Source organism: Sphingomonas sp. Leaf38 (assembly GCF_001421825.1).
Taxonomy (GTDB): Bacteria; Pseudomonadota; Alphaproteobacteria; order Sphingomonadales; family Sphingomonadaceae; genus Sphingomonas.
Genome location: NZ_LMLD01000011.1, coordinates 1,444,824 through 1,495,696 on the forward strand (window position 1 = coordinate 1,444,824; position 50,873 = coordinate 1,495,696).

Genomic DNA, 50,873 nt, shown 5'->3' on the forward strand with positions numbered 1-50,873 from the left:
CCGCTTCGCGTCGCGGTTCCCCTCCCCGTGCCGGGGAGGAGTGTCTTGATCGTGTGTCGGACTTCCCGGCGATCCCCGAGGGCTGGGCGTATCTCGATACTGCCGCCACTGCGCAGAAGCCGCAAGTCGTCGTCGACGCGATCACGCGCGCGTACGGCGAGACCTACGCCACCGTGCACCGCGGCGTGTACCAGCGCTCGGCCGACATGACGGTCGCCTATGAAGAGGCGCGCAAGGCTGTCGCGCGGTTCATCGGCGCAGGCTCGCCCGACGAGATCGTGTTCGTGCGCGGCGCGACCGAGGCGATCAACCTCGTCGCGCAATGCTGGGCCGGCGAGCAGTTGAAGGCGGGCGACCGCATCCTGTTGTCGATGCTCGAGCATCACTCGAATATCGTGCCGTGGCAGATGGTCGCCGAGCGCATTGGTGCGGCGATCGACGTGATCCCGCTGACCCCCGACCACCGCATCGATCTCGACGCGATGGAGCGGATGATCACGCCGGCGCACAAGCTGGTCGCGTTCGGGCATGTGTCGAACGTGATGGGCTCGGTGCTCGACGCCAAGCGCGCGACGGAAATCGCGCATTCGGTCGGCGCGAAGATCCTGCTCGACGGATGCCAGTCGGTGCCGCGGATCGCAGTCGACGTGAAGGCGATCGGCTGCGATTTCTGCGTCTTCTCCGGGCATAAGCTCTACGGCCCGACCGGGATCGGCGTGCTGTGGGCGAAACCCGAGCTGCTCGAGGCGATGCCGCCCTATCAGGGTGGCGGGTCGATGATCGACAAGGTGTCGTTCGCGAAGACGACTTACGCGCCGCCGCCGGGACGGTTCGAGGCGGGGACGCCGCATATCGTCGGCGCGCTCGGTCTGCATGCCGCGATCGACTATGTCGAGAGCATCGGGCTTGGCGCGATCCACGCGCACGAGACCGCGCTGGTGACCGCGACGCGCGAGGCGCTGTCGGGGATTAATTCGGTGCGGCTGTATGGCCCGGCGGACTCGGCCGGGATCGTCTCCTTCACGATCGAGGGGGTTCATCCGCACGACATCGGCACCATATTGGACGAAGAGCGCGTCGCGATCCGTGCCGGCCATCACTGCGCACAGCCGCTGATGGAGGCACTGGGCCTCGAGGCGACGGCGCGGGCGAGCTTCGGCGTGTATAACGGCCCGGCGGACGTCGAGGCGCTTGTGCGCGGGATCGAACGAGTAACGAGGATTTTTGGATGAGCGATCGGTTCGAGATCGAGGAAGTCGAGGCGGTGCAGTCGCCGCCCAAGGCGCGCGTCGTGCTGGACACCGACGGCGATGCGGAGCGCAAGCGCGACTATCTCGCCGGGTTCCTGGCGCAGAAGCCGCAGGTGGACACGCCCGGTGAGCCCGGCGGCGCGGTGTATGATGCGATCATCGATGCGCTGAAGGATATCTACGATCCCGAGATCCCGGTGAACATCTATGACCTGGGGCTGATCTACGGCGTCGAGGTGACCGAGGACGGGCATGCCGTGGTGGCGATGACGCTGACGACGCCGAACTGCCCGGTCGCGGAATCGATGCCGGCAGAAGTCGAGATGCGCGTCGGGTCGGTGCCGGGAGTCGGGTTTGCGGAAGTGAACCTGGTCTGGGATCCGCCCTGGGATCCGCAGAAGATGTCGGACGAGGCCAAGCTCGAACTGGGCATGCTGTAGGCGTCGATCAAAGCATGACTTTGATCGAGGAAGGAAGATGACATGGCGACGACATTGCGAGCACGGCCGGCAGCGCTGAACCTGACGGGGACGGCGCATGCGCGGATCGCCGACCTGATGGCGCGCGCGCCCGGGGATGCCATCGGGGTGAAGCTGTCGACGCCCAAGCGTGGGTGTTCGGGGCTTGCCTATTCGGTCGATTACGTCACCGAAGCCAAGCCGTTCGACGAGCGGATCGACACGCCCGGCGGCACGCTGTTCGTCGATGGCGGGTCGATCCTGTATCTGATCGGCTCGACGATGGACTGGGTCGAGGACGACTTTACCGCGGGATTCGTGTTCCAGAACCCCAACGCCAAGGGCGCGTGCGGGTGCGGCGAGAGCTTCACGGTCTGAACCTCACCGTTAATTAGCATGTGTCCCCGCGAAGGCGGGGATCCAGACTGGGCTCCCGCCTATGCGGGAGTACAAGCGTCGGGTCGAGACGGGGCAGCGCCGAACGACCGCCCGCCTTGCCTGCCCATCCCGTCCTGTGCCACTCCCCCGCCGAGAAGAGGGGATATACGTGGCCAGTCTGTTTCGCCGAAAAATCGTCACCGAGCAGCCGCCCGAGCACCAGCTCGCGCGGACCTTGTCGTGGCCGCACCTGGTCGCGATGGGCGTCGGCGGGATTGTCGGCACTGGCATCCTGACGCTGATCGGCGTCGGGGCAGGGCTAGCCGGACCCGCGGTCATCTTGTCCTTCGTCATCGCCGGCGGGATCTGCGCCTGCGCCGCGCTTGCCTATGCCGAGATGGCGACGATGATCCCGGCGTCGGGCAGCGCGTACACGTACAGCTATGTCGTGCTCGGCGAGCTGATCGCTTGGGTGATCGGCTGGTCGCTGATCCTCGAATATTCGCTCGTCGTGTCGACCGTCGCGGTCGGCTGGTCGGGCTATGCCGCGCCATTGCTGCGCGGCGCGTTCGGCTTTCCCGAGGCACTGACGCTTAGCCCCGAGCTTGGCGGCATCCTGAACGTCCCCGCGATTTTCATCATCGCGGTCGTCGCGGGCGTGCTGTCGTTCGGCACGCGCGAGAGTGCGACGCTGAACGCGGTGCTGGTGGGCGTGAAGATGATCGCGCTGACCGTCTTCGTGTTCATCGCGCTGCACTATTTCAACAGCGCCAACCTCCATCCGTTCATGCCCTATGGCTTCCCCAAGGCCGTGCAGCCCGACGGTGCCGAGCGCGGCGTGATGGCGGCGGCGGCGATCATCTTCTTCGCCTTCTACGGCTTCGACGCGATCTCCACCGCAGCGGAGGAGACCAAGAATCCCGGCCGCGACCTCGCCATCGGCATCGTCGGATCGATGGTGGCGTGCATCGCGATCTACATCCTCGTCGCGGTCGCCGCCGTCGGTGCGCTATCCTATACGCGGTTCGCCGGCTCGGCCGAGCCGCTCGCGCTGATCCTGCGCGAGATCGGCCGTCCGGGGTTCGCGACCTTCCTCGGCGCCTCCGCGGTCGTCGCGTTGCCGACCGTGCTGCTAGCCTTCCTGTTCGGCCAGAGCCGGATCTTCTTCACGATGGCCCGCGACGGGCTGCTTCCCCTGAGCCTCGCCAAGGTTTCGAAGCGCGGCGCGCCGGTCCGCATCACCTGGATCACCGCAGCGATCGTCGCGGTGATCGCTGGGCTATTGCCGCTCGCAGAAATCGCCGCGCTGGCCAACGCCGGCACGCTCGCCGCGTTTGTTGCGGTATGCGCGTGCATGCTGGTCATGCGCCGCCGTGCGCCCGACGCGATCCGCACGTTCCGCGCGCCGGCGGCGACGCTGGTCGGGACGATCGGCATCCTCGGCTGCCTGTACCTGTTCTTCAGTCTGCCCTCGAAGACGCAGCTCTATTTCGGCCTGTGGAACCTGCTCGGGCTGGTGATCTACTTCGTCTACGCGCGGCCGCGAGCGCTGGCCGAATGAGCGGCTGGACGATCGGCATCATCGGCGGCTCGGGACTGTACGCGGTCGACGGGATCGAGGACGGGTGCTGGCAGACGGTGGACACCCCCTGGGGCGCGCCGTCGGATGCGATCTATACCGGCCGCGTCGGTCATGTCGGCGTGGCATTCCTCCCGCGGCATGGACGCGGACACAGGATCTCCCCCTCCGACCTCAACGCCCGCGCGAATATCGATGCGCTCAAGCGTCTCGGCGTGACTGATGTGCTGGCGGTGTCGTCGGTAGGCTCGCTGGCAGAGCAACGCCCGCCGGGCAGCTTTACGATCGTTGACCAGTTCATCGATCGCACCAAGGGGCGGCCATCGAGTTTCTTCGGCACCGGGCTCGTCGCGCACGTCTCGATGGCGGATCCGGTCTGTCCGCGCCTGTCCCGCTACGCCGCCGACGCCGCGCGCGAGGCCGGCGCGCAGGTCGACGACCGCGGCACCTATCTGGCGATGGAAGGCCCGCAATTCTCGACGCGGGCGGAGAGCCGGCTCTACCGCCAATGGGGCTGCGACGTGATCGGCATGACCGCGATGCCCGAGGCGAAACTCGCGCGCGAGGCAGAGCTTCCCTACGCGCTGGTCGGCATGGTCACGGATTATGACTGCTGGCGTGAAGACGAGGACGGGGTCGACGTTGCGCAGGTCCTCGCGCAGCTGGACGCCAATGCGGCCAAGGCGCGTGCGATGGTCATGGCGTTGTTGCGCACCCTGCCATTGACGCGGCCCGTGTCGCCGATCGACGACTGCTTGGATAGCGCGATACTTACTGCGCGCGGCGCGCGCGATCCCGCGCTGGTCGCCAAGCTCGATGCGGTCGCCGGTCAGGCGCTTTCGAAAATGTAGAGGGGATATGCGCATCCGGCGCGAGGGCTTTTGCGCCGGGGGCCGGGAGTGCGTATATTGCAGCATGTACGGTCGATCGCGCGATGCGATCTTGCACTGAGCCGGAGAGGTGGGCCCGCCGCAGCAGGCCCACGCGCGCGTTTACTTCTTCTTGTTCTTGCGGGCCGCGTATTTTGCGTCGCGAATCGCCTTCTTCTCGGCGTCGGTCAGCTCGACCTTGGCTTCAGCCTCGCGCTTCTTCGCAGCCGCCGCTTCGGCCTCGGCCTTCTTGGCAGCCTTGGCGGCATCCTCGGCGGCACGCTTGGCGGCACGCTTCTCACGCTCGGCCAGTTCCTTGGCTTCACGCGCGGCGAGGCGCTCGGCGACGACGGCCTCGTCGATCGGCGGCTTTGCACGCAGCGCTTCGAGCGCCTTCTGCTTGGCGGCGGCTGCGCTGCTCGTGCGGTCCTGGAAACTGGGGTCCTTGAAAGAGGCCATTATTGTCGAAATATCCTGTAATGATGGTCTGGCCGCGCGGTCGCAGGAATGCGCCGCGGGTGACTCTGCCAGCGCCTGTAAATCATCGCGCGCCGGATCGGAAGAGATCTGTTCGAAACTCCCGGTTTCAACCGACGCCTGAAAGCGGTGTCACCATTTCGTCATATCATAGTCACGTCGGCGTCATCCAAATCGCATCGTAACGTCACGCATCCCGCATAGTCGCCTAATCGAGGTCGGCAGGGGGGAGCCTGAGTCGATCCATCAGATCAACGATCCGACCGGGAGTCTCTCGAATGACTATCTTCAAGCGCACGAGTCTTGTTCTGCTCGCCGGCACCGCCTGCATGGCCCTCTCGGCCTGCGATGGCGCGGACAGCGTCGCCTCGCCGGGTGAAGGCGTGATCGTCGTACCGGGTACGCCGACGCCAAGCCCGACGCCCACGCCGACGCCAACCCCGACGGCTGGGACGCCCGCGACGTCGTGCCCGACCGGCACCACCGATGTCGGCATCATCGGCAATTACCGCTCGTGCCGCCTGCCGACGCTGATCACCTCTGCGCTGAGCCTGCCGAAGGTCGCGGGCGTCGCCTACGAGATCAACGGCCGCGTCGACGTCGGTGTCGACATCGGCGGCGCGGGCACGCAGCCGGGCGGGATCGCCACGACGCTGACGATCGCAGCGGGCTCGCTGGTATACGCGAACACGACCAACGCCGATAACGACTATATGGTCGTCAACCGCGGTTCGAAGCTGATCGCCGAGGGTACCGAGACCCAGCCGATCATCTTCACCGCGCAGGCGAACCTGACCGGCGGCGTCACCGACGAGTCGCAGGGCCTGTGGGGCGGCATCATCCTCGCCGGCCGCGCGCCGATCTCGAACTGCAACAACACCGTGCCCGGCGGTAACGTGGCGTGCGAGAACGTCGTCGAAGGCACCAGCACCGCGCTGTACGGCGGCGCCACGCCGACCGACAGCAGCGGCAGCGTCCGTTACGTTCAGATCCGCTATTCGGGCACCGTTATCAGCCCGAACAACGAGCTTCAGGGTCTGACGCTCGGCGGCACCGGCTCGGGCACGACGCTCGATCACATCCAGGTCCACAACAGCTCGGACGACGGTATTGAAATCTTCGGCGGTCGCAGCAACCTGCGCTATCTGGCGCTGACCGGCTCGGACGATGACGGCCTGGATACCGATGTCGGCTGGCAGGGCTTCGTCCAGTTCGTGCTGGCGATCCAGAAGCCGAACAACACGCAGACCGACAACTACTCGACCGAAATCGACTCGAACGGTTCGGAAGACGCGCTGCCACGCCAGGCTTACACGCTTGCCAACTTCACCTTCATCGAGACGTCGACCGCGACCAACGCGGCGATCCGTCTGCGTGGCGGTGCGGACGCAACCTTCGTCAACGGCATCGTCAGCAACCCGAACAGCGCCTGCCTGAACATCATCGCCGGCGCCGATGCAGGGGGCAAGACGACCATCCGTCCGGCCGAGCTGACGACGTTGCAGGACAAGGGCCCGCCGGTGTTCAACTCGGTCGTGTTCAGCTGCCTGACGCCCTATGCGACCACCACCGTCAACGGCATCACCGTGACCACCGACGAGCAGCAGGCGATCTTCCGCGCCGGCAGCAACAATACCGAGAGCGCCGCAGTCGGCTCGGCCGTAACCGGCACGTTCCTGCCCGCCGGCGTGTCGAGCACGACCACCGCGTTCAACGCGACCAGCCTCAACCCGTCGGGCAGCGCGTTCCTGGTCAACACCAGCTATGTCGGTGCGGTCAACGGCTCGACCGACACATGGTATCGCGGTTGGACCTGCAACTCGAACCGCGCGAGCTTCGGTACGACGAGCAGCGCCTGCACCGCGCTGCCGACCAACTGACACCGACGCCAAGCCTGAGGCTGTGCGGGGGGCGGGGGCCCGCCGCGCAGCCTCACACCTACCGAATTCCTCTTGTTGCCGGGGCAGCCATGAAGTCATCCGTTCTCGTCTCCGTCCTGCTCGCGACGACGACGCTCGTCCCGGCGCAGTCGTTCGCGCAAACCGCGCCCGCAGGCAGCGTCGTCTCGCCTCAGGCCGGTACGCCGGTCGAGCAGCGCACCGACCCTGCCGTCCAGGGCGAGCAACAGCAGGAGCAGGTCGAGATCTCCACGCCTGGCGGCAGTGGCACCGGTGAGGATATCGTCGTCGTCGGCCGCAACGTGCCCAACGCGGTCCGCGCCACCGCCGAAGTCGTCAACGTCCTGTCCTCGGCCGATATTGCGCGGACCGGCGAAGGCGACATCGCCGGCGCACTCCAGCGCGTCACCGGGCTGTCGGTGGTCGGCAACGGCCTCGTCTATGTCCGCGGTCTGGGCGATCGCTATTCGTCGTCGCTGCTCAACGGTTCGCCCTTGCCGAGCCCCGAGCCGCTGCGCCGCGTCGTCCCGCTCGACATCTTCCCGACCAACGTGATTGCCTCGGCGGTCGTGCAGAAGAGCTATTCGGTCAATTACTCGGGCGAATTTGGCGGCGGCGTCATCAACCTGACGACCAAGGCGGTTCCCGACAAGACGTTCTTCCAGTTCGGCGGATCGGTCGGCGCGGACACTGTCACGACCAGCGAGCTCGGCTATGTCTATGACGGCGGCAAGCACGACTGGACGGGCTTCGACAGCGGCGAGCGCAAGGTGCCCGGCTTCATCAAGTCGGCGGGCGCCAATGGGACGTCGCTGACCGGCGCGCAGATCACCGCGCTGTCGAACGCCAAGACGACCCTGCTGCAGCAGAACAACCAGATCCCGGCCAACCTGTCGGGCGAGGCGAGCTTCGGCACCTCCGCCGATATCGGCAGCACTCGCGTCGGCGTCATCGCCGCGGCGGGGATCAGCAACACTTGGCGGACGCGCGATGCGCTCCAGCAGTCGACCGACGACGTCGGCGGCATCCTGACGCGCGACTTCCGCACCGTCCTCACCGACAACCGGTCGATCATCAACGGCCTGCTCGGCTTCGGCGCGGAGTTCGGCGAGAACAAGATCCGCTGGACCAATCTGTACATCCACGACACGCTAAAGCAGGGTCGTCTCAGCACCGGATCCACTTCGAACATCGGCGATGTTGCGGGCATCCAGCCGTTCATCGTCCAGAACACCAGCTGGTTCGAACGCCAGCTCATCGACACGCAGCTCGTCGGCGAATTCAAGTTCGGCAACTTCGCGCTTGACACCCGCGGCAGCTACGCGAAGACCGAGCGCAACTCGCCCTACGAACGTCAGTTCACCTATCAGTACAACGCGACCGTCGGCGACTACACCAACAACCTCAGCGGCTTGCAGAGCGCGGCTGTGGCGTTCAGCGAACTCGACGAGACGCTGTGGTCGGGTCAGGCGAACCTCACCTGGAACGTACCGTTCGACCGCCCGTTCGCGCTCTCGGTCGGCTATGCGTATAGCGACACCGACCGCACATCGAGCCGCTACACCTTCCGCTACCAGACCGCGGGCAACGTCGCGCTGAACGATGCCGTCGCGCAGGAGCGTCCCGACTATCTGCTGTCGGACTTCAACCTCCAGACCTATGGCATCGGCCTCGCCAACACCTGCGTCGCGCCGAATTGCGCGCCGACCTACGACGCTTCGCTGCGCGTCCATGGGGCGTATGCGCAGGTCGAGGGCGAGATTCTCGACGGTCTGCGCGCCAATGTGGGCATCCGCTATGAGGATGCGTTGGAGACGGTGCTGCCGGGCGGCGGTGCAGGCGTGTCGTTCGCGCAAACCAATTTGTCGCGCGCCTACTGGCTGCCTGCCGTGACGGTGACGTGGAACTTCGCGTCGGACATGCAGCTGCGCGGACACATGTCGAAGACGCTGGCCAGACCACAGTTCCGCGAGCTCGCGCCACAGCTGTATCAGGATTTCGAGAGCGATCGCCTGTTCTTCGGCAACCCGTTCCTGACTGACTCGCAATTGTATAACGGCGAGCTGCGCTACGAATGGTATTTCGCGCGCGACCAGAAGTTCAATCTGGCGGGTTTCTACAAGCGTATCGACAACCCGATCGAAGCGGTCGCGTTTTTCCCGGCGGGCAGCGACACGCTCCAGACCGGCTTCGCCAACGCGCCGCGCGCGAACCTGTACGGCGGCGAGGTCGAGCTGCAGAAATACATCCCGCTGGACGGCTTTGGGGGTGATTTCTTCGCGACGCGCCGTCTCGTCGCGATCGCCAACTATACCTACACGCACTCCGAGCTTAAGGTCGGTAACGAACTGATTGCCAGCCCGATCCAGAGCAATGGCAGCACCGCCAGCCTGCGTCCTGCCAACGTGCTGTTCCAGGATGGCGCCGCGCTGACCGGCCAGTCCGACCACCTCGTCAATTTGCAGCTCGGCATCGAGGACAAGTCGAGCCTGTCGCAGCTGACGCTGCTGTTCAACTACGCCAGCGACCGCGTGACGAATCGTGGCCCGGTCGGCGGCGGCGGCGGTGTTCGCCTGCCCGACCTTATCGAGAAACCCGGCATCCGCTTCGACGTCGTCGCACGCCAAGGCATCGCGGTGGCGGGCAAGCAGATCGAGGTGAAGTTCGAGGCGCGCAACCTGACGGGGACGGGGTATCGCGAATACCAGACATTCTCGAATGGCGCCGAAGTCGATATCAACCGCTACAAGCTGGGCCGCCTGTTCACGCTGGGCGCGAGCGTGCAGTTTTAAGGGCGGAGCGGACGCAGTTTATTGTGTCGGCGAAGTACAGAACCACCGCGGCGAAAGCCGGGGCCTAGCTGGGACGGTGGGCGTAATGGAGCGATACGCTTCGTTATCGGCTTCCCCCAAAATGGGCCCCGGCTTTTGCCGGGGTGATACCCGTTTGTGAGGCTCGCCGAGCCGCCGTTCACCCCCACGCTTTCTCCCGAAACCATTTGGTGATCACGTATTTGACCCCCGCGCGCACCTTCATCCCATGATGCAGCGTTGCCGCATTCAAGCTCCCATCCGCGCGTCGGTTGTTCCACGCGAGCAGCTTACCCGTCTCGGGCTGGACAATCTTGTCGATCGCCTTGAAGCGCGTCGCACCGCCCGCCTCAGGCTGGTTGAGATAGACCATGACGGTCCACGTCCGGTTGCCGGCGACCCCGCAATAGCGCTGATAGTCGACGCCGTTCGGCTCGAAATAATCGGTATGCCCCTTGAATTCCTGCCCGACCGCGTAGCGCTGCCCCTGCAACGGCTCGCCATGCGCCGGGTCGAGCCCGGTCAGCGCGAGGATCCGGCGTTCGACGTCCATGACCGCCGCGTCGCTCGCGGCCAGGTCGCCCGTCTCGCTCGTCCGATAGCTCGCATCGCCGTTCGAATCGGAGATCGTCGAGGGCCGTCGCACCGCATCGATCCGCTCGATCAACGCCGCGCACAGATCCGGCGGCAGGAAGTCTCGCCGCACGAACAGATCGAGCTTCGCGCTCGGCACGCGCTGCACGCCGGGGACGGTCAGGCGCGCGATGACCGGTTCGGGCGGCAGGCCGGAGCCACTGGACGGAAGAACATCGGACATTCGCGCTTTCTGCCAATCCCGAAGACAAAGCGCCACCCCGCCGAACGCGGTATCTGTGCACAAGCCATTGACGCGGAATTGTAACATGGCATGCCTACGCGACGAAATGCGGGAAATTGGGGTGGGTCGCGGATGCGATTGAAGCTGGACGCGCGGGCGCGCCGTATCTTGCGGCGTATGCCGGTCGTGAATGTCTATAGTGTCGTGGAGCTCGCGCTGCTGGCCGGGCTTGCGGTGCAATGCGCGCGGCTGGCCTGGACGATCGTCACGCCGATCACGCCGCTCGGCGACTGGCGCCCGGCCACACCGATGGTCGTCGGTGCGCCCGCCGACATCCTGCGCGGCTTCGATCCGTTCTTCCGTCTTGGTGGTGCCGCGGGCGCGCCCGCGACCGTCACGTCGCTACAACTCACGCTGTTCGGCACGCGCATGGACGAGGCGATGGGTCGCAGTTCCGCGATTATCGCCGGTCCCGACGGCGTCCAGCAGAGCGTCGCGATCGGCGATGAGATCCAGCCCGGCGTGCGCCTCAAGGCGGTCGCGTTCGATCACGTCACGATCGATCGCGGCGGCGCGGACGAGGACCTGTTCCTCGACCAGTCGGGCGCCGTCACGCCGGTCGTGCCCGGCGCGGCACCAGCGGGGGCGGCATCGCCCGCGATCGGCATCCCGGTCGCGCAACTACGCACCGAGATCGGGTTTATCCCGCGGATCGATGGCGGCCGGATCAGCGGGCTGACCGTCCGCGCGCAAGGATCGGGCGCCGCCTTCCGCGCGGCGGGGCTCAAGGACGGCGACGTCGTCACCTCGATCGGCGGTCGCCCCGTCTCAGGGCCGGGCGATCTCGACCGGATCGCCAAGGATTTCGCGGGCGGCGGCAACGTCCCCATCACCGTCGAACGCGGCCAGGATACCCTCCCGCTCGCCATCACGATCGCGCCCCCCCAATGAAAACGGCCCCATGAAAAAGCTTATCCTCGGTCCCGTCGTCGCGCTGGCGCTCGCCGCCAGCGTCCACGCACAGACCACGCTCAACGTCCGCGACGCCGATATCCGCGCGTTTATCGCCGACGCCGCGAAGGTTACCGGCCGCACGTTCATCATCGACAACCGCGTCGCCGGCAAGGTGACCGTAGTCACCGATCGTCCGCTGTCGCGCTCCGAATATTTCGAGGTGTTCCTCTCGACGCTGCGCGCCAACGGCCTCGTCGCTGTGCCCACCTCGGGCGGGGCTTTCCGCGTCCAGCCGCTCGACAACGCTGCCTCGCAGCCAAGCCGGATCGGCGTCGCGGGCGCCGCGCGTAACAGCTATGTCACCGAGATCGTCCGCCTCCGCGCAATCGACGCGCAGTCCGCGGTCGAGACCGTCCGTCCGCTCGTCAGCGCGCAAGGCTCGGTCAGCGCGAACCGCGGCGGCAACAGTCTGGTCGTCGTTGATTTCGCCGACAATATCCGCCGCATCCGCGAGGTCCTTCGCCGGATCGATACCGACACCTCGTCGACCCGCGTCGTCGCGCTGAGGAATGCGAGCGCCAAGGAAATCGCGACCGCGCTTCAGGGGCTGATCGGCACGGGCACCGGCGGCGGGCAGGGCGGTGCCTCCGCGACCGGCCCGAGCGCCTCGGTCGTCGCGGTCGAGGGCTCGAACGCGGTCGCACTCCGCGGCGACCCGACCACCGTCGCCCGCCTCGCACAGGTCGCCGCCGATCTCGACCAGAAGGCGCGCAACGGCACCGAGATCAAGGTCGTGTTTCTCGAGAATGCGGACGCCGAGCAGTTGCTGCCGGTCCTGCAGGAACTCGTCGGCCAGACCCCGACACAGCCCGTCCAGACCGCCTTGTCGCGCTCGAATTTCGGATCGAGCAGCACCAATGGGGCATCCGGCGGCCAGTCGAACATCTCGCAGCCACAGGTCAACCAGTCGATCCCGAGCTCGGGCGGGTCGGGTGGCTCGGGCCAGCCCGCGATCACCGCGGCCGGGGGCAAGACCGCCGCGGTCGTCACGCGCTTCGCCGGGGCCAACGCGATCGTCATCGCCGCGCCCGCCGAAATCCAGCGCCAGCTGAACGAGGTCGTCCGCCAGCTCGATACGCGTCGCGAACAGGTGCTGGTCGAGGCGATCGTCGCCGAAGTGTCCGACACGACGGCGCGCACGCTCGGTGCGCAGTTCATCGTCGGCGATCCCAGCGGCGGCGCGTTCGGCGCGTCGACCTTCTCGAACTCCGCGCCTAACATCCTGCAGATCGCCGGCGCGATCGGCGCGCGCTCGATCACGGGCAACGGCACGACGGTCGTCGCGCCCGATGGCACGCGCACGGAAACGAACACACCCAACGCGGCCGCGGACTCACTCGCGCAGTCGGCGATCTCGTCGATCCTCGCCGCAACCGGCGGGTTCGGCGGGTTCGGCGGCAAGATCGGCAGCACATTCTTCGGCGCGATCATCAACGCGGTGAAGAGCGACACGACCTCGAACCTGCTCCAGGTCCCGCACCTCGTCACGCTCGACAATCAGGAGGCGCACAGCCTCGTCGGGCAGGAGATCCCGATCACCACGGGGCAGGCGCTCAGCACCAATTTCGACAACGCGTTCCGTACCACGCAGCGCCAGAATGTCGGCATCGAGCTGACTGTGCGGCCTCAGGTGAACTCGTCGGGCACGGTGAAGCTCAACCTCCGCCTCGAAGTCAGCTCGATCGCGGGGCCGGTATCCAGCGACAACAGCGACCTGATCCTCAACAAGCGCGAGGTCGAGACCGTCCGCACCGTCGACGACGGCCAGATCGCGGTGATCAGCGGCCTGCTCGACGACAATGAGCGCCGCACGATCGAGAAGATCCCGCTGCTCGGCGACCTGCCCGTGCTCGGCCACCTCTTCACGTCGAAGGCCAAGCAGCGCTCGAAGACCAACCTGATGATCTTCATCCGCCCGACGATCCTGCGCACCGCGGAAGACAGCCGCAAGCTGACCGAGCAGCGCTACGGCTATGTCCGGCTGCAACAGGGCCTGCAGGAGCCGGGTGCCGAGCCGTCGATCGACCAGCTCGTCCGCGATTACATGGGGGCCGCGCCGCCGATCCCGTCTGCGCCGATCCCCGGCAACATCGAGGACCCCCGCGTCGCCGTGCCGGTGCGCACCTCGACCATGGTCGTGCGGCCCAAGAAATGATCATCCGCGAAGGCTTCCCGGCTGATCTCGACACCCCCCCGGCGGAGGCCGGGGCCCAATTGGGCGAACCTTCCGCCTCGATCGAACCCGTTGCGCAGTTGGACCCCGGCCTTCGCCGGGCCGGTGACCCAACGGCGGTCGACCTGCCACAGATCACCATCCCCTATGCCTTCGCGCGCAAGTTCGGCGTCGTCGTCGATCACACCGACACCGATTCCCACCTGACGATCGCCATGCGCGCGGGCGCGGACCCCAAGGTCCTGCTCGAACTCCGCCGCTATCTCGGCCGCCCGTTCGAAGTCGGCGTCGTCGAACAGATCGCCTTCGATCGCCTCCTGTCGAACGTCTATGCGATGGACGGCCAGGCCAATGCGCTCGCTGCGGTTGGCATGGGCGACGAACTCGACCTGCTCGCGGGCGACATGCCGACCGCGGAGGATCTGCTCGACACCGCCGACGACGCGCCCGCGATCCGGCTGATCAACGGCATCATCGCCGACGCCGCGCGCAACGGCGTGTCCGACATCCATATCGAGCCGTACGAAAGCGGCCTGGTCGTCCGCATGCGGATCGACGGCGTGCTGCGCGAAACGCTGCGCATGCCCCCCAACGTCGCGCCGGTCGTCGTCAGCCGCATCAAGGTCATGGCGCGCCTCGACATCGCCGAGCGCCGCGTGCCGCAGGACGGCCGCATGGGGCTGACGCTCGGCGGCAAGCTGCTCGACGTCCGCGTCTCGACGCTGCCGAGCCGGGCCGGCGAGCGCGTGGTGCTGCGTATCCTCGACAAGGAGAATGCCGGGATCGACCTCGAAGCGCTCGGTCTCCCGCCCGCACTGTTCGCGCTCCTCAACGAGGCGCTGAGCGAACCCAACGGCATCATCCTCGTCACCGGCCCGACGGGTTCGGGCAAGACCACTTCGCTCTACGCCGCGTTGCGCCTGCTCAACGATGGCAGCCGCAACATCCTGACCGTCGAGGATCCGGTCGAGTATGCGGTCGACGGTGTCGGCCAGACGCAGGTGAACCCGAAGGTCGGGCTGACCTTCGCGGCGGGCCTGCGCGCGATCCTGCGCCAGGATCCCGACGTCGTGATGGTCGGCGAAATCCGCGACCGCGAGACCGCCGAGATCGCGGTGCAGGCGTCGCTGACCGGCCATCTCGTGCTGTCGACCGTCCACACCAACGACGCGATCGGCGCGATCACGCGGATGCGCGACATGAAGGTCGAGAGCTTCCTGCTCGCGTCCACGCTGCGCGCGGTGATCGCGCAGCGGCTCGTCCGTCGGCTGTGCCCGACCTGCCGCAAGGCCGTACCCGCGTCGGACACGGTCGCACCGCTGCTCGGCATCGCCCCGGACGCGGTGGTCTACGTCGCGCAAGGCTGCGAGGACTGCAACCAGACAGGCTATAAGGGCCGCATCGGCGTGTTCGAAGCGGTCCGCATCGACGACACGATCCGCCGGCTGATCAACACCGACGGCCACGAATCCGAGATCACCGCGCACGCCTTCGCCAAGTCGCCCAACCTCGCGCAATCCGCGCGAGACCTCGTCTTGTCCGGGCAAACCACCGCCGAAGAAGCCGTCCGCGTCTCCCGTCGCGACACGACCGAGATCGTCGAGGAGGCAGCCAGTGCATAGCGTCCGGCAAACCCTCCCCGGAACGGGGAGGGGGACCAGCGCAGCTGGTGGAGGGGGCTCACCGCGCGCGCACCGTGAGCCGCATACCGCCACCACCGCGCGCCCACGGCCACTACGACCGGAACGCTCGCGGCCAACCCCCTCCACCACCGCTACGCGGCGGTCCCCCTCCCCGTGCCGGGGAGGATGATGGCGGACTTCGACTATCTCGCGATCGACACGAAGGGCGCCGAACGCCGCGGCCATGTCGCCGCGGCCGACATCGACGTCGCGCGCGCCACGCTCGACGCGCGGAAACTGTACGTCGTCAAGATCACCCCCGGCGCCCCGCCACAGGCGACGAAGGGCCGCCCGCTGTTCGGGCTCCAGCTCGGCACGCCGAAAATGTCGGGCAAGAACCTCACGCTGTTCACGCGCCAGCTCGCCACGCTCAACCGCGTCTCGCCGCTCGAGGAATCGCTCCGTACGATCACGCGCCAGACCGAGCAGGACAGCGTCCGCGCGATCGTCCAGCACGTCCATGCCGGCGTCGTCGAGGGCCGGCGTCTCGCCGATGCGATGGCGCGCGAACCGAAAAGCTTCCCGCCGCTCTACCGCGCGATGGTGTCGGCGGGCGAGAGCTCGGGCTCGCTCCCGACGATCCTCGACCGGCTCGCGGCGCTGCTCGAACGCCAGGCCGAGATCCGCGGCAAGCTGATCACCGCGCTCGCCTATCCCGCGATCCTCGCGCTCGTCGCGCTGGGCGTCGTCACCGCGCTGATGATGTTCGTCGTCCCGCAGGTCGTCGAGCAGTTCGACACGGTCGGCCAGCAGCTCCCGCTGCTGACGCGGATGGTGATGGCGTTCTCGGCGTTTCTGGTCGGCTATTGGTGGGTGATGCTGCTGGTCGTCGGGCTCGCCGCGCTGGGCGGGTGGCAGGCGCTCAAGGACCCGACGATCCGGCTCGCCTTCGACGGCTGGCTGCTCCGTATCCCGCTGCTCGGGCGGCTGCTGCGCGATCTCCACGCGGCGCGGATGGCACGCACGCTGGGGACGATGGTCGCCAGCCGCCTGCCGCTGCTCGACGGGCTCAACCTCACCGCGAGCACGATCCACAATCGCCGCCTCCGGCTCGCGTCGGACCAGATCGTCGACGCGATCCGCGGCGGCGGCAGCCTGTCCGCCGCGATGCGCCGCGCGGGCGTCTTCCCGCCGCTGCTGACCTATCTCGCGGCGAGCGGCGAAGCGGCGGGTCGCCTCGACGAGATGCTCGAGCGCGCCGCCGACTATCTCGAACGCGAATTTGACCGCTTCACCGCCACCGCGCTGTCGCTGCTCGAACCGCTGATCATCGTCGTGATGGGCGGTATCGTCGCGACGATCGTGCTATCCATCCTGCTCCCGATCCTCCAGCTCAACACGCTGGCAGGCCAATGAGGTTTCGTATGCGTCAAGAAGTCAAAAAACGCCGTCGTGAAGCGGGTTTCACGCTCGTCGAGCTGATGGTGGTGATCGTCATCATCGGCCTGCTCGCCACGATCGTCGCGCTCAACGTGCTGCCCTCGGGCGACACCGCGCGGATCCAGAAGGCGAAGGCCGACATCGCGCAGATCGAGGGCGGGCTGGAACTATACAAGCTCCAGAACATGACCTTCCCCAACACGTCGCAGGGGCTGAACGCACTCGTCACCGCGCCCGCAGGTCTCACCGATCCCTCGCGCTATCAGCGTGGCGGGTATCTGAAGAAGCTGCCGAACGACCCCTGGGGTCGCCCGTATCTCTATGCGTCGCCGGGCACGCACGGCGAGGCCGACGTCTGGACCTTCGGGGCGGACGGCAAGGAAGGCGGCGAGGGGATCGATGCCGATATCGGCAGCTGGCAGTAATCGGGAGACGGGCTTCACGCTCGTCGAACTGATGGTCGTGGTCACCGTCATCGGCCTCGCCTCGGCCGTGGCGATGCTCGTCATGCCGGACCCGCGTGGCCGCGTCCTCGACGAGGCGACGCGGTTCGCGTTGCGCACCCGCGCCGCGCATGATTCCGCGATCGTCGAGGCGCGCCCGGTCAGCGTCTGGGTCAGCGGCGGCGGCTATGGCTTCGACCGGCGTCTGTCCGGCGGCTGGACCCCGATCGCCGAGAAACCGATGCGCGTCGAACGCTGGAACGAGGGCACGCGCGCCAGCATCGGCGACAGCAGCGGCCGGATGCGCGTCACGTTCGATCCGACCGGACTCGTCGATCGCCCCGCCGAGATCCGGCTCGATCGCGGCGGCGTCGCGGCGACCGTGCATATCGACGCCGACGGCAGCGTGCGCGCCGATGCCGGCTGACGGCCATCCGGGCGAGGGGGGCTTCACCCTCATCGAAATCATGGTCGCGCTGGCGGTGTTCAGCCTGGCCGCGATGGCGCTCGTCCGTCTCGAAAGCACGACGATCCGCGGTGCCTCGATCCTCGACGAGACGCTGGTCGCGCAGATGGTCGCGCGCAACGTCGCGATCGACGCGGTGACCGACGCGCAGCCGCCGACCGCGGGGCGAGTCACCGGCGTCGAGACGAACGGCGGCCAGCCCTGGACCTGGACCCGGCAGGTGAGCGCGCTCGGCGGATCGCGCGTGCTGCGGATCGACGTGTCGGTCGCGGATCGGTCGGGCACGCAGCTCGGCCGCCTGACGATGGTCCGCCCCGCCCCCCGGACCGCGACGTGATGCGACCGCGCAACGAGGCGGGTTTCACGCTGATCGAGGTCATGGTCTCGCTCATGATCTTCGGCATGATCGCCGCGGCGGGCGTCGCGATCCTGTCGTTCAGCGTCAGGGCGCAGAGCAGCACCGGCGCGAAGCTCGACGATATCGGCGCGCTCACCCGCACGATGTCGATCCTGTCCGCCGATCTCGCCCAGGCCGCCAACCGCGCCTCCCGCGACGAGGCCGGGACTCGCGTCCCCGCGTTCGTCGGGGAGAGCGGATCGGGCGTCACGCCGATGCTCCGCCTCGTCCGCGCGGGCTGGAGCAACATCGACGGCACGCCGCGGCCCAGCCTGCAGAAGATCGCCTACCGCATCGACGGCGGCAATCTCCAGCGGATCGCCTACCCGATGGTCGACGGCGCGCAGGGCCTCCCGCCCGCCGCGCTCCTGACGCGAGTCCGCCAGATCGCGCTCCGCTACCGTATCGCGGGCGCCTGGAGCGATCGCTGGGACGGCGCGAGCGGAACGCCCTTGCCCGACGCGATGGAGCTCCGCATTGTCCGCGACGACGGCACGCAGTTCCGCCAGATGTTCCTCGTCGGCACCGGTTATGTCCCGGCGCGGACCGAGAACACCGATCCGGCCGGCACGCCGCCTGCCGGCACCCCCTCGCAGGAGACGCCCGGTGCGCGCACCTGATCGCGGCGACATCCCGCGCGGGCAGGAACGCGGTGCCGCGCTGCTCACCGTGCTTATGCTCGTCGCGATCATCGCGGTGATGGCGGGCGCCGCGCTTGAAAAGCTGCGGCTGTCGACCCGGCTCGCGGGGAATGCCGCGACCGGCGAACAGGCACGCGCCTATGCGTTTGCCGCCGAGACGATGGCGCTGACCCGCGTCTCCACCCTGCTCGGGCAGAGCCCCAAGCGAGTCACGCTCGCCGGCAATTGGAGCAACACGCCGTTCGGCCTGCCCGTCCCCGGCGGCTTCGCGACCGCACGCGTGCGCGACGGCGGCAACTGCTTCAATCTCAACGGTCTCGTCAAACAGGTGCAGGGTGCACCTGGCACGTACATCACCAATCCCGAGATCCGGCCGCAGTTCGTCCGGCTGATGCGGTTGCTCGACGTCCCCGTCCAGGTCGCCGAACAGATCGCGTCGGGCACCGCGGACTGGATCGACAGCGATCAGGACCAGCAGGCGATGGGGGCGGAGGACGGCGCGTATCTGGCGCGCGAAATGCCCTATCGCACCGGCGGCACGCTGATGAGCGATCCGAGCGAACTGCGCCCGGTCGCGGGCATGACGCCTGCGATCTACACGACGCTCAGGCCCTGGATCTGCACCCTGCCGATCGCCGCGCCGTCGCCGATCAACGTGAACACCTTGCTTCCCGAACAGGCGCCGCTGTTCGCGATGCTCTATCCCGACACGCTCCAGGTCGGCAGCGCGCAGCAGATGCTGCTCCGTCGCCCGCCGCAGGGCTATGCGGACGTCGGTGCGATTACCAAGGCGGCGGCGTTGCAGGGGGCGGCCACTCTCGCCCCCGGTGCCGTCGCTACCGTGACGTCGAAATGGTTCACGCTCGATATCGACGTGACCCTGGGCAGTACGCAAATGCAGGAACGCGCGCTTATCGACGCGAACCGGCTTCCCGCGCAGCTCGTATCGCGGCAATGGGGCGAGCCATCATGACCACGCTGTTATTCCTTCCCGCCGGCGAGACCGGATATCGCTGGATGCGCGTCGTCGACGCGCGCGTGGTCGGGGAGGGGGAGGGCATCCCGGAGACCGACGACGCGACGATCGCCGTGGCGCCCGCCGATGCGGTGACGCTGCACTGGGCCGAATTGCCGGCGCGATCGGTGGCGCAGGCGACCGCCGCCGCGCGGATCCTCGCCAGCGAGGCGAGCGCATCGCCGCTCGCGGAACTCCATGTCGCGGTCGGGGACGAAGGCGCGAGCGATCGGCCGATCGGCGTGGTCGGCGTGGCCACGATGCGCGACTGGCTGCTGATGCTGGCCGACGCGGGCGTCGATCCGGTCGCCGTCATCCCCGCGCCGATGCTCCTCCCGCGGCCCGAAGAGGGGTATGCGCGCGCCGAGCTCGCTGGCAGCGGCGTGGTGCGCGGCACCGCCAGCGGGTTCGCCGACGAAGCCCGGCTGACCGAGCTGGTCACGGGCGGTACCGCGCCAGCGACGATCGACCGGGACACGCTGGAAGCGGCGATCGTCGCGGCCGTCGCGTCGCCGCCGCTCGACCTGCGGCAAGGGCCGTTTGCGCATCGACGCCGGTTCGCGATCGACTGGGCACTGATCCGGCGGCTGGCGCTGCTGTCGCTGACGATTCTGGCGGTGACGCTGGCGATCTCGCTCGTCCGCATCGCCAAGTTCAGCTTCGGTGCCGATGCGCTGGAGGCCGAGGCGGACACGGTCGCGGTGACGGGATTGCCGCGCGGCGAGACGGTGGTCGATGCCGCCCGCCAGCTCGACGAGCGTCTCTCGCGCGTCCGGGGGCCGGGGCTCGGCTTCACCACCACGACCGCCGCTGTCTTCGCCGCGGTCCGCGCGACGCCCGGCACCGAAGTGACCGCGCTCGATTTCCAGGCGAACGGCGATCTCCGCCTGTCGGTCGCGGTCGAGCGCGAGGCGCTCGCGACCGATCTCAAGCGTGCACTCGAAGCCGCGGGCTTCGATGTCCGCGCGGGCGTATTCCAAGCGGTCGCGGGCCGCGTGACGGGTGAACTGACGATCAGCCCAGCGCCGGGAGGTGGACGATGACCGGACTTCGTAACTGGTTCGAGGGCCGCTCGCTGCGAGAGCGGCGGTTGCTGCTCGTCATGGCGGCGCTTGCGGTGCTGACATTGCTGTGGGCGCTGATCATCCGTCCGGTCGGCGACGGCCTGTCGAGCGCGCGCGAACGTCATGCCAATGCCGTCACGCGGCTCGGCGAGACTCGCGCGCAGGTCGCGACGTTGCGCGATATCCAGCGGAACCGCGCGACGCCGCTGACCGGCACGCTTGCCGACGCGGTCCGGGCGGAGGCCGATCAGGCGGGCTTCGCGCTTGCCACGCTCGATCAGGACGGGGCGGACCGGGTGCGCATCGGCATCCAGTCGGCGCGGCCCGGCGCGCTGGTCGCTTGGCTGGCGCGGCTCGAACGCCTCGGCATCCTCGTCGATTCGGTGGCGATGACCGACAAGGGCGACAAGACCGTCGGCGTCGCGCTCACGCTGAAGGCGCGCGCGGCATGAGGCGGATTCGTTTGCGCACCGGCCCCGCCGCTCTGTTCGGGATGATGCTGCTGGTCGCGCTGATCGTCTTCCTGCCTATGCGCGCGGTGCTCGGCTGGACCGGGATCGGGGACGAGGGACTCGTCGCGCGGCGCGTGTCGGGTACGATCTGGGGCGCCACGCTCACCGAGACGCGGTTCGGCGATCTCGCGCTGGGCGATCTCCACGCGCGGCTTTCGCCGCTGCCGCTGCTCGTCGGCCGCGCGACCATCGTCTTCGCGGGGCCGGACTCGGTATCGGCAAAGCCGCTGCGCGGGTCGGCGAGCGTCAGCCGGCACGGCTTCGGCGTCGACCACATGACCGCGACGGTCGCCACCGGACGGCTGTTCGCACCGGTGCCTGTCGCCGCGCTCGATCTCGACGACGTGTCGGTCCGGTTCCGCGACGGACAGTGCGACGCGGCCGAGGGTCGCGTCCGCGCGACGCTAGCGGGCGACGTCGGCGGGATCGCGTTGCCGCAATCGGTCAGCGGCACCGCGCGCTGCGACGGCACCGCGCTGCTACTGCCGCTGGCGAGCCAGGCCGGGACGGAAAGCATCGCGCTGCGGATCGAGGGCGCGGGCACCTACCGCGCCGAATTGTCGCTGCGCCCGTCCGATCCGCTCGCCGTCCAGAAGCTCGAACAGGCCGGGTTCGTGGCGGGGCCAAACGGGTACCGGCTCGCGATCGAAGGACGTTTTTGACAGATTTGTGCAAGTCCGCGGTTGACGGATGACGCCGACCCCCGCTAGGGGCGACGCCTACGCGGCGGTCGTAGTTCAATTGGTTAGAGCGTCGGCTTGTGATGCCGGATGTTGCGGGTTCAAGTCCCGTCGGTCGCCCCATTTTTTCAGTATTTTCAGTGAAGCCCCGCAACGCGGGTGCTTTGGGCTGGTCAAACGCCCCGGAAAATAATATTTCGCCTCCCGGTAATATTATTCCTCCTGATGGAGCCGGCGATGACAGCGGTTTGGGACCTTCCCGATTTCGACGACCACGAGGGCGTTCATGCCTTTACCGATCCCGAATCGGGCCTGCGCGCGGTCATCGCGCTGCATTCCACCAAGCTAGGCCCGGCGGCGGGTGGCACGCGCTTCTGGCATTACGCCGATAACGGTCGCGCGGTGACCGACGCGCTGCGCCTGTCGCGCGGCATGAGCTTCAAGAACGCGATGGCCGGGCTCGAACTCGGCGGCGGCAAGGGCGTCGTCCTCGCCGCCAAACCCGGCGACGTCATCACCACCGCACAGCTCGAGGCGTTCGGCCGCGCGGTCGATTCGCTCGGGGGACGTTATGTGACGGCGGAAGACGTCGGCATGTCCGAAGAGCGCATGAAGGTGATCGCGACGCAGACGCGCTTCGTCTCCGGCCTGCCGGTCGCGAGCGGCGCGGCGGGCGGCGATCCCGGGCCGTATACCGCGCTCGGCATCTATCTCGGCGTGAAGGCGGCGGCACAGCGTGGTCTGGGGGCGACCGACATGAAGGGCGTGCGCGTCGCGATCCAGGGCGTCGGCTCGGTCGGCGGCGGGCTCGCGCGACTGCTCGCCAAGGATGGCGCGGTGCTGACGCTGGCCGATGTCGACGAGGCGCGCGCGCAGACGCTTGCCGCCGAGCTCGGCGCGACCGCGGTTGCCGCCGAGGCGATCCTGACGACAGACGCGGATATCTTCAGCCCGAACGCGCTCGGCGCGATCCTGACCGAGATGTCGATTGCCGCGCTGAAGACGAAGGTGGTCGCAGGCGGTGCGAACAATCAGCTGAGCGTCCGCGAAGACGGCGCGCGTCTGCATGCGCGCGGTATCCTGTATGCGCCCGATTACGTCATCAACGCAGGCGGGATCATCAACGTCGGCCTCGAATATCTGGGTCACGGCGACGAGGCCGAGGTCAAGGCACGGATCGCGCGCATTCCCGAGCGCCTGATCGAAGTCTGGAACGAAAGCGACCGCACCGGCCAGCCAGCGTCGGATGTGGCGGACTCGATCGCCAAGCGCCTGATCGGCCGCTGATCCCTCTCCCGGTCGGGGAGAAGGTGGCACGAAGTGCCGGATGAGGGGCCGTCGGGGCGAACGACCCGAGCCCGAAGCCCCTCACCCTCCCACCGCAATCGCGGCGGGCCCCTCCCTTTCCCCGATGGGGAGAGGGGCTTTAAGTCCGTGATGACTTGCCATAGTGGTGACATCCAGTGGCTACCCTACACGCCTTCGCAAACCCCGCGCGCTTCCTGAAGATCGCCAAGCCGTTGACGCCGTTGCTCTTTTGGGCCGGCGTTGCGCTCATTGGTCTTGGCTGCTGGGCGGGCCTCACGCAGACCCCGCCCGATTACCTCCAGGGCGAGACCGTCCGCATCCTCTACATCCACGTCCCCGCCGCCTGGCTCGGGATGGGCGGGTGGAGCGGGATCGCGATTTCAAGCATCATGTTTCTTGTCTGGCGGCATCCGCTCGCCAGCGTCGCCGCGCGCGCGATCGCGCTGCCCGGTTCGGTATTCGCCGCGCTCTGCCTGACGACCGGCTCGATCTGGGGACGGCCGACCTGGGGAACGTGGTGGCAATGGGATGGCCGCCTGACCTCGATGCTGCTGCTGCTGTTCGTCTATCTCGGCTATATGGCGCTCGCGAAGGCCGATGCCGACCGGGGCGGCGATGGCCGTGTGCCGGCGCTGTACGGGATCGCCGGATCGGTGCTGCTGCCGATCATCCGCTATTCGGTGGTGTGGTGGAACACGCTGCATCAGGGGCCGAGCATCGGCCTCACGCAATCGACGATCGCCGGTTCGATTCTGTGGCCGCTGCCTATCATGCTGGCCGGGTTTACCTTCATATTCGCCGGGATCGTCTTGATGCGGATGCGCACGATACTGGCGATTGCCAAGTCCGAAGCCCGCACGCGCCGGATGGCCCGATCATGAACCCCTGGCCGTTCGTGACTGCTGCCTACGTCCTGACGCTGGGCGGCGGCGCCATCATCGCGCTCATCAGCTACCTAGCGATGCGAAAGGCCGAGAAATGAAGGCCAAGCATCAACGCCTCACGCTGGCGCTGCTGGCGCTCGGCGCGGTCGTGGTTGCAGGGCTGCTCGCGCTGTCGGCCCTCAAGGATCAGGCCGCGTTCTTCTACGCGCCCTCCGACGTGCGCCGCGACGGCTTGCCGCTCGGGCGTGCGGTACGGCTCGGCGGGATGGTCGAGGGCGGTTCGGTCGAGCGCGCCGCGGACGGCATCACCGTGCATTTCGTCGTCACCGACGGGCAGGCGAGCACGCCGGTCGTTTTCGCCGGCATCGTCCCCGACCTGTTCCGCGAGAAATCGGGCGTCGTCGCCGAAGGCCAGTTCCAGCCCGACGGTAGCTTCGTCGCGTCGAACCTGCTCGCAAAGCACGACGAGAAATACATGCCGCCGCAGATGGCCGGCAAGATGCACGAAACCAAGACGCTCGAGCCGGACGCCAAGCGATGATCGCCGAAGCAGGTCTCGCCGCGCTGTGGTTCGCAGGCGCGCTGGCGGCGTTGCAGCTGGTCATGGCGACGATCGGTATCGCGCGCGGTCGTGACGACGTCGCGGCGGCGGTACGGCCGGTGGCGATCGTCCAGGGGCTGCTCGCACTGCTGGCGATGGCGCTGCTGATCGCGCTGTTCCTCGACTCCGACATGTCGGTGAGACTGGTCGTCGAGAACAGCCATTCGGCCAAGCCGTGGCTCTACAAGTTCGCCGGCGCCTGGGGGAACCACGAAGGCTCGATGCTGCTCTGGGTGACGATCCTCGGGCTCGCTGGCGGTGCGGTCGCGATTCTCGAACGGACGCTGCCCGAACGCACGCTCACCGCGACGCTCGGCGCGCAGGCGACGATCGCGCTCGGATTCTATGCGTTCCTGCTCTTCTCCTCGAACCCGTTCGCGCGGTTGAACCCTGCCGCAGCCGATGGCCTCGGGCTCAATCCGCTGTTGCAGGACCCCGGCTTGGCGTTCCATCCGCCGACGCTCTACACGGGGTATGTCGGCCTATCGGTCGCGTTCTCGTTCGCAGTCGGCGCGCTGGTCACCCGCGACGTCGGACCCGCGTTCGCCAAGGCGATGCGGCCGTGGGTGCTGATCGCCTGGATCTTCCTGACGCTCGGCATCACCGCGGGCAGCTACTGGGCCTATTACGAGCTAGGCTGGGGCGGCTGGTGGTTCTGGGACCCGGTAGAGAACGCCTCGCTGATGCCGTGGCTCGCCGCCACCGCCTTGCTCCATTCGGTGACCGTGCTCGCGACCCGCGATGGCCTGCGCGCCTGGACGATCATGCTCGCGGTCGTCGCGTTCTCGATGTCGATGATCGGCACGTTCCTGGTCCGCTCGGGTATCCTGACGAGTGTCCACGCGTTCGCGGTCGATCCCGAGCGCGGTGCGTTCATCCTGGCGTTGCTCGCGATCTATATCGGCGGCGCGCTGGCGCTGTTCGCCGCGCGGATCGGTACCGTCCGCGCGGGCACGACCTTCGATCCGGTCAGCCGCGAGGGCGGTCTCGTCGCGAACAACCTGCTGTTGTCGGTGATCCTCGGCATCGTCCTGATCGGCACGCTCTACCCGATCGTCGCGGCGAGCTTCGGCGTGCAGCTCTCGGTCGGCCCGCCGTTCTTCAACAAGGCGGCAGGGCCGATCGCGCTGCTGCTGGTCGCGGTGATGGCGGTCGGGCCGTTGCTGCGCTGGCGGCGTGACGACGCGAAGGCGGTGCTCGGCCGTGTCATGCTGCCGATCGGCGCGACGCTGGTCGCGGCAGTCGCGTTGCTGTTCGTCTGGCCGGGTGTGCTCCCCTGGGCAGGACTGTCGCTCGCCGCCGGTCTGGCAGTCGCCAGCGTCGCGCCGTTGTGGAAACGCAATCTCAGGCGCACGCCGCTTTTCACCTATGGCATGGTCATCGCGCATCTCGGGATCGCGGTCAGCCTTGCCGGGATGGCGTCGGACAGCGCGTTCACCAAGGAGACTCTGGTCGCTGTGCGTGCGGGCGAACCCGCGCGCGTTGGACCGTACACCGTGACGCTCGACGGGATATCGCCCGTGATCGGCGAGAACTGGTCCGCGCTCGAAGCGCGGCTGACCGCCACGCGTGGTGACAGCGCGCGCATCCTCCGCCCGCAACTCCGGTTCTTCGCCAACCCGCCGACCAGCACCAACGAATCCGCGATCCTGACCGTGCTCGACGGCCAGCTCTATACCGTCCTCGGCCAGCCGGACGGGCAGGGGCGGTGGCAGCTTCGGCTCTGGTGGAAGCCGTTCGTGACGCTCATCTGGTTCGGCGGCGTGCTGATCGCGCTGGGCGGCGCGCTGTCGCTGCTCGGCCGCGTCCGGCGCGAGCGGCGTACCGCGATACGGACGCATTGGGCATGAAGCGCTTCGCACTTTGGGCGCCGCTGGCGATCTTCGCCTTGCTGTTCGCAGTGGTGGCGAGCGGGCTGTTCCGGCCCGCCGAGAAAACCGTTCGCTCGGCGATGGTCGGCAAGCCGCTCCCCGATTTCGCCTTGCCGGCGATGGTCCCGGGCAAGCCGGGCCTGACCAGCGCATCGTTCCGACAGGGCAAGCCGCGGTTGCTCAACGTCTTCGCCAGCTGGTGCATTCCGTGCATCGCCGAGGCCCCGCAGCTGATGCGGCTGAAGGCGATGGGCGTCCCGATCGACGCGATCGCGATCCGCGACACGACGCCCGCGATCGTGGGCTTCCTGCGCCGCAACGGCGATCCGTACGAGCGGATCGGCAGCGACGCGGCGAGCCGGGTGCAGCTGGCGCTGGGCTCGTCAGGCGTGCCCGAGACGTTCGTGATCGACGGTCGCGGCATCGTCGTGAAGCAGATCATCGGCGATATCCGGCCCGAGAATGTCGCCGATATCGTGCAAGCGGTGAAGGACGCGCGGTGAAGGACCCACACGTCATTCCCCTGTCGCGAGCGGGAGCGGAGGTTCTCGCGGCGCTGTTGCTCTGCGTTGCGCCAGCCGCCGCGCAGCCCGTCATCGCGCCCGCCCATTACGCGAACGTCCAGCTCGCCGACCCCGCCCAGGAAGCCTCCGCGCGCGCGCTCATGGAGACGTTGCGGTGCCTGGTCTGCCAAGGCCAGTCGATCGCCGACAGCGATGCCGACATGGCCGCCGACATGCGCGCGCTCGTCCGCGAACGGATTGAGCGGGGGGAGAAGCCCGCGTCGATCCGCGACTGGCTGGTCGCACGCTACGGCGATTACGTGACCTATGATCCGCCGCTGACGGGATTGACCTGGCCGCTATGGCTCGCCCCGATCCTGCTGCTCGGCGTCGGCGGGTGGATCGCGCGGTCGAGTTTCCGGCGGAGGAAACGCTGATGGGCTGGGTCTGGCTTGGCGTGATCGGCGCGGGGGTGTTCGCAATGCTCGCGGTGTTGAAGGTCGATCGACTGTTGTGGTCGATGGTTGCGTCGGCGCTGATGCTGGGCGCGGCGGGCTATGCGCTGCAGGGTCAGCCGGGGCTTGCCGGGCATTCGGTGACGACCGGGCTCGCGCCCGCGCCTGACGATAGCGCGATGCTTGAGCTGCGCGATCAGATGCTGGAGCGGTATACCGGCGCGGCGGCGTATCTCGTGGCCGCGGATGCGATGACCCGGATCGGCGATCGCCGTGCGGCAGTGCAGGTGTTGCTGGGCGGAATCCGTATCGCGCCTACGAACGTGGTATTATGGACTGGTCTCGCCAATGCGCTCGCCGCGCATGATGCGAACCAGGTGTCGCCGCCCGCGCTGTTCGCGTTTCAACAGGCGATGCGGTTGGCGCCGAAGCACCCCGCGCCGCCGTTCTTTCTCGGCTTGGCGTATGTGAGAGCGGGGGAGTTCGCAAAGGCCCGGCCATATTGGGCCCGGGCGCTGACGCTCACACCGGCCGACATCTCCTATCGCGGCGAGATTGCGGCGCGACTGACGTTGCTTGACCGACTGCTGGATGCGCAGGACGCGCCGGATAGGCCTTAGAAACCGTTATCCCTGCGCAAGCAGGGATAACGGTTTTGCGTGAGGCCGTGGAAACAGGGCGCCAACAGGAGCCCCCCTTTTACTGACCGCGCCCGGTCTTCGACTGAAGTTCGTCGATCTTCTTCGACGCGTCCGCCTTGGTCAGCGACTCGTCAAATTCCTCATGCGCTTCCTCGGACAGCGTCTTGAGGTAGCTCGCCTGCGCACCGGTCATCTTCTCGTCGCCGGTGGTCCAGTCGTCCGGGTCCTTCTCGGCGTTCGAGAACGGTTCGGACTTCGGGTTCGGGGTGTCGGACATTGGAAATTCCTTTCCCCTGTCCAACACCCATGTTCCGTATCCGTTCCCTATCAGCCGACCCAAGCTTCGTAAGGTAAACCTAGATCATCCGCGACCGCCTTGTACGCGATCTTGCCCTTGTAGACGTTCAGCCCATTGGCAAGATGCGCATCGGCCTTCATCGCCGCCTCAGCCCCCAGATTGGCGAGCTTTAGCGCGAACGGCAGCGTCGCGTTGTTGAGCGCGAACGCCGAGGTCCGGGCGACCGCGCCGGGCATGTTGGCGACGCAATAATGGATCACGCCGTCGACCTCGAACACCGGGTCTTCATGCGTGGTGGCATGGCTCGTCTCGAAGCAGCCGCCCTGGTCGATCGCGATGTCGACCAGCACCGAACCGCGCTTCATCGTCTTGAGCATCTCGCGCGTGACGAGCTTGGGGGCGGCCGCCCCGGGGACCAGCACCGCGCCGATCACCAGATGCGCGTTCTTCACCGCCGCCGCGATCGCGGCCTTCGATGCGTACGCCGTCTTGATCTGGCTCGAGAAGAACATGTCGAGCTCGGCAAGGCGATCGTTCGAGATGTCGTAGATCGTCACGTCGGCGCGCATGCCGACCGCCATCTGCGCGGCGTTGACGCCCGAGACGCCACCACCGAGGATCGCGACCTTGGCCGGCGCGACACCGGGAACGCCGCCGAGCAGCACGCCGCGTCCGCCCTGCTCCTTTTCGAGATAGTGCGCGCCGACCTGCACCGACATGCGGCCTGCGACCTCGGACATCGGCTTGAGCAACGGCAGACCGCGGCGATTGTCGGTGACGGTCTCGTACGCGATGCAGGTCGCGCCGGACTTCATCAGGCCCTCGGCCTGCGGCTTGTCGGCGGCCAGATGCAGATAGGTAAAGAGCAGGTGGCGCGGTTCGAGCATCGCGATCTCGCCCGGCTGCGGCTCCTTGACCTTCACGATCATGTCGGCGCCGGCGAACACCGCGGCCGCGGTCGGCAGGATCGTCGCACCCGCGTCGACATAGTCCTGGTCCTCGAAATCGATCCCGGATCCGGCTTGCGTCTCGACCACGACCTCGTGACCCGCGGCGACGAGTTCGGCGACCGACGGCGGGGTCAGGCCGACGCGATATTCGTGGTTCTTGATTTCCTTGGGGACACCGACGCGCATTGATTCCACTCCATTATCGTTTGCGCGATACTAGCGCGCCTTGGATGGGAAGGGTTCGCAAACTCGTCGCGATGCAGTAGCGGATCCGCACGATGATTGCACTCAGCGTAGGTAATTCGGGAATATCTTGAGCATCACGATCGAACGCAGGATTTTGGACCTGCTCGCCGCCAACTCGGACCTCACCAGCGCCGAGATCGGCGACGCGGTCGGCCTGTCGGCAAGCGCCGCGCATCGCCGCGTCGCGCAACTGCGGGAAAGCGGCGCGATCACCGGCTATCGTGCCGTCCTGTCGCGCGCGGCGCGCGGCGACCCAAGCATCGTCCTCGTCAACGTAACGCTGCGCGACCAGCGCAAGGAAACGATGGCGGCGTTCGAGGCCGAGATCGTCGACTGCCCGCAGGTCGTGCAATGCTTTCTGATGAGCGGGGAGGCGGATTACATGCTGCATGTCGAGATTCGCGACGGCGAGACGTTCGAACGCATCCACCGCGAGACGCTGTCGCAACTCCCCGGCGTCACGCGTCTCGCCTCGCATTTCGTCATCCGCGAAGTCGTCACGCGCGTCTGATCAGCCCCGGTTAATCCACGCTAACCGTCCCGCCGTTGCCGCCCTTTGCCCCTCATGCTAAATGCGCGCGCTTGGGGCACAGGGTGAAATCGGAAATTCGATGATGATTGCTGCACTTCCGGGTCGATTCACCGTCCAGTGAGCGTCGATCAGACCGCCGCGGCCTCGACCGTGCCACCCGCCACTCTCGATCCCGAGACGGGGCATCATCACTCGGACGGTATGCTGAAGCTCGCTTTCGGCGCGATCGGCATCGTCTTCGGCGATATCGGCACAAGCCCGCTCTATGCTTTTCGTGAAACCTTCGCCGGCCATCACAAGCTCGCGCTCGACGCGGCGCACATCATGGGCGTCATCAGCCTGATGTTCTGGTCGATGATGATCGTCGTGACGGTCAAATACGTCATCATCATCATGCGCGCCGACAACAAGGGCGAGGGCGGCAGTCTCGCGCTGCTGGCGCTGGTCTCGGGCAAGACCAAGACGCGGCGCTGGAGCAAGGGCATCATCCTGCTCGGCGTCTTTGCGACTGCTTTGTTCTACGGTGATAGCATGATCACGCCCGCGGTCTCGGTGCTGTCCGCGGTCGAGGGCTTGGCCGTCGCCGCGCCCGCCTTTGGCGGTCTCGTGCTGCCGATCGTAATCGTGATCCTGATCGCGCTGTTCTGGGTTCAGAAAAGCGGCACCGCCCGGATCGGCCTCGTCTTCGGGCCGATCATGCTCGTGTATTTCAGCGTCATCGCGGTGCTGGGTATCCTCAGCATCGTCCAGACCCCGGGCGTGCTCTGGGCGCTGTCGCCGCATTACGCCGTCGAGTTCTTCCTCATCGATCCCGAGCGCGCCTTCCTGGCGCTGGGTTCGGTCGTGCTCGCGGTCACCGGGGCCGAGGCACTGTATGCGGATATGGGCCATTTCGGTCGCAAACCGATCGGGTTGTCCTGGCTGGTCTTCGTCCTCCCCGCATTGATCCTCAACTATATGGGGCAGGGCGCCTTGCTGTTCCGCGACGGTCAGGCCGCGCTGGTCAGCCCGTTCTACAATCTTGCGCCCGAGAGCCTCCAGCTCCCGCTCGTCATTCTCGCGACGATGGCTGCGGTGATCGCGTCGCAGGCGGTCATTTCGGGCGCGTTCTCGGTGACCCAGCAGGCGATCCAGCTCGGCTTCATCCCGCGGCTTCGCATCGAGCATACCAGCGCCTCGACCGAGGGGCAGATCTACATTCCGCTCGTCAACGGCGCGCTGATGGTGATGGTGATCCTCCTCGTGCTGTTCTTCCGCACTTCGTCGAACCTGACGAGCGCGTATGGCATCGCGGTGACGGGCGCGATGCTCATCGACACGTGCCTGCTCGGCGTGGTGCTGTTCCGCCTGTGGAACTGGCCGAAGATCGCGGCGATCCCGCTGCTGGCGATCTTCTTCACCGTCGACGGCGCCTATTTCGCGGCGAACCTGACCAAGGTCCCGGCCGGGGGCTGGTTCCCGCTGCTGGTCGGCTTCATCATCTTCACCTTTCTGACCACCTGGTCGAAGGGGCGGCAGCTGATGATCGACCGGATGCACGAGGCGGCGATGCCGATAAAGGTGTTCATCGGCTCGGCTGCCAGCTCGGCATCGCGCGTGCCGGGCACCGCGGTGTTCATGACCTCGACCGCGGACGGCGTGCCACACGCGCTGCTCCACAACCTCAAGCACAACAAGGTGCTGCACGAGCGCGTGATCCTGCTGACGGTAAAGATCGCCAGCCAGCCTTATTGGCCCGCCAACGACCGTGCGGTACGCGAGGAGCTCGGCAGCGGCTTCCACCGCCTCGTGCTGCGCTACGGCTTCATGGAGGATGCCGATGTCCCCGCGGCGCTGCGCCAGGTCCATAGCTGCGGTGCGGACTTCAAGATGATGGACACCAGCTTCTTCCTCTCGCGCCAGACGCTGCTCGCGTCGGACAAGCCCGGCATGATGCTGTGGCGCGAAAAGCTGTTCGCCTGGATGCTGCGCAATGCTGAAAGCGCGATGGAGTTCTTCCGCCTGCCGACCAACCGCGTGGTCGAGCTCGGCAGCCAGATCGAAATTTGAGCATGACGGATTTCGTATTCGCGCCGATCATCGTGACGGCCTTGTTTGGTCGACAGGACACCGCGTTCTTCGACGCGATGCGCCGCGAGCATTTTCCGCCCGAGCGCAACCAGCTCGACGCGCATCTCACGCTGTTCCACCATCTTCCGCCGTCGGGGCTCGATGAGCTCAAGCACCGCCTCAATCAGGAGACGCGCGGCATCCGTGCCCCGCAGGCACGGATCGGCGGGCTGATGTCGCTGGGGCGCGGCGTCGCCTACCGGATCGAGTCCCCCGACCTCGTCGGCATCCGCGCGCGGCTGGCCGACGCGTTTACCGGCATGCTTACGCCGCAGGATGCCGGCGGCTGGCGTCCACACGTCACGATCCAGAACAAGGTCAGCCCGCCAGTGGCCAAGCTTCTGCTTGGCAATCTGCAGCGCGGGTTCGTCCCGAAGGACGTAGAAATCGCCGGTCTTGGCGCGTGGTGGTATCGCGGCGGACCGTGGGAAGCGATTTCTCGGCACATGTTCGCTTGACCGCCTCGAATCCGCTTCCTATAGGCCGCGCCTCGCAGGGAAGAACGCTTCCCTGACGGACGGTACGGCGAAGTAGCTCAGTTGGTTAGAGCACGGGAATCATAATCCTGGGGTCGGGGGTTCAAGTCCCTCCTTCGCTACCATTCTCAGACACAGTTTCAGTCGCCGAAGACGGCCCATGGGTCGTTGACGACCAGGATCGCATCGCTCCGCGCGAGCGCGAGCAGCGTCAGGCCGTGCGCGTGCGCGTGATCGATCGCCAAGCTGGTCGGCGCGGAGATTCCCACCAGCATCGGCGCGCGCGCGATCAGCGCCTTGTCGACCATCTCGAAGCTGATCCGCGACGTCACCAGAATGAAGCCGTCGACCGGCTGCCGTGCGATCGCCAGCCCGCCGACCAGCTTGTCGAGCGCGTTGTGGCGGCCGACATCTTCAAAGGCTGCGGTGATCCGCCCGTTTCGATCGCATGCGGCGGCGGCGTGGATCGCCCCGGTGGCGCTGTTGAGCGGCTGGTGCGCGCGCAGGCCGCTAAGGGCGGCGAACAGCGCCTCGACGGGCGCGTCGGGCCTTGGCGGGGTGCTGGGGACCGGTTTGCGGAGTTGTTCAAGTCCGGAGATGCCGCACAGGCCGCAGCTCGTGTCGCTGGTCCGGTGGCGGACTCGGTCGTGGATCCGCCCCTTGCATCGATCGGACAGCCCAACGCGGACGATCCAGCCCGCCTCCGCCTCGAAGATATCGATGTCGCGCACATCGTCGGCGCTGTCGGCGAGCCGCTCGGTCAGCAGGAAGCCGGTGGTGAATTCGGCGAGGTCTGCCGGGGTCATCATCATCACCGCATAGCCGAGCCCGTCGATCTCGATCGCCACGGGCACCTCGACCGCGATAGCGCGTTCGCCTGCGGTGATCGTGTCAGGCCGCAGGATCTTGATCGCTTGCATGCGCGAAGTCGTCATAGGGTATCGAGGTCCTGCGGCGTATTGACGTTCGGGATGGGCGCCCCCGCCGGGATAGGAGTAGCACCGACGGCTTCCGCCCACCCCCGCACGGAGCGGCGTGGCACGGTCTCGATATGGGTCAGCAGGTCCACGAGCAACCGTGTCTCCCAATGGCCGAGCACCGGCGCATCGGGGCAATAGGCCGACGCCCTGCGCGCGAGCGCTGCGAGCAACCCTTCGGGCAGCCGCGGCATGTCGCACGCGATCGTCAGCACCGAGGTGAAACCCAGCCCGGCGGCATGGTCGAGCGCGCCGGCAATGCCGCCCAATGGCCCGAGGCCGGGGCCCGGCAGGTCGGGGATCGTCCCGTCGCGCCCGGCGATCACCGCGCGCTCGACATGCGGTGCCAGCACTGCGCGCGCATGCTCGGCCAGCGCGCGCCCGTCCAACACCGCCTGCGCCTTGTCGGACCCGAAGCGCGACGACTGTCCGCCGGCAAGCACGACGCCGAGGATGTGGCGGTTGGTCAGCGTGTCTTCTCGATCCGCACCGGCACCGATTTTGCCGCCGGAACATGGCTTTCGCGCGCGTGATGCGCGACCGGCATCAGCAGGTTGCACTCGGGGTAATAGGCACCGAGACACCCCTCGGGGATCGAATATTCGACCACGCGCAGCTTGTTCAGCCGGCGATCCGAATTGCCGCCTGCATCGCCGACCAGATCGACGTCGTCACCATCGGCAATGCCCATCCGGATCATGTCGCTGCGGTTCATGAACACGATATCGCGGGTGCCCTTCACGCCGCGGAACCGGTCGTGATAGCCATAGACGGTCGTGTTGAACTGGTCGTTCGACCGCAGCGTCATCAGGCGGAAACGCCCCTCGGCCTCTTCGAACCCGGTCACGTTGAGCGCCCGCGGGATGTTGATCTCCGCCTTGCCGCTCTCGGTCTTCCATTCGCGGTGTGCAGCGGGCACGCCCTTCCAGAAGCCGCCGGGCGTGAACATCTGCGCGTTGAAGTCCTTGAATAGGTCCGGATAGGTCACCTCGATCGCATCGCGAACGCGCGCATAGTCGCGTACCCAAGCATCCCAATCGAGCTTCGGATTGGGGGCGAGCGTCGCCTTGGCGATCCCCGCGACGATCGCCGGCTCGGACAGCAGCGTCTCGGCAGCAGGCGTTGCCTTGCCCTTCGAGCCATAGATCTGGCTGAACGAATCCTCGATCGACACGCTCTGCGGGCCGGTGCCCTGCATGTCGGTCTCGATCCGGCCGAGGCAGGGGAGCAGGTACGACGTCTCGCCGGGCAGCAGGTGCGAGCGGTTGAGCTTGGTCGCGATATGGACGGTCAGGTCGAGCCCGCGCCATTTCGGCTCCATCCGCGCATGATCGGGGATCGCGCGCACGAAATTGCCGCCAAGACCGATGAACGCCTGCGCGGTGCCGTCCAGGACCGCCTCGCACGCCTCGACCGTGTCCCAGCCCTTTTCGCGGGGCGGCTCGAAGCCATATTGCTCGGCAAGCAGATCGAGTGGCGCGAGTTCGGGCTTCTCGGTGATCCCGACGGTCCGCTGGCCCTGCACGTTCGAATGCCCGCGGACCGGGCCCATGCCCGCGCCGGGCTTCCCGATGTTGCCACGCAGCAGCATCAGGTTGACGACCATGTGGACGTTGTCGATCCCGCCGACATGCTGCGTCAGCCCCATGCCGTAGACCGCGATCACCGCCTTCGACTTGGCATAGACCTTCGCTGCCGCCTCGATCTCGGTGCGCGCCAGCCCGCTCTCATGCTCGATCGTCGCCCAGTCGGTGCCCCGGGCGACATCGGCGAACGCCTCGAACCCGGTGGTGTGCTCACTGAGGAAGGCATGATCGAGCACGGGTAGGCCGTTGATCCGCTTGGCATTGTCATCGGCTTCGATCAGGTATTTGCACATCCCCATGATCGCGCCGACGTCGCCGCCGGTCTTCAGCTGGTGATATTGCGAGGCGATCGGCGTCGACTTGCCCGTCACCATCTCGATCGGATTCTGCGGATCCTGGAATTTCTCCAGCCCGCGCTCCTTGAGCGGATTGAACACGACGATCTCGACGCCGCGCTTCGCGCAATCGCGCAACGGGTGGAGGAACCGCGGGCTGTTCACGCCGGGGTTCTGCCCGAAATAGAAGATCGCGTCGCACTTCTCATAGTCCGACAGGTGGATCGTCCCCACCGCCGAGCCGATCGCCGACTTCAGGCCGACCGACGTCGTCTCGTGGCACATGTTCGAGCTGTCGGGCAGGTTCTGGCTGCCGTACATCCGCGCGAGCAGGCTATACATGTACGACGTCTCGAGGCTGGCGCGGCCCGAGGCGTAGAAGATGACCTTGGTCGGATCATAGGTCTTGAGCTTGGCGCCGATCCCGGCGAACGCCTCGTCCCAGCTGCACGCGGCATATTTGTCGGTGGCGGCATCGTATTTCAGCGGGTGCGTGAGGCGTCCGGCCTGTTCGAGATCATAATCCTTCCAGCCGATCAGCTCGCTGACCGTATGCTGCTCGAAGAAGGCGGGCGTCACGCGGAACGACGTCAGCTCCCACGCGGTCGCCTTCGCGCCGTTCTCGCAGAACTCGGCGACATGCGGGTGCGCGGGCTTGCCCCAGGCGCAGCTGACGCACGCAAAGCCATCGGGCTTGTTCTGGCGGGCGAGTTCGCGGACGACCTCGGGCCCGACCTTCTCGCGCGCGGATATCTCCACCAGCGACTTCATCGAGCCCCAGCCGCCTGCTGGTGCCGTGTAGTTCTCGATCTCTACGGTCCGGTCGTCGCTCATGGTCATCTCCGCTTTTGGTACTCGAACGAAGCGGCAAAGCTTTCGATGCAAGGCCAACAGATTTACCGACGGTTCAAATCCGGCTGCCGATCGCCTAGATGGGGTTGGAATCTCCAAGGAATCACGATGACGACGCACACGACCCGCATGCTTATCCTCGGCTCGGGCCCGGCCGGCCTCTCCGCCGCGATCTATGGCGCGCGGGCCGGGATGGCGCCGATCGTCGTGCAGGGCATCCAGCCCGGCGGCCAGCTGACCACGACGACCGATGTCGAGAACTACCCCGGCTTCAAGGACGTGATCCAGGGCCCGTGGCTCATGGAGCAGATGCAGGCGCAGGCCGAGCATGTCGGCACGCGGATGATGTGGGACACGATCGTGAAGGTCGATCTCACCAGCCGCCCGTTCCGCCTGATCGGCGATAGCGGCGACGTGTATGAGGGCGACACGCTGGTGATCGCGACGGGTGCGCAGGCCAAATGGCTCGGCATCGACAGCGAGGAGCCGATGAAGGGCAAGGGCGTCAGCGCCTGCGCGACCTGCGACGGGTTCTTCTACCGCGGCAAGAAGGTGGCGGTCATCGGCGGCGGCAACACCGCGGTCGAGGAGGCGCTCTACCTCACCAACCACTCGCCCGATGTGACGTTGATCCATCGCCGCGATTCGCTGCGCTCGGAGAAGATCCTCCAGGAGCGGCTGTTCGCGCACAAGGGCGTGACGGTGCTGTGGAACAAGGAAGTCCGCGAATTCGTCGACGGCGGCGGCAATGCCGGGCTGGTCGCGCTCGAACTCGAGGACACGGTGACGGGCGAACGCTCGCGCCTCGCGGTCGATGGCGGGTTCGTCGCGATCGGCCACCACCCGGCGACCGAGCTGTTCCGCGGCCACCTCGAACTCGATTCGGACGGCTATATCGCGGTCGAGACCGGCTCGACGCGTACGAACGTCGAGGGCGTGTTCGCGTGCGGCGACGTCGCGGACAAGGTGTACCGCCAAGCGGTGACCGCGGCGGGGACGGGGTGCATGGCCGCGCTGGACGCCGAGCGCTTCCTCGCGGCCGCCGAATTTGCCGAAATGGCCGAAGCCGCTGAATAACACTGACCTCCACCGTCATCCTGACGAAAGTCAGGACCCAGGGTTCCAGGCGATAGCGCTTATGGCTCTGAATCCTGACCTTCGTCAGGATGACGCAAAGCAATGGCGGCAGCGAGGACGGCGTGGAGTGCCGCCGCGTTCTCTGTGCCCGCAAAGCTGTGGGACGCCGTGTCCAGCCGTGTCACGCTCGCCCCGCCGCGATACGCTGCAGCAAACGCGACCGCGGTCGCGTCCCCGCTTGCAAGGACGATCGCGACATCGTCTCGCCAGTCGTCCAACGCGACGAGTACTTGGGTAGCGAGTGGCGCGAGTATCTCAGACTTCGCTGCAACTACCCGTCTCAAACCCTTGAAAAGCTTTGTCAGGCTGATCTGCCCTGAGATGGCCCGCCGCCACGTCGCAGGATCGCGCAATCGTTCGCCATAGCGCGCACGGATCGCCGCGGCGGGGGGCAGGTCGTCGACCGGCTCGATCACCCAGGGATTGGCGAGAATGATCCGATCGATCTCCGCCGATCGCCCGAACAGCGCAAGCGTGCTGGCGGCATCGCAATTGCCGAAACCGACGATGCGCGTGACATGCGGTACGGCATTCCGGAACGCGGCGGCGGCCGCGACCAGGTCGGGTCGGGCGCTGAGGAATCCGCGATTGTCGCCCGTCGAATCGCCGACACCGCGACGGTCGTAGCGAAAGACCGGCGTGCCGGTGGCGGCAAGCCGCTGGGCGAGATCCGCCATCCCGCGATGTGCACCGCTACGGATCTCGTTGCCGCCGGATACGATGAGCAGCCCCGTCGTCCCGTCCGCCTCGTCCAGCGTGGCGGCGAGCGTCTCGCCCTCGCACGCGACCGCGACGAACCGCCTCATGCTGCGATCCAATGCGCAATGTCGGCAGCAAGCTTTTCGGCGAGTTCGATATTGTTGTCCGGTTCCGACCGGCGCCAGAGCGGCGCGCCGGGATAGGTCGCATCCGCCGCCCGCGGGTCCGTGTCGAGGCGTATGATCCGGCATCGCCCCTCGCCCCGCGGCATGGCTTCTCGCAACGCGCCGAGAAGCTCGGGGGACAGTCTATTGCCAGCATAGTCGCCTTCGGGTTTGCCAGCCGCGGCTCGCATGCGTTCGAGGTCGCGGACAAGGTCTTCGCCCGTCTGTGGCGACAGGTGCCAGCGCCCGGCCAGCGTCGCGTCGCCCTCAAGCAGCGCGCCGCTTCTTATCGAAGCCGCATAGGTATCAACGCCAAGCTGATGTGCCAGCGCAAAATACGCTGCGCGTTGGTCGGCGAGCGTCGCGTCGGCCGTGGCAACCAGACTTTCGCCGGTGCCGGGAAGATCGGGGAGGACGCTGCCTATCCCGCGCCCGGCGAGCGCGCGCAGAATCGTGCAGGCGAACTGTCGCGTCCGGTTCGCTTCCTCGAACAGCGGCAGCGCGGCAAGGACGATCGGGCCGGTGTCGGGGCCGAACCGCAGCATCGCCTCGCGCCCACCCGCCCAGTCATAGTGATCGAAGCGGATACCCGTCATCCCGGCAGAGGCTAGACCCCCGACGCCGGCTAGACCAGCGCCTTGCTCGCAGCAAACGTCACCAGCGCGCCGAACGTCTCGAGCATCTCGCCGTCGATCTCGTCGTCCTCGATCAGGATGCCGAGCCGATCCTCGAGTTCGGTCAGCACGCTGGCCACCGCCATCGAATCGAGTTCGGGCAGCGCGCCGAACAGCGGCGTGTCGGGCGTGAACGCGGCGACTCGCTCGGCGCTGAGACCGAGGATGTCGGCAAGGACGGCGCGAACCGTCGTTTCAACCTGGGAAGTGCCTTCGAAGATCACGAGCATCGCCTGAACCGTTACGAACCGGGGGTGCGCTAGCGTGTGGGGGTGAATTCGGCAACGGCTTGGCGCTATGAGGGGCAGATGATCGCGCTCGACCCTACGCCATACCCTATCGACCATGTCGCGCTGCGCGGTGCTGCCGAGGCGGTGGCGCTGGTCGACAAGGCGGGGACGATGACCTTCGCCGGGCTCGAGGCCGGGGTCGCCACGCTGGCGGGCTGGCTGGCGGGCAGGGGGCTGGCAGCAGGCGACCGGGTCGCGACGTGGTTGCCCAAGACCCGCACGGCCTGCCTGATGCCGCTCGCGGTGGCGCGCGCCGGGCTGGTGCATGTGCCGATCAATTCGCTGCTCCGACGCGCGCAGGTCGCGCATATTCTCGACGATAGCGGTGCGCGGTTGCTGGTGACGCAGGCCGCGCGCGCTGGGACACTGGACGCGGGCGACGTTCCGGACGGCTGCACGATCGTCGACGAGGCGGATTGCCCCTTGGTTCCCGGGCCAAGCAGTATCGGGCCGTCCGATGCCGATCCCGCGAGCCTTGCCGCGATCCTCTACACATCCGGGTCCACCGGACGGCCGAAAGGGGTGATGCTCAGTCATGCGAACCTGTGGCTCGGCGCGGTTTCGGTCGCGCATTACCTCAAGCTTGCCCCCGCAGACCGGGTGCTCGCCGTGCTGCCGCTGTCATTCGATTACGGCCAGAACCAGCTATTCTCGACCTGGCTCGCGGGCGGGTCGGTGGCGCCGCTCGATTATCTGGTGGCCCGCGACGTCGTGAAGGCGGTCGAGCGCGTCGCGGCGACGACGCTGGCCGGTGTACCGCCGCTCTGGGTGCAGCTACTCGAAGCCGAGTGGCCCGCGGAGACTGCGGCGCGGCTGAAGCGATTGACCAACTCCGGCGGCGCGCTGACGACGCGGCTGGTGCGCGGGCTGCGCGACCGCTTTCCCGCGGCGGACGTGTACGCGATGTACGGGCTGACCGAGGCGTTCCGGTCGACCTATCTCGACCCCGCGCTGATCGATGCGAAGCCCGATGCGATGGGGCGGGCGATCCCGTTTGCAGACATCGCGGTGGTCAAACCCGACGGGACGCGCGCCGCGCCGGGCGAGGCGGGCGAGCTGGTGCATGCGGGGCCGCTGGTCGCGCAAGGCTATTGGCGCGACGCCGAGCGGACGGCGCAGCGGTTTCGGCCGGCGCCGGACGGAGGCGGCATGGCGGTGTGGTCGGGCGATACCGTCGTCGAGGGAGAGGACGGGCTGTTGCGCTTCGTCGGGCGGGATGACGAGATGATCAAGAGCGCGGGGAACCGGATCAGTCCGCTCGAGGTCGAAGAGGCCGTGCTGGCGGGAAACGAGGCGCGCGAGGCGGTGGCAGTCGGCGTCGCCGATGCGCGCCTGGGGCAGGCGATCGTCGTGGTGCTGGCGGGGGATGCGAGCGGCGAGACGGCGTTGCGAGCGCGGCTGCGGACCGCGCTGCCGAGCTTCATGCAGCCGGGCCACTATCTTTGGCGGGAGGAATTGCCCCGCAATGCCAATGGGAAGCTGGACAGGTCTGCCATCGCGACCCAGGTGCGGCAATCTTCGCGGGGCAATGAGGAGCAAGGGCGATGAAACCTATGGGCGCTCTCCCTCCCGAATTCCTGCTGCAAAGTGGTGCTTTCAGGATCGGCGGCGAGACGGCGGACGACTGGGCCTCGCAGGCCGGCGACACGCCGCTGTTCGTCTACGACATGGCGATTGTCGCCGCCCGAATCGCCCGGTTCCGCGCGGCGATGCCGGCGATCGATCTTCATTATGCGATAAAGGCCAATCCGCACGCCGACCTGCTGACCGCGATCGCGCCGCTCGTCGACGGGCTCGACGTCGCCTCAGCGGGCGAACTCGCCAAGGCGCTGATCGTCAAGCCGCCCGCATCGATCAGCTTTGCTGGTCCCGGCAAGCGCGACGACGAACTCGCCGCCGCCATCACCGCCGGCGCCACGCTCAACGTCGAATCTGAAGGCGAGGCCGCACGGGCGTTCGCGATCGGCGATCGGCTCGGACTGACGCCGCGCATGGCGGTGCGCGTGAACCCCGATATCGAACTGCGCGGATCGGGAATGCGGATGGGCGGTCGCGCATCGCCGTTCGGCGTCGATGCGGTGCGCGCGGCTGCGCTGGTGACCGCGATCGTCGCTGCCGGGGCGGACTGGCGGGGCTTTCACATCTACGCGGGCAGCCAGGCGCTCGATCCCGGCGCGATTGTCGAAACGCAGGCCGCGACGATCGCGCTCGCCGCGCGGTTGGCGAACGAGGTCGGCGCGGCACCGCCGCTGGTCAATCTCGGCGGCGGCTTCGGCGTGCCCTATTTCGCAGGTGACGTAGCGCTCGACGTCGAACGAGTCGGCGACGCGCTGGCCCAAGCGCTTGCGTCGCGCCCGGCGATCCTGCGCGACACGCGGTTCGCGATCGAACTCGGTCGCTGGCTCGTCGCCGAAGCGGGCGTCTACCTAACCCGCGTCGTCGACATCAAGCAGAGCCAAGGCGAAACCTTCGTCGTCGTCGACGGCGGGCTCAATCACCAGCTCGCCGCCAGCGGCAATTTCGGCACCGTCGTCCGCCGCAACTATCCGATCGCGGTCGCCGCGCGGATCGGGCAGGCCGCCACGGACACCGTCTCGGTCGTCGGCCCGTTATGCACGCCGCTCGACCGGCTCGGTGACAAGGTGGCGCTTCCCCCCGTCGCAGTCGGCGACCTGATCGCGATCTTCATGGCTGGCGCATATGGCGCCAGCGCCAGCCCGAGTGCGTTTCTTGGGCATCCACCGGCGATCGAGATCGTTACTCGGGGGTAGCCTGCCGGGCGATGTCCCAATTCGGGGCGATCACCGGTCGGGAGCATGGTTACGGGGCGCTCCTAACGCTATCTTCACCTGTTCCTTGCATAGCCGAGGCTGAGTTTAGCCGACCGCCGGGCAACCGACGGGCGGTGTGGCGCCAGGAGAAAGTGCCCATGCGTTCCGGATCGATTTCGAAATCCCTTCTGACCCTTGGCCTTACCGCCACCACGCTTGGCGCCTGCGCCAGCACGGGTGGGCGCCCCGAATTGCCGCCCGCGGCCTATGTCGCGAATCAGGAATTGCCGGGCGAGGAATATGTGATCGGCCCGCTCGATCAGCTCAACATCTTTGTCTGGCGCAATCCCGAACTGTCGGCGAAGGTCCAGGTCCGACCCGATGGCCGGATCACCACGCCTCTCATCAACGACATGCCCGCGGTCGGCAAAACCCCGGCGATCCTCGCTGACGACATGAAGAAGGCGCTGGGGGCGTATATCAAGGATCCGATCGTTTCGGTGATCGTCGAGAACTTCAGCGGCACCTACAGCCAGCAGGTCCGCATCGTCGGCGCGACCGAGAAGCCCGCGTCGATCCCGTATCGCGCCAACATGACGTTGCTGGATGCTATGATCGCGGTCGGTGGGCTCAATCAATATGCCGCGGGCAACAAGGCGCGCCTCGTCCGCTACGACCGCGCCACCGGAAAGCAGAGCGAGTTCGCGCTGCAGATCGGCAATCTGCTCAAGAAGGGCGATTCGTCGGCCAACGTCCGGCTTGAGCCGGGCGACGTGATCATCATCCCCGAATCGATGTTCTGAGGCACACCCAGATGAACGGGATCTACGACGAGGTGCGCATCGCACTCCACGCGATCTGGACGCGGCGTTGGCTGGCGCTTGGCGTTGCGTGGGGCGTATGCGTCCTCGGCTGGCTGGTCGTCTCGCAAATTCCGAGCCGCTACGAATCGACCGCGCGCGTGTTCGTGCAGATGCAGACGATCCTGCCGTCGGGCATGGACGGCGTGCCACAGAGCATCCCGATGAGCGTCGACACGATCCGCACCACGCTGATCACCGCGGTCAATCTGGAAAAGGTCGTGCGCGGCACCGATCTGGCGAACACCGTGGCCAGCGAGCGTGACGTCGCCGATCGCGTGGCGGGCCTGATGCCGAACATCACGATCGTGTCGCAGCAGGACAATGTCTTTCAGATCACGACGCGTGCCGCCAGCCCGAAGATCGCACGCCAGGTGACGCAGAAGCTGATCGACCTGTTCGTCGAACAGAATCTGGCCGGCGATCGTTCGAAAACGACCCAGAGCCTGACTTTTCTCGACCAGCAACTGGCGGCGCGGCAGAAGCAGCTTGCGGACGCCGAGGCCAAGCGTGCCGACTTCCAGAACCGCTATCTCGGCGCGTTGCCCGGCACCGGATCGGTCAGCGACCGGATCGGTGCGGCACGCTCGCAGATGGCGCAGGTCGACGGCGATCTGGCGGCGGCGCAGTCCAGCCTGTCCGCGGTGCAGGGTCAGATGGCGGGAACGCCTGCGACCGTGCCGGGTGCGGGCGGCGTCGCCGGTGCGGCAGGCCCTGCGCGCGCGCGTCTCCAGGCGATCCAGGGTCAGCTCGCCGACGCCCGGTCGCGCGGATATACCGAAAATCACCCGGACGTGGTGGCGCTCAAGAGCCAGCTCGCGGCGGCGACTGCGGCGGCACGCAGCGAACCCCTGTCGGGCGGCAGCGCCGGCGGCACTGCGCAGAACCCGCTTTACGCCTCGCTCCAGTCGATGGCGGCGGATCGCCAGGCTACGGTGGCGTCGCTGCGGATGCGGCGCAGCCAGTTGCAGGGTGATCTCGACCTGCTCAACTCGAAGCTGACCGGCGACCCCGAGGTCGCCGCGGAGCAGGGCTCGATCGATCGCGATTATCAGGTGCTCAAGGACCAGTATGACGCGCTGCTGCGCCAGCGCGAACAGACCGCCTTGGTCGGTCAGGCGCAGTCGCAGAGCGATCATGTGAAGTTCAGCGTGGTCGATCCGCCGACGATGCCGAGCACACCGAGCGCGCCGAACCGAATGCTGCTATTGTCGGGTGTATTGATCGCGGGACTCGCCGGCGGAATCGGTGCGGCGTTCGCAATGGGGCAGTTGCGAACGACGTTCTCGACCAGCGCGCGGCTTGAAAAGGCGGCGGGGATGCCGGTGATCGGGTCGATCGGCGAAGTCGTGACGCGCGTCCAGTCGAACCAGCGGCGTCGCCAGTTCAAGGTGTTCCTGGGCGGCACTGCCGCGCTGGGCGCCGCCTATGTCCTGTTGCTGGGGGTCGAGATCCTTCAGCGCGGGCTGGCGGCTTAAGGGGGTATGACCGTGACGAAACCTGATCGCGAACCCTCGCTGCTCGAACGGGCCGCCAAGGTGTACGACTTCGGCGCGCACGTGCGGGCGCGTCATGCCGCGGTGCCCGACCCATCGATCGAGACGCCTGTGGTCGACGCGTCGCCGCCTGCTCCGACCGCCGAACCGGTCGTGCCGTTCGCACCAAGCTATTCCGACGCGACGTTTCTCGCGATCCCCGAAGAATTGCGCGCACCGGTCGGCGATGAATTGCCCGACGAATTCTTTCTGCCGGAGGATAGCGGCGATACCGCGCGGATCGATCGCGGGATGCTTGCCGCCAACGGCATGATCGTCCCCGGCGCGCCGGTTGGGCCGCTCGCCGAGGAATTCCGCCTGATCAAGCGGCAGCTGCTGATCGCCAGCGCACGGATCGCCGAGAGCGACAGCGCCGACAAGGCGCGGATGATCCTGATCTGCTCGGCGCGGCCGGAGGACGGCAAGACATTCTGCGCGGTCAATCTGGCGCTGTCGATCGCGGCCGAACGCGACACCGAAGTCCTGCTCGTCGACGCCGATGTCGCCAAGCCCGATATCGTCCGCCAGCTCGGTCTTACCGACAGTCCCGGTCTGCTCGACGCGCTCGGCGACGTGCGGATCGACGTCGAGGATCTCGTGATCCATACCGACGTGCCGCATCTATCGATCCTGCCTGCCGGCACCAAGACCGCGATGGATACCGAACTGCTCGCCAGCGCGCGGACCAAGGCGGTGATCGCGCGGCTGCTTGCCGCCAATCCGCGCCGCATCATCGTCATCGATTCGCCGCCCGCGCTCGCGGCGTCGGCGGCGTCGGTGCTGGCGATGCGTGTCGGGCAGGTGATGCTGGTGGTGCGTGCCGATCGCACGCCCGAAAGCGAACTGCGCGCCGCGGTGAATCTTCTCGACGGATGCGAGCACATCCAGCTCGTGTTGAACGCGGTGTCGTTCATCCAGGGTGGTGCGCGGTTCGGCAGCTATTATGGCCAGGGGAGCCCCCAATGACACGCCACGCGATCCGTAGCCTCGCATTGGCCGGCGGTGCAGTGACACTCGCTGCGCTGATCGCGGTACCTGCAGCCGCGCAGGCCACGCGCCGCGTCACGATCTCGCCCTATGTCGAGGCGAGCCAGATCCTGTCCGCGGACCTCGACGGTGGCGATGTGCTGACCTATACCAGCCTCGCTGCAGGGGTTGACGCGGCGATCGCGACGCCGCGCGTCTCGGGTCAGCTGAGCTATCGCTACGAGCGGCGGTTCGCCTGGGATGATGATATCGGCGACAGCGACATCCATTCGGGCCTCGCACGCGTCAACGCCAAGGTGAGCAACGCGCTGACGCTGGAGGCCGGCGGCATCGCCACACGGACGCGCTCGGATATCCGCGGGGCCGCGCCGGGGCTGCTGATCGGCAACGTCGACAACGTCGCACAGCTTTATTCGGTCTATGGCGGACCCAGCCTCGCCACGACGGCCGGCCCGGTGGCGTTCAACGCCAATTACCGCCTCGGCTATACCAAGGTCGAGACACCGACCTTCGCCGATCCACGCGTCGGCGGGCGGCGGCTCGATTATTATGACGATTCGATCGGCCACACCGCCACCGCCAGCGCATCGGTCGCGCCCGGCAGCGTCGCGCCGTTCGGCATGACGCTCAGCGGCGCATATGACCGCGAGACCGCGAGCCAGCTCAAGCAGCGCTATGAGGGCTATTTCGGTCGTGGCGACGTGCTGCAACCGGTCTCGCCCTATGTCGCGCTGACCGCGGGCGTGGGCTACGAGACGATCGAGACCAGCCAGAAGGATCCGTTGGTCGATGCGACCGGTGCGCCGGTGGTGGACCGGCGCGGCCGCTTCGTCACCGACGCGGCGTCGCCACGACGCATCGCTTATCGCACCGACGGACTCTATTACGATGCCGGCGTGATCTGGCGTCCCAACCGTCGCACCTCGGTCGAGGGCCATGTCGGCAAGCGCTATGGCTCGCTCAGCGTGACCGGGGCCGCAACCTATCAGGCATCGCAATCGGTCGGCATGTCGGTCGTCGTCTATGACGGCATCCAGACCTTCGGTCGTCAGCTTCGCACGGGGCTCGCCAACCTGCCCACCAGCTTCGTGTCGGGTCAGCAGCAGGGCCTCGACCCGCAGTTCAACGGCTGCGTGTTCGGGACCAGCGGTGCGCAACCCGGCGCCTGTCTGAACGACGTGTTCCAGTCGATCTCGACCTCCAGTTACCGCGCGCGCGGGATCAACGGCGTGATCGTCGCGACCCGTGGTCGCTCGACCTGGGGGGCGGGGGCAGGCTATGTCAATCGCAAGCTCTTCGCGCCGCAAAACGCGCCGGGGATCGCGGTCGACGGGCTCGACGACGAGAGCTATTTCGGTCAGCTCTTCTACACGCGATCGCTGACCAGGGTTTCGGGCGTCAACGCCGATCTGTTCGTTAACTACTATGACAGCGGCGTCGAGGATATCACCGGCGACACCAGCGTTTGGTCCTATGGTGGTTCCGGCACCTATTACCACAATTTCGGACGGCTCGGGACGACCGCGTCGGCCGGGCTTTACAGCTTCAAGGTCGGTGACCTCGACAGCGTCTGGTCGGCGCAGGCGCTGATCGGTGCGCGGTACCAGTTCTGAAGGCGAGTAGCAGATGTACGACGAACATTACGGACTGACGGGTCGGCCCTTCCAGCTTACCCCCGATCCCAAATTCTGGTTCGAGACCGCCACCCACCGCAAGGCGATGGCGTATCTCGGCTATGGCCTGGCGCAGGGCGAGGGCTTTATCGTCATCACCGGCGATATCGGCGCGGGCAAGACCACGCTCGTCGGTCATCTGATGGACACGATCGATCATCAGCGGCTGAACGCCATCAAGCTGGTGTCGACCGCGATCGAGGCGGACGACCTGCTGCGGATCGTCGCTACCGAATTGAAGGTCGATCCCGCGGGGTTGACCAAGGCCGAGCTGCTGACCGCGATCGAGCGCGGGCTGCACGCCGTCGCGCGCACCGGCAAGCGCACGCTGCTGATCGTCGACGAGGCGCAGGCCTTGCCAGTCTCCGCGCTCGAAGAACTGCGGATGCTGTCGAATTTCCAGGCGGGCGGGCATGCGCTGTTGCAGATCGTCCTGCTCGGCCAGCCCGAATTCCGCGACCGGCTGCACGGTTCGGAGCGGCTCGAACAGCTCCGTCAGCGCGTGATCGCGATCCATCATCTCGATCCGATGGAGGCGAGCGAGGTTTCGGACTATCTCGCGCATCGCCTGTCGGTCGTCGGCTGGAACGGCAATCCCGACTTTGCCGACGATGCCTTCGCCGCATTTTACGCGGGATCGGCGGGCGTGCCGCGCCGCCTCAATCTGCTGGCAGGTCGCGTGATGCTCCATGCCGCGATCGAGGATCTGACGGTCATCGACGCGGCGGTGGTGCGCTCGGTGCAGCGCGATCTCGAAGGCGATCTGCCGACGCTTGCGACGGATACGGGGAAGGGGGCCGCGGCGCCGGCCGAGCCGGTCGTGCACGCGGCGCCGGTTGCGGCGGCGCCGTCCACCGATCCGGTGATCGAAGACCGCATTGCGGCGCTCGAGGCGCGGGTCGAGTTGCAGGACAAGGCCTTGCGGCGCGTCCTGACGCTGCTGGTCGACTGGGTCGAAAGCGATACCGACAAGCCCGACTACGCGCCGATCCGGGGCGTGGCGGCTTGGCATGATGCTGCCTGACATGGCCGTTCTCAATGGCATGTCCGTGGACGTCGAGGATTGGTTTCAGGTCGGTGCATTCGAGACGGTGATCGACAAGGCCGACTGGGACTCGCTGATGCCGCGGGTCGAGACGAATACCGATGCCGTCCTCGCGCTGTTCGCCGAAAGTGAGACGAAGGCAACGTTCTTCACGCTTGGCTGGGTCGCGCACCGGTATCCCGCGCTGATCCGCCGCGTTGTCGACGCAGGCCATGAGATCGCCAGCCACGGCTGGGATCATCAACGCGTCTTCACGATGACGCCGGACGCTTTCCAAGCCGACCTCGCACGGGCGCGCACCGCGATCGAGGATGCCGCCGGAACGCAGGTCACTGGCTACCGCGCGCCGAGCTTCTCGATCGACCAGCGCACGCCGTGGGCGCACATCGAATTGGCGGAGGCGGGATACACCTATTCGTCGAGCGTCGCGCCGGTGAAGCACGATCATTACGGCTGGCTCGACGCCCCGCGCTACGGCTTCAGGCCGCTCGCCGACAGCGCGTTGATCGAAGTTCCCGTGACGGTCGCCAAGTTTGGCGCGCGCAAGCTTGCCACCGGCGGGGGCTTCTTCCGTCTGCTTCCCGCGGCGATCACCGATTTCGCTGTGCGTCAGGTCAATCGTGACGATCGCCCGGCGATGTTCTATTTCCACCCTTGGGAGATCGACGCGGCGCAACCCCGTGTCGACCAGGCGCCGCTGCGGTCGAAGATCCGCCATTACGCCCGCCTCGGCGCGATGGCGGGCAAGCTGCGTGGCTTGCTCGCCCGTCATGACTGGGGCCGTGTCGACGCCGTCGTGGCGCGCGAAGCGGCCCGGCTGGCGTGACTGCGCCCATGCCCGCCGGCGTGCGCGAGGTAGATCTTCGCGATCCGGCCGAATGCGCGCGTATCGCCGCGTTCGTCGAAACGACGGAGGGTGCCACCCCGTTTCATCTTCCTGCGTGGAGCCGTGCCGTGCAGGAGGGCTGCGGCCAGCGCGCGCGCTATCTGCTGTCCGAAGATGCCCGTGGTGCCATCGTCGGCGTGCTGCCGCTGACCGAAATGCGCTCGCCGCTGTTCGGGCGTGCGCTGGTATCGACCGGATTCGGCGTCGATGGCGGCATTTTGGGCACGGCGATCGAACCGCTCGCGGCGGCGGCGTGGAACCTTGCGCAGCGGACCGGGTGCCCCTCGGTCGAACTGCGTGGCGGCCCGGCACCCAATGGGTGGGCTCGCGACGACACCAGCTATCTGGGTTTCGCCCGCGATCTGGCGGTCGACGATGATGCTGAGCTGTTGGCGATCCCCCGCAAGCAGCGCGCCGAAGTTCGGCGGGCGCTTGGCTTCGACCTGGAGATCGTCACCGGCAACGACCGCAAGCTGCTCGCCGAACATTACCGGGTCTATGCGGAGTCGGTCCGGAACCTCGGTACGCCGGTGTTTCCGTCCAAGCTGTTTCGCAGCGTTGCGAGCGTGATGGATGCCGATCTTCTTACCGTCCGGCATGAGGGTAGGGCCGTCGCGAGCGTCCTCAGCCTGTATTTTAACGGGACCGTCTATCCCTATTGGGGCGGCGGCACCGGCGCCGCGCGCGGGCTGCGCGCCAATGACCGGATGTATTTCGCGCTGATGGCACATGCGCGCGCAAAGGGATGTACGCGGTTCGACTTCGGTCGATCGAAGACGGGGACGGGTGCGGCGGCGTTCAAGAAGAACTGGGGCTTCGTCCCCGAACCACGGCTCTACGCCAAGCGCAGCGCCGGGCCGGCGCGCGAGGTGAACCCGCTCAACCCCAAATATGCGCTGATGGTCCGGACGTGGAAGCGGCTCCCGCTCTGGGCGGCAACCGCGGCGGGACCCTGGATCTCCCGAGGCTTGGGGTGAGCCTGCTCTTTCTCGCGCACCGGGTGCCTTTTCCGCCCGATCGCGGCGACAAGATTCGTAGCTTCCACCTTCTCCAGTATCTGGCGCAACGTACGCCCGTGCATCTGATTGCCTTTGCCGACGATGCGGCGGATCTCGATCCGCCGGCGGTGTTCACCGAGCGTCTCGCGAGTTGCACGGTCGTGCCGCGGACGAAGTCGCAGATGCGCGCCGCGGCCGAGGCGCTCGGTACCGGGAAACCGGTATCGCTGGCAGCCTTCGCCAGTCCGGCAATGCGCGCAGCGGTCGACAAAGTGCTGCCCGAAGTCTCCGGAATCTACTGTTTCTCGGGCCAGATGGCGCAGTATTTGCCGTTCGGCGGGCCGCCGGTCGTCATGGATTTCGTCGACGTCGACTCCGCCAAGTTCGCGGGTTTCGCGGAGGATATGCACGGCCCGATGCGCTGGATGATGCGCCGCGAAGCCCGGCTGCTCGGCGCGTTCGAACGCAAGGTAGCGGCTCGCGCGTCCGCGAGCCTGTTCGTCAGCGAGATGGAGGCCGCGCTGTTC

The 50,873-nt window shown here is 67.1% G+C and carries 49 protein-coding genes, 2 tRNA genes and 1 pseudogene; 42 read left to right on the forward strand and 10 right to left on the reverse strand.

From position 1 onward, the window contains the following. The first annotated feature begins 53 nt into the window (after positions 1 to 53). The 5 genes from ASE88_RS14015 (at position 54) to mtnP (ending at position 4,516) form a co-directional block, all read left to right on the forward strand. The gene (locus ASE88_RS14015; protein ID WP_056478658.1) at positions 54 to 1,232 is read left to right on the forward strand and encodes a cysteine desulfurase; all 1,179 of its coding nucleotides are present in this window, start codon (positions 54 to 56) and stop codon (positions 1,230 to 1,232) included. Next, positions 1,229 to 1,690 (forward strand): SUF system Fe-S cluster assembly protein, encoded by a 462-nt coding sequence (locus tag ASE88_RS14020; protein ID WP_056478660.1) that lies wholly within the window; start codon positions 1,229 to 1,231, stop codon positions 1,688 to 1,690. Before ASE88_RS14015 ends, ASE88_RS14020 begins: the two co-directional genes overlap by 4 nt. Positions 1,691 to 1,732: 42 nt before the next feature. After that, positions 1,733 to 2,086, forward strand: coding sequence for a HesB/IscA family protein (locus ASE88_RS14025; RefSeq protein ID WP_055878175.1), 354 nt, complete (start codon positions 1,733 to 1,735; stop codon positions 2,084 to 2,086). A gap of 169 nt (positions 2,087 to 2,255) precedes the next feature. Then, a complete protein-coding gene (locus ASE88_RS14030; protein ID WP_056478662.1) occupies positions 2,256 to 3,647 on the forward strand; it encodes an amino acid permease in 1,392 nt (463 codons plus the stop codon). Then, positions 3,644 to 4,516 (forward strand): S-methyl-5'-thioadenosine phosphorylase, encoded by an 873-nt coding sequence (mtnP, locus tag ASE88_RS14035; RefSeq protein WP_056478665.1) that lies wholly within the window; start codon positions 3,644 to 3,646, stop codon positions 4,514 to 4,516. Before ASE88_RS14030 ends, mtnP begins: the two co-directional genes overlap by 4 nt. Before the next feature lie 141 nt (positions 4,517 to 4,657). On the opposite strand, the gene ASE88_RS14040 is transcribed toward mtnP, so the two are convergent. After that, complete coding sequence (locus ASE88_RS14040) at positions 4,658 to 4,993, reverse strand: DUF6481 family protein (protein WP_055878170.1); 336 nt, start codon at positions 4,991 to 4,993, stop codon at positions 4,658 to 4,660. A 296-nt stretch (positions 4,994 to 5,289) separates the two neighbouring features. Between ASE88_RS14040 and ASE88_RS14045 the strand changes: the two genes are divergently transcribed. Together ASE88_RS14045 and ASE88_RS14050 are read left to right on the forward strand one after the other, a co-directional pair. Next, positions 5,290 to 6,891 (forward strand): hypothetical protein, encoded by a 1,602-nt coding sequence (locus ASE88_RS14045; protein WP_055878168.1) that lies wholly within the window; start codon positions 5,290 to 5,292, stop codon positions 6,889 to 6,891. A gap of 89 nt (positions 6,892 to 6,980) precedes the next feature. Next, positions 6,981 to 9,701 carry a TonB-dependent receptor domain-containing protein gene (locus tag ASE88_RS14050; RefSeq protein ID WP_056478667.1) on the forward strand — a complete coding sequence of 907 codons (2,721 nt, stop codon included), beginning with the start codon at positions 6,981 to 6,983 and terminating at the stop codon, positions 9,699 to 9,701. 178 nt (positions 9,702 to 9,879) lie between these two features. On the opposite strand, the gene ASE88_RS14055 is transcribed toward ASE88_RS14050, so the two are convergent. Further along, positions 9,880 to 10,536, reverse strand: a complete 657-nt coding sequence (locus ASE88_RS14055) for a prolyl hydroxylase family protein (RefSeq protein ID WP_056478670.1) — start codon at positions 10,534 to 10,536, stop codon at positions 9,880 to 9,882. Positions 10,537 to 10,713: 177 nt separating this feature from the next. Between ASE88_RS14055 and ASE88_RS14060 the strand changes: the two genes are divergently transcribed. From ASE88_RS14060 to ASE88_RS14155, 20 genes are all read left to right on the forward strand, one after another. Then, complete coding sequence (locus ASE88_RS14060; protein ID WP_321163426.1) at positions 10,714 to 11,487, forward strand: type II secretion system protein N; 774 nt, start codon at positions 10,714 to 10,716, stop codon at positions 11,485 to 11,487. Positions 11,488 to 11,497: 10 nt separating this feature from the next. Then, positions 11,498 to 13,705, forward strand: a complete 2,208-nt coding sequence (gene gspD / locus ASE88_RS14065) for a type II secretion system secretin GspD (protein ID WP_056478679.1) — start codon at positions 11,498 to 11,500, stop codon at positions 13,703 to 13,705. Beyond that, on the forward strand, positions 13,702 to 15,345 hold the full coding sequence (locus ASE88_RS14070) for a GspE/PulE family protein (RefSeq protein ID WP_056478686.1): 1,644 nt from the start codon (positions 13,702 to 13,704) through the stop codon (positions 15,343 to 15,345). The genes gspD and ASE88_RS14070 overlap by 4 nt, the downstream gene beginning before the upstream one ends. A 189-nt stretch (positions 15,346 to 15,534) precedes the next feature. Then, complete coding sequence (gene gspF, locus ASE88_RS14075) at positions 15,535 to 16,761, forward strand: type II secretion system inner membrane protein GspF (RefSeq protein ID WP_056479580.1); 1,227 nt, start codon at positions 15,535 to 15,537, stop codon at positions 16,759 to 16,761. A gap of 8 nt (positions 16,762 to 16,769) precedes the next feature. Further along, positions 16,770 to 17,210 (forward strand): type II secretion system major pseudopilin GspG, encoded by a 441-nt coding sequence (gene gspG, locus ASE88_RS14080; protein WP_235527951.1) that lies wholly within the window; start codon positions 16,770 to 16,772, stop codon positions 17,208 to 17,210. Further along, complete coding sequence (locus ASE88_RS14085) at positions 17,185 to 17,655, forward strand: GspH/FimT family pseudopilin (protein ID WP_055878152.1); 471 nt, start codon at positions 17,185 to 17,187, stop codon at positions 17,653 to 17,655. The genes gspG and ASE88_RS14085 overlap by 26 nt, the downstream gene beginning before the upstream one ends. Continuing rightward, complete coding sequence (gspI, locus tag ASE88_RS14090) at positions 17,645 to 18,031, forward strand: type II secretion system minor pseudopilin GspI (RefSeq protein ID WP_056478690.1); 387 nt, start codon at positions 17,645 to 17,647, stop codon at positions 18,029 to 18,031. The genes ASE88_RS14085 and gspI overlap by 11 nt, the downstream gene beginning before the upstream one ends. After that, on the forward strand, positions 18,031 to 18,711 hold the full coding sequence (gene gspJ, locus ASE88_RS14095) for a type II secretion system minor pseudopilin GspJ (protein ID WP_056478694.1): 681 nt from the start codon (positions 18,031 to 18,033) through the stop codon (positions 18,709 to 18,711). The genes gspI and gspJ overlap by 1 nt, the downstream gene beginning before the upstream one ends. Further along, positions 18,698 to 19,705: a type II secretion system minor pseudopilin GspK gene (gene gspK / locus ASE88_RS14100; protein WP_268795221.1), complete on the forward strand. Its 1,008-nt coding sequence runs from the start codon at positions 18,698 to 18,700 to the stop codon at positions 19,703 to 19,705. The genes gspJ and gspK overlap by 14 nt, the downstream gene beginning before the upstream one ends. Then, complete coding sequence (gene gspL, locus ASE88_RS14105) at positions 19,702 to 20,790, forward strand: type II secretion system protein GspL (RefSeq protein ID WP_056478696.1); 1,089 nt, start codon at positions 19,702 to 19,704, stop codon at positions 20,788 to 20,790. The genes gspK and gspL overlap by 4 nt, the downstream gene beginning before the upstream one ends. Beyond that, complete coding sequence (gene gspM / locus ASE88_RS14110) at positions 20,787 to 21,263, forward strand: type II secretion system protein GspM (RefSeq protein WP_055878142.1); 477 nt, start codon at positions 20,787 to 20,789, stop codon at positions 21,261 to 21,263. The genes gspL and gspM overlap by 4 nt, the downstream gene beginning before the upstream one ends. Next, positions 21,260 to 21,985 (forward strand): type II secretion system protein N, encoded by a 726-nt coding sequence (gene gspN / locus ASE88_RS14115; RefSeq protein ID WP_056478698.1) that lies wholly within the window; start codon positions 21,260 to 21,262, stop codon positions 21,983 to 21,985. The genes gspM and gspN overlap by 4 nt, the downstream gene beginning before the upstream one ends. Positions 21,986 to 22,049: 64 nt before the next feature. Then, positions 22,050 to 22,126: transfer RNA gene (locus ASE88_RS14120), tRNA-His, on the forward strand. A gap of 114 nt (positions 22,127 to 22,240) precedes the next feature. Further along, positions 22,241 to 23,290 (forward strand): Leu/Phe/Val dehydrogenase, encoded by a 1,050-nt coding sequence (locus ASE88_RS14125; RefSeq protein WP_056479586.1) that lies wholly within the window; start codon positions 22,241 to 22,243, stop codon positions 23,288 to 23,290. Positions 23,291 to 23,466: 176 nt separating this feature from the next. Further along, positions 23,467 to 24,192 carry a heme ABC transporter permease CcmC gene (gene ccmC, locus ASE88_RS14130; RefSeq protein WP_056478701.1) on the forward strand — a complete coding sequence of 242 codons (726 nt, stop codon included), beginning with the start codon at positions 23,467 to 23,469 and terminating at the stop codon, positions 24,190 to 24,192. A 97-nt stretch (positions 24,193 to 24,289) separates the two neighbouring features. Next, positions 24,290 to 24,736 (forward strand): cytochrome c maturation protein CcmE, encoded by a 447-nt coding sequence (gene ccmE / locus ASE88_RS14135; RefSeq protein ID WP_056478704.1) that lies wholly within the window; start codon positions 24,290 to 24,292, stop codon positions 24,734 to 24,736. Beyond that, positions 24,733 to 26,646: a heme lyase CcmF/NrfE family subunit gene (locus ASE88_RS14140; protein WP_056478707.1), complete on the forward strand. Its 1,914-nt coding sequence runs from the start codon at positions 24,733 to 24,735 to the stop codon at positions 26,644 to 26,646. The genes ccmE and ASE88_RS14140 overlap by 4 nt, the downstream gene beginning before the upstream one ends. Further along, positions 26,643 to 27,170 carry a DsbE family thiol:disulfide interchange protein gene (locus ASE88_RS14145; RefSeq protein WP_056478710.1) on the forward strand — a complete coding sequence of 176 codons (528 nt, stop codon included), beginning with the start codon at positions 26,643 to 26,645 and terminating at the stop codon, positions 27,168 to 27,170. Before ASE88_RS14140 ends, ASE88_RS14145 begins: the two co-directional genes overlap by 4 nt. Further along, the gene (locus tag ASE88_RS14150; RefSeq protein WP_414893803.1) at positions 27,167 to 27,607 is read left to right on the forward strand and encodes a cytochrome c-type biogenesis protein; all 441 of its coding nucleotides are present in this window, start codon (positions 27,167 to 27,169) and stop codon (positions 27,605 to 27,607) included. The genes ASE88_RS14145 and ASE88_RS14150 overlap by 4 nt, the downstream gene beginning before the upstream one ends. Beyond that, positions 27,568 to 28,245: a tetratricopeptide repeat protein gene (locus tag ASE88_RS14155; RefSeq protein ID WP_235527952.1), complete on the forward strand. Its 678-nt coding sequence runs from the start codon at positions 27,568 to 27,570 to the stop codon at positions 28,243 to 28,245. Before ASE88_RS14150 ends, ASE88_RS14155 begins: the two co-directional genes overlap by 40 nt. 79 nt (positions 28,246 to 28,324) lie before the next feature. Here ASE88_RS14155 and ASE88_RS14160 read toward each other — a convergent pair whose 3' ends face one another. Both ASE88_RS14160 and ald read right to left on the reverse strand, forming a co-directional pair. Then, positions 28,325 to 28,543, reverse strand: coding sequence for a DUF3072 domain-containing protein (locus ASE88_RS14160; protein WP_055878126.1), 219 nt, complete (start codon positions 28,541 to 28,543; stop codon positions 28,325 to 28,327). A 50-nt stretch (positions 28,544 to 28,593) separates the two neighbouring features. Next, positions 28,594 to 29,700 (reverse strand): alanine dehydrogenase, encoded by a 1,107-nt coding sequence (gene ald, locus ASE88_RS14165; protein WP_056478714.1) that lies wholly within the window; start codon positions 29,698 to 29,700, stop codon positions 28,594 to 28,596. A gap of 127 nt (positions 29,701 to 29,827) precedes the next feature. Here ald and ASE88_RS14170 point away from each other — a divergent pair, with 127 nt between their 5' ends. The 4 genes from ASE88_RS14170 to ASE88_RS14185 all read left to right on the forward strand — a co-directional run bounded on the left by ASE88_RS14170 (position 29,828) and on the right by ASE88_RS14185 (position 33,002). After that, positions 29,828 to 30,271: an Lrp/AsnC family transcriptional regulator gene (locus ASE88_RS14170; RefSeq protein ID WP_055878121.1), complete on the forward strand. Its 444-nt coding sequence runs from the start codon at positions 29,828 to 29,830 to the stop codon at positions 30,269 to 30,271. Positions 30,272 to 30,442: 171 nt separating this feature from the next. Further along, positions 30,443 to 32,341, forward strand: a complete 1,899-nt coding sequence (locus tag ASE88_RS14175) for a potassium transporter Kup (protein WP_055878814.1) — start codon at positions 30,443 to 30,445, stop codon at positions 32,339 to 32,341. A 2-nt stretch (positions 32,342 to 32,343) separates the two neighbouring features. Beyond that, positions 32,344 to 32,859: a 2'-5' RNA ligase family protein gene (locus tag ASE88_RS14180; RefSeq protein ID WP_056478717.1), complete on the forward strand. Its 516-nt coding sequence runs from the start codon at positions 32,344 to 32,346 to the stop codon at positions 32,857 to 32,859. Between the two features lie 66 nt (positions 32,860 to 32,925). Continuing rightward, positions 32,926 to 33,002, forward strand: a tRNA-Met gene (locus ASE88_RS14185). 15 nt (positions 33,003 to 33,017) lie between these two features. Here ASE88_RS14185 and fdhD read toward each other — a convergent pair. Genes fdhD through ASE88_RS14200 form a run of 3 tightly spaced genes read right to left on the reverse strand, consistent with a single transcriptional unit; the run spans position 33,018 to position 36,609 of the window. Next, a complete protein-coding gene (gene fdhD, locus ASE88_RS14190) occupies positions 33,018 to 33,797 on the reverse strand; it encodes a formate dehydrogenase accessory sulfurtransferase FdhD (RefSeq protein ID WP_235527953.1) in 780 nt (259 codons plus the stop codon). Between the two features lie 11 nt (positions 33,798 to 33,808). Next, positions 33,809 to 34,297 carry a molybdenum cofactor guanylyltransferase gene (locus tag ASE88_RS14195; protein WP_082466555.1) on the reverse strand — a complete coding sequence of 163 codons (489 nt, stop codon included), beginning with the start codon at positions 34,295 to 34,297 and terminating at the stop codon, positions 33,809 to 33,811. A gap of 23 nt (positions 34,298 to 34,320) precedes the next feature. Next, positions 34,321 to 36,609, reverse strand: a complete 2,289-nt coding sequence (locus ASE88_RS14200) for an FdhF/YdeP family oxidoreductase (RefSeq protein ID WP_056479594.1) — start codon at positions 36,607 to 36,609, stop codon at positions 34,321 to 34,323. A gap of 126 nt (positions 36,610 to 36,735) precedes the next feature. Between ASE88_RS14200 and trxB the strand changes: the two genes are divergently transcribed. Further along, on the forward strand, positions 36,736 to 37,704 hold the full coding sequence (trxB, locus tag ASE88_RS14205; RefSeq protein WP_056417866.1) for a thioredoxin-disulfide reductase: 969 nt from the start codon (positions 36,736 to 36,738) through the stop codon (positions 37,702 to 37,704). Between the two features lie 59 nt (positions 37,705 to 37,763). Here trxB and ASE88_RS14210 read toward each other — a convergent pair whose 3' ends face one another. Genes ASE88_RS14210 through ASE88_RS14220 form a run of 3 tightly spaced genes read right to left on the reverse strand, consistent with a single transcriptional unit; the run spans position 37,764 to position 39,531 of the window. After that, a complete protein-coding gene (locus ASE88_RS14210) occupies positions 37,764 to 38,570 on the reverse strand; it encodes a hydrolase 1, exosortase A system-associated (RefSeq protein ID WP_056478723.1) in 807 nt (268 codons plus the stop codon). Continuing rightward, entirely contained in the window at positions 38,567 to 39,223 is a 657-nt protein-coding gene (locus ASE88_RS14215) for a hypothetical protein (RefSeq protein ID WP_056478727.1), read from the reverse strand. The genes ASE88_RS14210 and ASE88_RS14215 overlap by 4 nt, the downstream gene beginning before the upstream one ends. A gap of 29 nt (positions 39,224 to 39,252) precedes the next feature. Then, a complete protein-coding gene (locus ASE88_RS14220; protein WP_200910214.1) occupies positions 39,253 to 39,531 on the reverse strand; it encodes an acyl carrier protein in 279 nt (92 codons plus the stop codon). Positions 39,532 to 39,609: 78 nt separating this feature from the next. Here ASE88_RS14220 and ASE88_RS14225 point away from each other — a divergent pair, with 78 nt between their 5' ends. From ASE88_RS14225 to ASE88_RS19605, 10 genes and pseudogenes are all read left to right on the forward strand, one after another. Next, on the forward strand, positions 39,610 to 41,139 hold the full coding sequence (locus ASE88_RS14225) for an acyl-CoA ligase (AMP-forming), exosortase A system-associated (protein WP_200910259.1): 1,530 nt from the start codon (positions 39,610 to 39,612) through the stop codon (positions 41,137 to 41,139). Beyond that, positions 41,136 to 42,362 carry a pyridoxal-dependent decarboxylase, exosortase A system-associated gene (locus ASE88_RS14230; RefSeq protein WP_056478730.1) on the forward strand — a complete coding sequence of 409 codons (1,227 nt, stop codon included), beginning with the start codon at positions 41,136 to 41,138 and terminating at the stop codon, positions 42,360 to 42,362. The genes ASE88_RS14225 and ASE88_RS14230 overlap by 4 nt, the downstream gene beginning before the upstream one ends. A 158-nt stretch (positions 42,363 to 42,520) precedes the next feature. After that, complete coding sequence (locus ASE88_RS14235; RefSeq protein ID WP_055878105.1) at positions 42,521 to 43,165, forward strand: XrtA/PEP-CTERM system exopolysaccharide export protein; 645 nt, start codon at positions 42,521 to 42,523, stop codon at positions 43,163 to 43,165. Positions 43,166 to 43,176: 11 nt separating this feature from the next. Continuing rightward, complete coding sequence (locus tag ASE88_RS14240; RefSeq protein WP_055878104.1) at positions 43,177 to 44,700, forward strand: XrtA system polysaccharide chain length determinant; 1,524 nt, start codon at positions 43,177 to 43,179, stop codon at positions 44,698 to 44,700. Between the two features lie 6 nt (positions 44,701 to 44,706). Further along, positions 44,707 to 45,723, forward strand: a complete 1,017-nt coding sequence (locus ASE88_RS14245; protein ID WP_056478733.1) for an AAA family ATPase — start codon at positions 44,707 to 44,709, stop codon at positions 45,721 to 45,723. Continuing rightward, complete coding sequence (locus ASE88_RS14250; RefSeq protein WP_056478736.1) at positions 45,720 to 47,357, forward strand: hypothetical protein; 1,638 nt, start codon at positions 45,720 to 45,722, stop codon at positions 47,355 to 47,357. The genes ASE88_RS14245 and ASE88_RS14250 overlap by 4 nt, the downstream gene beginning before the upstream one ends. Positions 47,358 to 47,370: 13 nt before the next feature. Next, on the forward strand, positions 47,371 to 48,441 hold the full coding sequence (locus ASE88_RS14255) for an ExeA family protein (RefSeq protein ID WP_056478739.1): 1,071 nt from the start codon (positions 47,371 to 47,373) through the stop codon (positions 48,439 to 48,441). A gap of 19 nt (positions 48,442 to 48,460) precedes the next feature. After that, positions 48,461 to 49,288 (forward strand): XrtA system polysaccharide deacetylase, encoded by an 828-nt coding sequence (locus ASE88_RS14260; protein WP_200910261.1) that lies wholly within the window; start codon positions 48,461 to 48,463, stop codon positions 49,286 to 49,288. Further along, positions 49,285 to 50,325 (forward strand): FemAB family XrtA/PEP-CTERM system-associated protein, encoded by a 1,041-nt coding sequence (locus ASE88_RS19600; RefSeq protein ID WP_056478742.1) that lies wholly within the window; start codon positions 49,285 to 49,287, stop codon positions 50,323 to 50,325. The genes ASE88_RS14260 and ASE88_RS19600 overlap by 4 nt, the downstream gene beginning before the upstream one ends. Next, positions 50,322 to 50,873, forward strand: a pseudogene (locus tag ASE88_RS19605) (glycosyl transferase family 1); the annotation flags it as partial. The gene ASE88_RS19600 and the pseudogene ASE88_RS19605, both read left to right, overlap by 4 nt.

Coding starts and splice junctions, on each gene's coding strand:
- ASE88_RS14085 (WP_055878152.1), top strand. CDS start 17,185: ATGCCGATATCGGCAGCTGGCAGTAATCGGGAGACGGGCTTCACGCTC.
- gspD (WP_056478679.1), top strand. CDS start 11,498: ATGAAAAAGCTTATCCTCGGTCCCGTCGTCGCGCTGGCGCTCGCCGCC.
- ASE88_RS14070 (WP_056478686.1), top strand. CDS start 13,702: ATGATCATCCGCGAAGGCTTCCCGGCTGATCTCGACACCCCCCCGGCG.
- ASE88_RS14235 (WP_055878105.1), top strand. CDS start 42,521: ATGCGTTCCGGATCGATTTCGAAATCCCTTCTGACCCTTGGCCTTACC.
- ald (WP_056478714.1), bottom strand. CDS start 29,700: ATGCGCGTCGGTGTCCCCAAGGAAATCAAGAACCACGAATATCGCGTC.
- ASE88_RS14025 (WP_055878175.1), top strand. CDS start 1,733: ATGGCGACGACATTGCGAGCACGGCCGGCAGCGCTGAACCTGACGGGG.
- ASE88_RS14145 (WP_056478710.1), top strand. CDS start 26,643: ATGAAGCGCTTCGCACTTTGGGCGCCGCTGGCGATCTTCGCCTTGCTG.
- trxB (WP_056417866.1), top strand. CDS start 36,736: ATGACGACGCACACGACCCGCATGCTTATCCTCGGCTCGGGCCCGGCC.
- ASE88_RS14250 (WP_056478736.1), top strand. CDS start 45,720: ATGACACGCCACGCGATCCGTAGCCTCGCATTGGCCGGCGGTGCAGTG.
- ASE88_RS14050 (WP_056478667.1), top strand. CDS start 6,981: ATGAAGTCATCCGTTCTCGTCTCCGTCCTGCTCGCGACGACGACGCTC.
- ASE88_RS14245 (WP_056478733.1), top strand. CDS start 44,707: ATGACCGTGACGAAACCTGATCGCGAACCCTCGCTGCTCGAACGGGCC.
- fdhD (WP_235527953.1), bottom strand. CDS start 33,797: ATGCAAGCGATCAAGATCCTGCGGCCTGACACGATCACCGCAGGCGAA.
- ASE88_RS14020 (WP_056478660.1), top strand. CDS start 1,229: ATGAGCGATCGGTTCGAGATCGAGGAAGTCGAGGCGGTGCAGTCGCCG.
- ASE88_RS14045 (WP_055878168.1), top strand. CDS start 5,290: ATGACTATCTTCAAGCGCACGAGTCTTGTTCTGCTCGCCGGCACCGCC.
- ASE88_RS14125 (WP_056479586.1), top strand. CDS start 22,241: ATGACAGCGGTTTGGGACCTTCCCGATTTCGACGACCACGAGGGCGTT.
- ASE88_RS14040 (WP_055878170.1), bottom strand. CDS start 4,993: ATGGCCTCTTTCAAGGACCCCAGTTTCCAGGACCGCACGAGCAGCGCA.
- gspN (WP_056478698.1), top strand. CDS start 21,260: ATGAGGCGGATTCGTTTGCGCACCGGCCCCGCCGCTCTGTTCGGGATG.
- ccmE (WP_056478704.1), top strand. CDS start 24,290: ATGAAGGCCAAGCATCAACGCCTCACGCTGGCGCTGCTGGCGCTCGGC.
- ASE88_RS14225 (WP_200910259.1), top strand. CDS start 39,610: ATGATCGCGCTCGACCCTACGCCATACCCTATCGACCATGTCGCGCTG.
- ASE88_RS14055 (WP_056478670.1), bottom strand. CDS start 10,536: ATGTCCGATGTTCTTCCGTCCAGTGGCTCCGGCCTGCCGCCCGAACCG.
- gspF (WP_056479580.1), top strand. CDS start 15,535: ATGGCGGACTTCGACTATCTCGCGATCGACACGAAGGGCGCCGAACGC.
- gspL (WP_056478696.1), top strand. CDS start 19,702: ATGACCACGCTGTTATTCCTTCCCGCCGGCGAGACCGGATATCGCTGG.
- ASE88_RS14060 (WP_321163426.1), top strand. CDS start 10,714: ATGCCGGTCGTGAATGTCTATAGTGTCGTGGAGCTCGCGCTGCTGGCC.
- gspG (WP_235527951.1), top strand. CDS start 16,770: ATGCGTCAAGAAGTCAAAAAACGCCGTCGTGAAGCGGGTTTCACGCTC.
- ASE88_RS14240 (WP_055878104.1), top strand. CDS start 43,177: ATGAACGGGATCTACGACGAGGTGCGCATCGCACTCCACGCGATCTGG.
- ASE88_RS14140 (WP_056478707.1), top strand. CDS start 24,733: ATGATCGCCGAAGCAGGTCTCGCCGCGCTGTGGTTCGCAGGCGCGCTG.
- mtnP (WP_056478665.1), top strand. CDS start 3,644: ATGAGCGGCTGGACGATCGGCATCATCGGCGGCTCGGGACTGTACGCG.
- ASE88_RS14255 (WP_056478739.1), top strand. CDS start 47,371: ATGTACGACGAACATTACGGACTGACGGGTCGGCCCTTCCAGCTTACC.
- gspM (WP_055878142.1), top strand. CDS start 20,787: ATGACCGGACTTCGTAACTGGTTCGAGGGCCGCTCGCTGCGAGAGCGG.
- ASE88_RS14180 (WP_056478717.1), top strand. CDS start 32,344: ATGACGGATTTCGTATTCGCGCCGATCATCGTGACGGCCTTGTTTGGT.
- ASE88_RS14260 (WP_200910261.1), top strand. CDS start 48,461: ATGTCCGTGGACGTCGAGGATTGGTTTCAGGTCGGTGCATTCGAGACG.
- ASE88_RS14215 (WP_056478727.1), bottom strand. CDS start 39,223: ATGACGGGTATCCGCTTCGATCACTATGACTGGGCGGGTGGGCGCGAG.
- gspJ (WP_056478694.1), top strand. CDS start 18,031: ATGCGACCGCGCAACGAGGCGGGTTTCACGCTGATCGAGGTCATGGTC.
- gspI (WP_056478690.1), top strand. CDS start 17,645: ATGCCGGCTGACGGCCATCCGGGCGAGGGGGGCTTCACCCTCATCGAA.
- ASE88_RS14220 (WP_200910214.1), bottom strand. CDS start 39,531: ATGCTCGTGATCTTCGAAGGCACTTCCCAGGTTGAAACGACGGTTCGC.
- ASE88_RS14160 (WP_055878126.1), bottom strand. CDS start 28,543: ATGTCCGACACCCCGAACCCGAAGTCCGAACCGTTCTCGAACGCCGAG.
- ASE88_RS14210 (WP_056478723.1), bottom strand. CDS start 38,570: ATGAGGCGGTTCGTCGCGGTCGCGTGCGAGGGCGAGACGCTCGCCGCC.
- ASE88_RS14200 (WP_056479594.1), bottom strand. CDS start 36,609: ATGAGCGACGACCGGACCGTAGAGATCGAGAACTACACGGCACCAGCA.
- ASE88_RS14230 (WP_056478730.1), top strand. CDS start 41,136: ATGAAACCTATGGGCGCTCTCCCTCCCGAATTCCTGCTGCAAAGTGGT.